We start from the raw sequence: 57,671 nt of genomic DNA on the forward strand, positions 1-57,671 counted from the left end.
CCCGCCGTCGGGCTCGAGGCCGTGGAGGCGCTGGCCGCCGAGCCTTCGCTCAAGGGCTACCACCTGCTCCCGAGCGTCCGCGGAGATCTGCTCGCCAAGCTCGGCCGCGCGGAGGAGGCGAAGGCGGCCTTCGAGCAAGCCGCCGCGCTCACCCGCAACGCCCGGGAACGCGGCTTCCTGCTCGAGCGGGCGGCGGCCTGCGGCGACGCGTGACCCCCCGGCCCGGATTCCGGACCCAACCAACCAGGAGCCTCCGATGCCCTACATGCTGCTGATCATGGAACCCCGAGGACAACGCGCCGCCCGCGGCGAAGAGGCGGGCCGCGCCGTCTACGACCGGATGCTGCGGTTTGCCGAGGATCTCCAGGGCCGGGGCCTGCTCAAGCTCACCAGTTCGCTCCACTCCGATCACGATGGGGTTCGCGTGGAGGTGCGGAACGGGAGGCCCTCCCTGCTCGACGGCCCCTTTGCCGAGTCCAAGGAGATGGTCGGCGGCTTCTTCTACCTCACCTGCCAGACCCGGGAGGAGGCGGTGGCCATCGCCCTGGCCTGCCCCGCCGCCGAGTGGGCCACCGTCGAGGTGCGCGAGACCGGGCCCTGCTACGAAGGCCCCTGACGGCCGCGGTCCCCGGTCCTTCGCCGGCCCGGACCCGCGGTTCGCCGGTTCGCTCCCCGGCAGGGGGGAACTCTCCCTAGATTGGAGACACCCCGGGAGATCCCATGCCCCTGCAGTCCCCTCCCCACCCTGGTTTCTTCGAGGTCCTGGCCACGCGCCGGGCCTACACGACCCTGCTCTACCTGCTGCTCACCCTCGTCACGGGCATCTTCGCCTTCACCTACGCGGTGACGGGGCTGTCCCTGAGCCTGGGGCTGGCCATTCTGATCATCGGCATCCCGGTGGCGTTGGCCTTCCTGGCGGGCGCCCGCCTGCTCTCCGTGGCGGAGCTGCGCCTGCTGGGGGCGCTCGTGGGCGAGGGAACCCCCGAGGCCCCGGACCTGCTGCCGGCGGGCGAAGGGTGGCTGGCCCGCACGAAAGCCCTGGTGGGCGACCCCCGCACCTGGACCAGCCTGCTCTACTTCGTGCTGCTCCTGCCCCTGGGCACCGCCTACTTCACGCTGCTGGTCAGCCTCCTGACCACGAGCCTGGCCCTCCTGGCCATACCGGTGCTGCATCTGCTGCATGTGGGCGGCAGCTTCACCGGCGATGTGGGCGGGGTGGTCTGGATCTCCGCCCACCCGGGCCTGGCGGTGGTCCTCTGCGGCTTGGCGGGGCTGGCCCTCCTACCCCTCACCCTCCACCTGGCCCTGCTCCTGGGCCGCTTCCAGATCTGGCTGGCCCGCCACCTGCTGGTCAAGCCCTGAAGGAGATCCCATGGCCACGCGCACCGAGGAATTCAAGCTCGAGGGCGGCAAGATCCTCGACAAGATCAAGGAGCTCATCCACCAGGGCAACATCCGGCGGATCACCCTGAAGAACGAGGAGGGGAAGACCCTCATCGAGATCCCGCTCACGGTGGGTGTGGTGGGCGCGGCCCTGCTGCCGGTGTTCGCCGCCGTGGGCGCCCTGGCCGCGGTGGTCACCCGCATGGTGATCGTGATCGAGAAGACCGGGGACGATTGACGCTTAGGCCGCCCGCCGGACCGCCACCAGGGTGAGGTCGTCGCCGTGGGGGGCACCGGCCAGGTAGCGGTCCAGGTCCGCCCGGCAGGCCGTCAGCAGGTCGGGGAGGGGGAGGCCGGCGCTTCGGCGCAGGGAGGCGGCCGCCCGCCCGATGCCGAACTCGCGCTCGCCGCGGGCGGCCTCGGTCCACCCGTCCGTGTAGAGCAGCAGGGTCTGGCCCGGGCCCAGCGCCAGCTCCCGCTCGGTGTAGACGGAATCGCCGAACAGCCCCAGCGGCAGGCCGCCCCCTTCGAGGGGCCGCACGCCGCGGCCGTCCGCCAGCAGCGGCCGGGGATGCCCCGCGTTGGCGATGAAGAAGCGCCCGTCCGATTCCAACCTCAGGGCGGCCAGGGTCGCGTAGCTGACCGAGGAGGTGGCCTCAGCGAAGAGCTCGTTGGCCCGCTTGAACAGGTCCGGAAGCGGCTGGCCCGTGGGCACCAGGGCCCGGAACAGGGCGTGCAGGTGGGACTGGAGCAGGGCCGCCGCCACGCCCTTCCCCGACACGTCCCCCAGCACCAGGTGGAGGGAGGATCCGGGCGCGGAGGGCGGAATGAGGTCCACGTGATCGCCGGAGACCACGCCGCGAGGCTCCCAGTGGTAGGCCACCTCCCACCCGGCCTGGACCAGGTGCGTGGGCGGCAGGAGGGTGCGCTGCACCTTCCCGGCAGCCTGGAGGTCCCGCTCCAGGCCCCGGCGCTCGGCTTCCGACAGGCATTCCAGGCAGACCGTGACCAGGGGATCCTCGGCCAGGCGCTCCGAGCCCATGGGGTCGTGGCAGACCGCGCAGAAGCCCCAGGTCCCCACCTCGAGGGAGCCGATGGCCGCGTCCACCCGCCGCATCAGGTCCACCCACCGGTGCTCGTTCCGGGAGGCGGTCAGGCGGGCCAGGTGGTCCCGCCGGGCGGTGAGCCGCTCGAGGGTCCGGGCTTCGAGGGGCGTCATGGCAGCTTCCCCAGGGCGGCCTCGGACAGCTTGCGGAGGAGGCCGATCTGGCCCGCATGATAGGCGTTGTGCTGCAGGGTGCCCAGGAGGAGCCCCCGGAGCGTGGTGTCGGAGCCCGGCCTGGCCTCGTCCAGGCGGGCCTCCTCCAGCGCGCGCACCGCGTCCCGCAGGCCGCAGTGCGCCGCCTCCAGGGCCTGGCAGAGGGCCTGCCAGGCGGCGTCGGACCCGGGGGCCGCGGCTTCCCAGTCCCCGCCGGCCTCCGGGGAGGTGCGGGCCTCGCCGAGGATCTGGCGCCGGGCGTCCTCCATCCAGTAGGCCAGGTGTCCCGCGAGCTCGGCGATGGAATGGCCCGAGGGCCCCGGCCGCCAGCGCGCGCGGGCTGCATCGACGCCCGCCAGCAGCTCCATCACCGCGGGGCCGTGCCAGGCACCGCCCCGGAAGGCGCGCTCCAGCTGGTCCGCCAGGCGTGTGGGGGCCGTGTCGCAGGGTTCGGACATGACTAACCTCCTTGATGCTTGATGTGGGTTAATATGGACCGATCTTTTAACCTGTCAAGCGTCCAAGACAGGTTAGTCTTCTCCCATGGAACCTTCCCCCAATCTGGCCCCCAACCTGGCCCCCGAGCCGGCCCCGTCCGCCCCCTTCGAACTCTCCGGAGGCGACCTCAGCCTGGATTTCGCGAACACCTGGGGGGACCGGGGCCGTCCCGAGACCGACGACCTGGGATCCTACCCGCGGCTCCTGGCCTTCGCCCGGCAGACGGACCTGGTGGCCGCCGATGTGGCGGAAGCTCTGGCCGCCCAGGCCCAGGCGGACCCGGCCGCCGCCGAGGCCGCCCTCCAGGCCGCCCGGGCCCTCCGGGAGGCCCTGTACGGCCTCTTCTCGGCCCGGGCCCATGGGCGGGCGGTGCCCCCCGGGGACCTGGCCACCCTGAACCGGGCCCTCCGGGAAGCCCTGCCCCACCTCTGCCTCGCCTGCGAGGCGGCCTCCCCCGCCTGGCGCTGGGGGGAGATGGAACGGCAGCTCACGGCCCCCCTCTGGCCCATCGCCCGGGCCGCGGCGGACCTGCTGACCGCGGAGAAGCCGGTCCCAGTCCGGGAGTGCGGTGGCTCCCAGTGCACCTGGCTGTTCCTGGACCTCAGCCGCGGCCGCTCCCGGCGTTGGTGCTCGATGACCAGCTGCGGCAACCGGGAGAAGGCCCGCCGCCACTACCATCGCGTCCGGAAGCAGAAAGCGGGGCCCGGGGGCGCCCCAGATTGATGACACCTCAATCTTCTTGATTTCCGGAAGGGGCGATGGAAGGATGGGCCGCCTTCCCCTTTTCCATCAGGAGACAACCATGAAAAAGACCCTCGCGCCCGCCTTGCTCCTCGGCGCCCTGCTCCTCGGCGCCCCCCTCGCGGCACAGTCCTTCGAGGTGGGTCTCTTCGTCGGGCAGCAGCAGTACCCCTCGCCCCACATGGACGTAGCGCCCGGCACCACGCTGAAGGTGGAGGCGGACAACAAGACCGTCGTCGGCGCCCGCTTCGGCTACTCGGTGGTGGACTTCGGCCCCGTCCTGCTCCAGCTCACCGCCGGCTACCAGCCGGAATCCAAGTCGACCCTCAAGGCCAGCCTCGGCGGCGCGCCCATGGCCGAGAGCGAGCTGAAGCAGAGCCACTGGTCCGCCGGGGCCATGTTCAACTTCAAGGCCGTCATCGCCGTGGGCGCGGGCCTGGAGTTCCGCTCCGAATCCCTGAAGGAGACCACCGGGGACAGCACCACCTACAACCGCGTGTGGGCCCGCGTGAACGCCGGGTACGCCTTCCCCAGCCCCCTGGTGAAGCCCTTCATCGGTGTCGAGGCGGCCTTCCCCCTCAGCTCCAAGAGCAACGACTTCGCCTCCGCGGCGGACCTGCTGAAGAGCCTCGCCCCCAAGAGCCAGATCGGCATCTACGCCGGCATCCGGTTCTGACCGCGTCCGAGTCGCCTGGGCCCGGCGGCGCTCCCGCCGGGCCTGTTTCGCGATGCTGGGGCCGGGAGACACCCCGGCTATGCTGGGGCCCGGAGACACCCCAGCCATGCGCATCCTCGCCCTCGACCACCTGGTCCTCCGCGTCACCGACCTGGAGGCCATGACCGACTTCTACACGCGGGTGCTCGGCCTGGCGCTCGACCGGCAGGTGCCCCACCTGGGCCTCGTCCACCTCCGGGCGGGACGCTCCATGCTCGACCTGATCTCCGTGGGTGGGAAACTGGGCGCGTCCGGAGGCGCGGCGCCGGGCGCGGAAGGGCGCAACCAGGACCACTTCTGCCTGCGCATCGAGCCCTTCGACGAGGCCGCCCTGCGGGCCCGCTTCGCCGCCCTTGGCATCGAGCTGAGCGAGGCGCATGACAACTACGGGGCCGAGGGCACCGGCCCGTCCGTCTACCTCCGGGACCCGGAGGGCAACGTGATCGAGCTGAAGGGGCCCTCGGCGGACTGAGCGCGGGCGGGGTTCAGGCGCCCTTGTAGAGCGACTCGATGAGGGTGGCGTACATCTCGTTCACCACCCGGCGCTTCACCTTGAGGCTGGGAGTGAGCTGGCCGCTCTCCAGGCTCAGCTCGTGGTCGAGGATGGCCACCTTCTTGACCTGCTCGAAGTTGGAGAGGTGCTGGTTGACGGTCTCCACCCGCTCCATCATCAGCTCGTGCACCTCGGGGCGGGCCACCAGATCGCGGTTGTTGGAGAAGTGGATCTTCTTCTGGTGGGCCCAGCGATGCAGGCTGTCGAAGTTGGGGATGAGCAGGGCGGAGATGTAGTTCCGCTTGTCGCCCAGCAGCACGGCCTGGGTGATGAACTTGTCCGTCTTGAGCAGCTCCTCGATGGGCTGGGGCGCCACCTTCTTGCCGCCGCTGGTGACGATGATCTCCTTCTTGCGGTCCGTGATCTTGAGGAGGCCACGGGCGCTCAGCTCGCCGATGTCGCCGGTGCGGAAGTAGCCGTCCGCATCGAAGGCCTCCGCCGTGCCCTCGGGGTTCTTCCAGTAGCCCTTCATCACGTTCGGGCCCTTGACGAGGATCTCGCCGTCCTCCGCGATCTTCACGTAGGGCTTGCCGTCCCACGCGTCGTAGATGGGGCGCCCCACCTTGCCGGGCACAACCTCACCGAAGCGGTTGAAGGAGACCACGGGGCTCGTCTCCGTGAGGCCGTAGCCCTCGGTGATGGGCAGGCCCACGGCCCAGAAGAAGGCCATGACCTTGGGCGCCAGGGGCGCGCCGCCGCTGATGGCGAAGCGGATGTTCCCGCCGGTGCGGGCCAGGATCTTGTGGAAGACCAGGTGGCGGCTCCACCAGAGCTGGAACTGGATCCAGATCGGGATGTTCTGCTTCTCGTACAGGTAGGGCACGGACATGTCGCCGGCCCACATGGCCCAGTGGAAGATGAAGCGCTTCACGAGGCTGCTGGAGGCCACGTTCTCCCGCACCCGGGCGTAGATCTTCTCGTAGATGCGGGGCACGCTGATGATGATGGTGGGCTTGGTGGCCTGGAGGTCGTCGGCCACGGTGGCGATGCTCTCCGCGTAGTAGATGCTGGCGCCGATGCGGAAGGTGGAGTAGTGCCCCGCCATCCGCTCCAGGATGTGGGAGAGGGGCAGGAAGGAGAGGCAGCGGTCCCCCTTCTTGAGCTGCAGCAGCTGGAGCGTGCGCTCCACGTTGGACACCAGGTTCCCGTGGGTGAGCATGGCGCCCTTGGGATCGCCCGTGGTGCCGGACGTGTAGATGAGGGTCAGCAGGTCCTCCGCCTTCCGCGCCTTGGCCCAGGCCCGCACCTCGGCACGGCGGGCCTCCAGACCCTCGCCCTCGGCCATGAGGGTGGAGAAGGGGATCACGCTTGAATCGGCGGGGATGCCGTCCATCTGCACCACCCACTGCAGGGCGGAGCCGGGCCCCTGCGCGGTCAGGGCCTTCCGAGCCTGATCCGCCGTGGAGCAGAAGACGATGCGCGCTTCGGAGTGCTTGAGGATGAAGGCGCTCTGGGGTGCGTTCAAGGTGGGGTAGACCGGCACGGTGGGCAGACCGGAGATGGCGCAGGCGTAGTCCACCACCGCCCACTCGGGCCGGTTCTCGCAGATCAGGGCCACGGGCTCGCCCGCCTTGAGGCCGCGGGCCTCCAGGGCCAGGGCCAGGCGCTCCACCCGGGCCTGCAGGTCCTGGTGGGAGATCGGCACGTAGCCGCCGCCCTTCCGGTAGGCCAGGGCATCCGGCGACTGGAAGGCACAGGCCTGGTAGAACAGATCGGCGATGGTTTGGACCATGGTCTTGCTCCGGAAGAAGATCGTCAGGGCGCGGGCCGCACCACCACCGATTCGGTGGGGCCGAGGCCCCAGCTCTTGAGCAGGGGCTCAGGCACCGAGATCACGCCGTCGGCCAGGCCGGGCACGAAGCGCGCCGCCTCGTGCGCCACGCCGCCCCGCCACTGGATCCGCACCTGGGTGATGAAGCCGTGGCTGTAGGGCTGGAGGCCCCGCCAGCGGGATTCGTGGATGACGCCCAGCGCCACGTGGTCGCCCTTCTTGAACAGCCCTGTCTTCATCGTCTCCACGGCCAGCGGAACGGCAGGCTCGAAGACCTGGAGGCGCTCGGCCCCCAGCAGGGCGAAGGCCGCCTCCAGCACCGCCGTCTCGTTCAACTGGGTTGAGGCCATCACCTGGTGGAAGTCCTGGTAGCCGTCGAAGTGCGCGATGGCCTTGAGGGCCTCGGGGGTGAGCTTCAGGCCCGCGGTGAGGGCCGGCTCCGGCAGGAAGGTCCAGGGCACCGCGTCCAGGGACGGGAAGTAGGCCCCCAGGCGGCGGCGGGTGTCCAGGGTGCGGGCCGATTCCATGAGCAGGTCCGGCACGCTCCGCCGGATGCTCCCCACGGGCTTGACCGGCACCGCCTGGAACTCGAACTCGCCCCGCTCCCAGGCCAGCAGCTCGAAGGCGGCGGATTCGCCGGTGGAGCGCGAGGTTTCCGCGTGGACCACCGCGCCGCCGCTCACGTACATCACGCCCTGGAAGCGGCCGTTCTGCATCAGCAGCTGGCCGGTCTTCTTGTTCAGATGGAGCAGCTGCACCACGTCCGTGATGCTGATGCTCTCGAGGAGGCCCCGGAGGTTGCTCATGCGCGCTCCGGGGGCGGGAAGGCGCGGATTCCCGCGGCCCCGGCGGAAGGGGTGCTGCGGGGGAAGGGGTGGAGCGATGAGTAGGGCATGGCCAGGGACTTACCAATCAAGGAGGATCGACGGGTTGAGTGGTCCATCATTGGAAGGCCCAGCGTGGACCAGGTCAAGATGCGGAAAATCGGCCCATGCAAGAGCCAGCGCCCGTGGCATGCGCCCAGGGAAAACCCGGCCTGGGCCAATGGCCTGTAGCGACACGAGGCATTCATGCCGGCATCGCGGATCTCCCGGGCACCGTACACTGGCATCACCCACCGGAGCCTCCATGCCGTACCCCCACCTGCTGGCCCCCCTCGACCTGGGCTTCACGACGCTGCGCAACCGCGTGCTGATGGGCTCCATGCACACCAACCTGGAGGAGGCCAAGGGCGGCTTCGCCAAGCTGGCGGCCTTCTACGCCGAGCGGGCCCGGGGCGGCGTGGGCCTCATCGTCACGGGCGGCATCGCGCCCAACCTGCGCGGCCGGCTCTCACCCTTCGGCTCCCAGCTCTCCTGGCCCTGGCAGGTGGGGAAGCACCGCAAAGTCACCCAAGCCGTCCATGAGGCCGGCGGCAAGATCGCCCTCCAGATCCTCCACGGCGGGCGCTACAGCTACCATCCCCTGAGCGTGGCGCCCTCGGCCCTCAAGAGCCCCATCACGCCCTTCAAGCCCCGGTCCCTCTCCCCGCGCGGCATCCGGGCCACCATCCGCAACTATGCCCGCTGCGCCGCCCTGGCGAAGAAGGCCGGCTACGACGGCGTGGAGATCATGGGCAGCGAGGGCTACCTCATCAACGAGTTCATCGCCGCCCGCACCAACCGACGCACGGACGCATGGGGCGGCAGCTACGAGAACCGCATGCGCTTCCCGGTGGAGGTGGTGAAGGCCGTGCGCGCCGCCGTGGGCCCCGACTTCATCGTGATCTTCCGCCTCTCCATGCTGGACCTGGTCCCCGACGGCAGCACCTGGGAGGAAGTGGTCCAACTCGCCAAGGCCATCGAGGCCGCCGGCGCCACGATCCTCAACACGGGCATCGGCTGGCACGAGGCCCGGGTGCCCACCATCGGCCCCATGGTGCCCCGCGGCGCCTACGCCTGGGTAACGAAGAAGCTCAAGGGCGAGGTGGGCATCCCCCTCGTCACCACGAACCGCATCAACACGCCGGAGGTGGCCGAGGAGGTGCTGGCGGAGGGCTGCGCGGACATGGTGAGCATGGCCCGTCCCCTGCTGGCGGACGCCGAATTCGTGAAGAAGGCCGCCGAGGACCGCGCCCTGGACATCGCCACCTGCATCGCCTGCAACCAGGCCTGCCTGGATCATGTCTTCGAGCAGAAGCGCGCCACCTGCCTGGTGAACCCCCGGGCCTGCTACGAGACCGAGCTGGTCTTCGAGCCCACCATCGCCCCCCGGCACATCGCTGTGGTGGGCGGCGGAGCGGCGGGCATGAGCTTCGCGTGCCACGCCGCCGAGCGCGGGCATGTGGTCACCCTCTTCGAGGCCCAGAAGGAACTGGGCGGCCAGGTCAACTACGCCAAGCGCGTGCCGGGAAAGGAGGAGTTCTACGAGATGCTCCGCTACTTCGGCCGCCGCCTGGCCACCGCGGGCGTCACCCTGCGCCTGGGCGAGCGGGCCACCGTGGATCAGCTGGCGGACTTCGAGGAGGTCGTCCTAGCCACCGGCGTCCTGCCCCGCACCCCGGATTTCCCCGGCGTGGACCATCCCAAGGTCATCAGCTACCCGGACCTGCTCTCGGGCCGGAAGGTGGCCGGACAGACCGTCGCCATCATCGGCGCCGGGGGCATCGGCTTCGACGTGGCGGAGTTCCTGGTGCACACCGACCACGGGCCGGACCGCGCCCGCTACCTCGTGGAATGGGGCGTGGACGGCGCGCACGCCCACCGGGGCGGCCTGCTGCCCGCACCCCAGCCGCCTGCGCCGGCCCGCACCGTGTACCTGCTCCAGCGCAAGACCGACCGCATGGGGTCCACCCTGGGCAAGACCACCGGCTGGGCCCACCGGGCCGGCCTCAAGGCCATGAAGGTGAAGATGATGGGCGGCATCCACTACGAGCGCATCGACGACGAGGGCCTCTGGATCCGCGATGGCAAGGACGCGGGCTCCAGGTGCCTGGCGGTGGACAGCGTGATCCTTTGCGCCGGTCAGGTCTCCGAGCGCAGCCTCGCCACGCCCCTCACGGAGCGGGGCGTGTCCGTGCACCTCATCGGCGGCGCCGACCTCGCCGCCGAGCTGGACGCCCAACGCGCCATCCGCCAGGGCGCCGAGCTGGCCGCGAAGATCTAATAATCATTCACCGCAGAGAACGCGGAGAGCGCAGAGGAAAAGATCTCCTGCTTATCGGCGAGCCTCAGCCTGGAAGTCTGAAACCGCAGATGGGCGCAGAAAAGGCATCCATAAGCGGATGTCCGCGGTGGGTCGAGTCTTTTCTGCGCCCTCCGTGTGCGCCCAACGGGCGCTTCTGTGCCTTCCGTGTCCCTGCTTTTCCGGCCGAGGCTCGCCGATAAGCAGGAAAGATCTTCTTCGCGGGTCTCATGGTCCGGCATCCTGGAATCGGTTTCCTTTCTCTGCGCTCTCCGCGTCCTCTGCGGTTGGCGGTTCTTCTCTGGGTGATCCGTGATTCCCACCGTTTCCGCCTCCGCCGCGCGGCACCTGTTCCTGGGCGCCCAGGGCCTGCTGGACGACCCGGCTCGCCGGGCGACGGTGCCATCGCTCCAGGCGCTCATCGAGAAGCTGGGCTTCGTGCAAATGGACACCATCAACGTGGTGGCCCGGGCCCACGACCTCACGCTCTTCAGCCGCCTGGACGGCTACCGGCCCGAGCAGCTGCGGAAGCTGCTGGAGGACCGGCGCAGCCTCTTCGAGGGGTTCACCCACGACGCCTCCGCCATTCCCACGGCCTGGTTCGGGCACTGGAAGCCGCGCTTCGCACGGGACCGGGAGCGCATCCACGCTCACGCCTGGTGGCAGAACCACTTCCGCGGGACGGATGGCGCCCGGGTGGTGGGGGATGTGAAGGCCCGCATCGAGCGCGAGGGCCCGCTGAAATCCTCGGACTTCGAGCACCCGGAGAAGCGTGGCCCATGGTGGGGCTGGAAGCCGCAGAAGGCCGCCCTGGATTTCCTCTGGCGCAGCGGTGAGCTGATGATCCCGCGGCGCGAGGGCTTCCAGAAGCTGTACGACCTGACCGAGCGGGTGCTGCCGGACCATCACGCCCTGCCCTGCCCGGACCCCGAGGCGCACGTGGAGTGGGCCTGTGCCAGCGCCGCCGAGCGGCTCGTGATCTTCACGCCGAAGGAACTGGCGGAGTTCTGGGCCTCCATCGAGGCTGCCGAGGCCAAGGCCTGGTGCGACCGCGCGGCGAAGGCCGGCCGCATTCTCCCCTTGGCCGTGGAGGGCGCCGACGGCGAAGCCCGCCCCGCCTTCGCACTGACGGACTGGGAGAAGCGCCTGGCGAAGCTGCCCGAGCCCCCGGAGCGCACGCGGCTGCTCTGCCCCTTCGACCCCATCCTCCGCGACCGGACGCGCGCCCTGCGCCGCTTCGGCTTCGACTACCGCTTCGAGGCCTTCGTGCCCGAGCCCAAGCGCCAGTACGGCTACTTCGTGCTGCCCATCCTCGAGGGCGAGCGCTTCGTGGGCCGCCTCGATCCCAAGCTGCACCGCGACCGCGGCCTGCTGGAGGTCCGGGGGCTCTGGTGGGAATCCGGAATCAAGGCCACGAAAGCCCGGAAGCGCGGCCTGGACGATGCCCTGGAACGCCTGGCCACCTTCGTGGGCGCCGAGGAGATCCTGCTCCCATGACCGCCCACCCCGACTACTGGAATGCCTTCTACGACGATGATGCCCGGCCCGGCTGGGACATGGCGCGACCCACGCCCGTGCTGGCGGAGGCCCTGACGCACGCCTCCGCCGCGGGACTGGCGCCGGGCGCCTCCGTCGTCGTGCCGGGCTGCGGCTTCGGCCACGATGCCGCCGGACTGGAGGCCGAGGGCTTCCTGGTCACGGGCCTGGACTTCGCGCCCCGGGCCCTCCAGGGTGCCCGGGCGCGCTACGGCGACCGGATCATCTGGTCGTCGGCGGACTGGTTCTCTCCCGCGCTCGGACCCTGGGACGCCATCTTCGATCACACCTGCTTCGTGGCCATGGACCCGGAGCGGCGCCGGGACTACGTGGAGGCCTGCGCGCGCCACCTGAGGCCCGGCGGCCTGTGGATGGCCGTGGTCTTCGATGAAGTCCAGGGACGTCCCGGCCCGCCCCATGCCATCCCGCTGGAGACTTGCCGCGAGCTCGCCCTCCCGCGCTTCGAAATCCTCCACCTCGCGCGAGCGTCCGCCAGCCATCCCCGCCGGGCGGGGCGCGAGCTGCTGATGGTGGCCAGGCGCCGGCAGGATTGACCGGTGCCCCTCCGGGAATCCTTGGCCTAGAATGGTCCAAACCCCCGGAGCGCCCCATGCGAATGAAGCCCTTGGCTTTCCTTCTCTCGCTATCCACGCTGGGCCTGCTGGCCCAGGACGTGGTGCGTCTGGGCAACCTGAAGTTCGCCCACTACGGCGCCGTGTCCTACATGAAGGAGATCGCGCCGAAGTACAACCTGAAGATCGATGAGCGGATGTTCGCCAAGGGCATCGACATCAACCCGGCCATCGTGGCCGGGGAGATCGACGCCAGCGCCGCGGCCCTGGACGCCGCCATCGCGGGCCGGGCCCAGGGCGTGCCCATCTGCGTGGTGGCCGGCTTCGCCAAGGGCGGCGCCCGCATCGTGGTGAACGCCGCCACGGGCATCAAATCGCTGAAGGATCTCAAGGGCAGGAAAGTGGGCGTGGCCCGGGGCGGAGCCCAAGAATTACTGCTGCTGGCGGAGCTGGCGGAGGCCGGCCTGACCTGGTCGGACAAGCCCGGCAAGGATGTGCTGGTGCTCTACATGCCCTTCGCGGACCTGAACCAGGCCCTCATGGCCAAGAACATCGACGCCATGTGCCAGAGCGAGCCCTACAGCTCCCAGGCCATCAACCGGAAGTTCGGCGTGGAGCTCCTGAAGCCCTACGACACGCCCCTCGGCGAGCCCATCCGCGCCCTGGTCATCACGGAAAAGCTCTACAAGGAGCGCCGCGACGTGGCCCGCCGCTTCCTGCTCTGCTTCGTGGAAGCCACCAAGAAGTTCATCGACGATCCCAAGCTGGCCGAGAAATACGTCCGCGAGAACATGTTCAAGAGCCAGATCAGCGCCGAGGACTACCAGGACGCCATCGGCAACTCCCCCTTCAGCTATGACATCACCACGGAGCATGTGCAGATCACCACGGACCTGATGGCCAAGTACGGCGTGGGCAAGATGGCCGCACCGCCCAAGGCGTCCGATTGGGTGAAGCTCGACCTCCTGGCCGAGGCCAAGAAACAGCTGAAGATCGACCAGCCGGCGGCGGCTCCCAAGAAGGCGGCCCCCGCCAAGAAGGTGAAGAAGGGATGAAGCGCTACAGGCACGCCGCCTCCGGCATCCTCGTCCCGCTGGCGGCCCTGGCCCTCTGGCAGCTGCTGTCCGCCAAGGGCTGGGTGAACGCCACCATCCTGCCGTCTCCCATGCAGGTGCTCACCAAGTGGTGGGCCTACCTGCGGCCCCTGGAGGCCTTCGATCCGGCCCAGGGCTCGTACCTCAAGTGGTGCTTCTCCGGCGAGCTGCCGCAGGACGCCATGGGGAGCCTCTACCGCGTGCTCGTGGGCTTCCTCATCGGCACGGGCCTGGCCCTGCCCCTGGGCCTGGGCATGGGGTACAGCAAGGTGGTCTACGCCCTCTTCAACCCGCTCATCCAGGTGCTGCGGCCCATCCCGCCCATCGCCTACATCCCGCTGTCCATCCTGTGGTTCGGCCTGGGTAACCCGCCGGCCATCTTCCTCATCAGCATCGGGGCCTTCTTCCCCGTCCTGATGAACACCGTCACTGGCGTGCAGAACGTGGACAGCATCTACCTTCGCGTGGGCCGCAACCTGGGGGCCTCGGGGTTCACCCAGTTCACGCGCATCATCCTGCCGGCCGCCACGCCCTACATCTTCACCGGCGCGCGCATCGGCATGGGCACGGCCTTCATCGTGGTGATCGTCTCCGAGATGATCGCCGTGAACAACGGCCTGGGCTACCGCATCCTGGAGGCCCGCGAATACCTCTGGTCCGACAAGATCATCGCCGGCATGTTCACCATCGGCCTGCTGGGCCTGGGCATCGACACGGTCATGAGCCGCCTCAGCTCGCGCATGCTGCGCTGGCACCGCGGCCTGGAGCAGGGATGAGCGCCATGGACAGCCACATCTCCGTCCAGGGCGTCCACAAGGTCTTCCAGAGCGGAGGCCAGGACGTGTACGCCCTCAAGGCCATCGACCTGGAGATCGCCCGCGGCGAGTTCGTCTGCCTGCTGGGGCCCTCGGGCTGCGGAAAATCCACGCTGCTCAACGCCGTCGCGGGCTTCAGCCTGCCCAGTTCCGGGCACATCCAGGTCGACGGGGCGCCCATCACCGCCCCCGGCCCCGACCGCGGCATGGTGTTCCAGGAGTACGCCCTGTTCCCCTGGATGACCGTGGAGCAGAACATCGCCTTCGGCCTCCAGATCAAGGGGCAGCCGAAGGCCGCCATCCAGTCCAAGGTGGACAACCTGCTGGAGCTCCTGCACCTCCAGGATTTCCGGAAGCGCTACCCCAAGGACCTGAGCGGCGGCATGCGGCAGCGCGTGGCCATCGCCCGGGTGCTGGCGCTGGACTCGCCCATCATGCTCATGGACGAACCCTTCGGCGCCCTGGACGCCCTCACGCGGCGCAACCTGCAGGACGAGCTGCTGCGTCTGTGGACCGAGCTGAAGAAGACCATCCTCTTCGTCACCCACAGCATCGAGGAGGCCCTCTACCTGGCGGACCGCACCGTGGTGATGACCTACCGCCCCGGCACCATCAAGCGCGACCTGCGCGTGGACCTGCCGCGCCCCCGCGACGTGGCCAGCCCCGCCTTCAACGCCCTGAAGAAGGAGCTGAGCCTGCTCCTCATGGAAGAGCAGAACCGGCACGAGCAGGACGAGTTCCGCGGCGCGGCGGTGGACTGAGGGCCGGTCACTCCCCGGGGTTGATCACCTTGATGGGGGGCTTGGCTTCCTCCGAAGCCGGAGGCTGGGGAAGGGCCTCCCCGCCCCGGCCCCGGGTGGCCAGGGCCACGGCCAGGGTCCAAAGGGGGGCCAGGTTCAGCCAGGGCACGGCCTCGGTGACGAAGGAGGGTAGGAAGGCCCAGTGGAAGCCCACCAGGATCCACATCACGACCATGGTGACGAGATCCAGGCCCGCCCCCAGGAACCAGCCCATGGGCCCGCTGAAGTCCGCTGGGACCTGGATGGCGTCCACCGCGAGGGCGATGGCCCAGGCCACGCGGATGCGGGTCTTGCTGAGGGGAGGGATCATGGAGGAAGTCTACGCCCGGTCGCCCGGAATGCGAGGATGGAGGCTCTGCCTCCGGACGCCCCATGCCCCTTGCGCCTCCCGCCCCATCCGCCATCCGGGCCGTGATCTTCGACTTCGGCCAGGTGGTCTGCACCTTCGACAACCGCCGCATGTACCGCGCCCTCTCGGCCCTCTGCGGCCTGTCGGGGGAAGACCTGGGCCGGCGCGTGGCCCGCTCGGACCTACCCCGGGCCTATGAATCCGGCGAGATCCCCTCGTCAGCCTTCCTGGAGGGGCTGTCCACCCTGTGCGGCTTCGCCTTTTCCGAGGCCACCTTCATCCGCGCCTTCACGGACATCTTCACGCCCATTCCCTCCACCTTCGACCTGATCCGGCGCCTGAAGCCCCGCTACCGCCTGGGTCTGCTCTCCAACACCAGCCCCTGGCACGCGGAGCACGGCATCCGGACCACCAAGGTGTTCCCCCTCTTCGACGCCGCGACCTTCTCCTACGAGGTGGGCGCCATGAAGCCCGATCCCCGCATCTACCGGGACCTGCTGGTCAAGCTCCGCCTCCCGCCCGAGGCCTGCGTCTTCATCGATGACCTCCCGGAGAACGTCGAAGGCGCCCGGGCCATTGGAATGCACGGGATCACCTACCCGGGGCCGACGGCTCTCCTGGCGGCCCTCCAAGCACTTGGCGTCGAGCCCTGATCAGCGGCGGGCCTTGCCCGTGGCCCGCTCGATGCGGATGCGGATGACCGCCGTGCGGAAGAGATCCTTGCCGAGCTCCCGATCCACCACGTCCGCATGGTCCGGCGCGAAGCGCAGGCCCAGCGCCCGCAGGGCCGCCCGCTTCTCCGCTTCGTCCTCGACCAGCTCCGCGTGACCGAAGACGATGACACTGGCATAGCGGGTGGCCAGCTCCTCCGGAATGGGCTCCGCGAGAGTCACGGCGCAGTACGAGACCTTCGAGTTGACGGCCAGGTTGTCCAGCTTGTGGCCCTTCGTGGCGCAGTGGAGGATCAGGTGGCCGTCCACCACCGCGTGGTTCACGGGCACCGCATAGGGCCATCCGTCGGCATCCACCGTGGCCAGCACGCCCCACTCCGCGTCCTCGAGCAGGCGCAGGGTCTCGGCCTCGTCCAGGGCGCGGTCGCGGCGGCGGATGGGGTGGCTCGGGGCGCTCATGAACGGTCCTTCTGCTTCATCGCCAGCCAGTTCAGCGCCTCCAGAGGTGTCATGCGGCTGAGGTCCAGGGCCTCCAGCTCGGCGCGGAGGGGATCGGCCTCGGCTTCGAACAACGGCAGAGCGGGCTGAAGGACCGTGGGCGCCTTCAGGGGTGTCTCAGGGGCCTGGGCCATCAGGCGCTGGGCCTTCTGGATGACGGCCTTCGGCAGGCCCGCCAGGCGCGCCACCTGGATGCCGTAGCTGCGGTCCGCCGGGCCCTGGGCCACGCGGTGGAGGAAATGCAGCTGCTCCTCCCACTCCTGCACCTCCACGTGGAGGTTCTGGATGCGGGCGTCGTCCGCCAGCTTGGTCATCTCGAAGTAGTGCGTGGCAAACAGGGTTCGGGGCGCACCGCCCTTGAGGTCGCGGAGGAACACGGCGATGGCCTCGGCCAGGGCCAGGCCGTCACGCGTGGAGGTGCCGCGGCCGATCTCGTCGAGGATCACCAGGCTGGCGGCCGTGGCCTGGTTGAGGATCCGCGCGGTCTCCGTCATCTCCACCATGAAGGTGGACTGGCCCTTGGCCAGCTGGTCCGAGGCACCGATGCGCGTGAAGATGCGGTCCACCAGGCCGAAGCGCATGAGCTCCGCAGGCACGAAGGAGCCCGCCTGGGCCAGCACCGCCAGCAGGGCCGCCGTGCGCAGGAAGGTGGACTTGCCGCCCATGTTGGGGCCCGTCACCACGGCCATGGGCTGCGTGGCGGTGAACTGCAGGTCGTTGGGGATGCACTCGCGACCGAGGCGCGCTTCCAGCATGGGATGCCGTGCGGAGGCCAGCACCAGCTCCCGGTCCTCGCCCAGCTCCGGCCGCGTCCAGCCGGAGAGCCGCGCCCGCTCCGCCAGGGCCGCCAGCACATCCAGGGCGGCCACGGCCCGGGCCAGGCGCGTGAGGTCCGCGCGGTGCTCCAGCACCAGCGCCAGCAGCCGCTGGAACTGCAGGGCCTCCAGGCGGACCTGGTCGCTCTCGGCGCTCAGCAGCCGCTGCTCGAAGGCCACCAGCTTCTCCGTGGTGAAGCGCTCGGCGTTGGCCAGCGTCTGCTTGCGCAGGAAGTGCGCCGGCACCGCGCCCAGGTTGGCCTTCGTGATCTCGAAGTAGTAGCCGAACACCCGGTTGTACTTGATCTTCAGGCTCTGGATGCCCGAGGCCGCGCGCTCCTCCTCCTCCAGCTCCAGCATCACCTGCTTGGCGTCCCGGGCCAGACGGCGCACGGCGTCCAGCTCCGCGTCCACCCCCTCGCGGATGGCGCCGCCCTTGTCCAGGTCCAGGGGCGGAACTTCCGCGAGGACTCGCTGAAGCTCCGATAGCAACGGTGTGCAAAGCGGAGTCTCCGCCGGCCAGAGCCCCAGTTCCGCAACCTCGGAGGCCCAGCCTTCGTCGTGGATGCGGGCGGGTAGTTTCTGGAGAACGGCCAGGCCCTCGCGCAGCTGGGCCAACTCCAGAGCCGTGGCGAGGCCCAGGGCCACGCGGCCCAGCAGGCGGTCCAGGTCCGGCACCTGATCCAGCAGGCCCTGGATGGGTGTGCGGCGGCGGTCCTCCGTGAGCCAGGCCACCTGCGACCAGCGGCGCTCCAGGGCGGTGCGATCGCGCAGGGGCTGCTCCAGCCAGGCCTTCAGCAGGCGCGAGCCCAGCCGCGTACGGCACTGGTCCAGCAGGGCCAGCAGCGAGCCCGCGCGGCCGCCGTCGAGGCCATTGGCCAGCACTTCCAGATGCCGGGCGCTGGTGGCGTCCAGCAGGGGGCCCGCCGCGCCCAGCTCCAGGGACACGCCCTGCAGGTGCGCGGGACGGCCCTTCTGCGTGGCCTCCACATGGTCCAGCAGGGCCGCCAGGGCGCCCACCGACGCCGGATAGGGGTCGAGGCCCACGCCTTCCAGGTGCTGCCAGCCAAAAAAAGCCAGCACCTGCTGCTTCGCGCGGGAAGCCTCGAAGCGCCAGGCGGGCAGGCGCGTGCGGGCGGCCTCCAGGTCGGGAAGGTCCTCGGCACCTTCGGCCAGGATCAGCTCCTGGGGGCCCAGGCGCTCCAGCGTGGCCCGCAGGGCCTCTTCGCCCTCGCCAGGCAGCACCCGCAGGGCGCCGGAAGCCAGCTGCAGCAGGGCCAGGCCCCAGGCGCTCCCCGAACGATGAAGCGCGCAGAGCCACCGGGCGTCGTCGTCCAGCCAGGTGCCGGGGGTGATGATGCGCTTGATGGCGCGGGGCAGCAGGCCCTTCACCTCCTCGGCCTTGGCCGTGGGCTCGGCAATGGCCGCGGAAAAGCCCGCCGCCAGCAGCTTGGGCAGGTACGAATCCAGCGCGAAATGGGGCACGCCGCACATGGGGGTTTCCGATTCCGTGCCCTTGCCGCGCATGGTGAGCGCGATCTCCAGCACCGGCGCCGCCCGCACGGCGTCCTCGCCCAGGATCTCGTAGAAGTCCCCCATCCGCGTGAGCAGCACCGCGTCCCCCGCCTCGCGCTTGAGGGCGGCGATCTGCTGCATCATCGGCGTGGACATGGGGACTCGGCGAAAAGAAAAAGGCGGAATCCACAGATTACACAGATGACACAGATTCAGCGCTGGACGGGCCTGCGTCTGGGATCCCCTTTCTGCTTTCCATCTGTGCCATCTGTGGAATCGGTGGACCAAATCCTTCCCCACCTCCTCCACGAGCGGGGATGATGGGGCCATGGAACGGGTGGAGTGCATCGTCATCGGCGCGGGGGTCGTGGGGTTGGCCCTGGCGCGCGAGCTGGCTCTCCGGGGCCGCGAGGTGGTGCTGTTGGAGGCGGAGGACCGCATCGGCACCGGCATCAGCTCGCGCAACAGCGAGGTCATCCACGCGGGGATCTACTACCCGACGGATTCCCTCAAGGCCCGCCTCTGCGTGGCCGGGAACCGGGCCCTCTACGCCTACTGCGCCGCCCGCGGCGTGGCGCACCGTCGCTGCGGGAAGCTCATCGTCGCCACGGAGCCCGGCCAGGTGGAGGCCCTGCGGGGACTCCGGGCCAAGGCCGAAGCCAACGGTGTGCGGGACCTCCAGTGGCTGGAGGCGGACGAAGCCCGCGCCCTGGAACCCCGGCTCCGCTGCGCCGCCGCCCTGCTGTCCCCCAGCACGGGCATCGTGGACAGCCACGGCCTCATGCGGGCCCTGCGCGTGGACGCGGAGGCCGCGGGCGCGGCCGTGGTGCTGAAGAGCCCCGTCCTCGGCGGCCTGGACACGCCGGAAGGCCTGCGGGTGGACGTGGGCGGGGCCGAGCCCATGAGCCTCGTGGCGGCGCGCGTGTTCAACTGCGCGGGCCTGGGCGCCCAAGCTGTGGCGCGGGGCTTCGCGGGCGCCCGCCCCGGCAGCGTGCCGCCCCTGCACCTCTCGAAGGGCAGCTACTTCTCCCTCTCGGGCGTGGCGCCCTTTTCGCGGCTGGTCTATCCCGTGCCCGACGGCAGCCACCTGGGCGTACACCTCACGCTGGATCTCGCCGGGCAGGCCCGGTTCGGACCGGACATGGAGTGGGTGGACCGCGAGAGTTACGACGTCGACATCCGCCGGGCGGATGGCTTCTACGCCGAGGTCCGCAAGTACTGGCCCGACCTCCCCGACGACGCCCTCCAGCCCGCGTACGCGGGCATGCGGCCCAAGCTCCATGGCCCCGGCGAACCCGCCCCCGACTTCGTCATCCAGCGGGAGGACAGCCACGGGATCCCCGGCCTGGTGAACCTGTTCGGCATCGAATCCCCGGGCCTCACCGCCAGCCTGGCCCTGGCCGTGGAAGTGGCGGGCTAGGCCGCCGCTTCACGCCGGACCACTGGACCTTCAAGGCCGAGGTTCTCTACGTGGACTTCGGCAAGGTCTCCCACGCGGATGCCGGGTTTTCTGAGACACGGTGGGCCCGAGGGTCGATAATCCTGAGACTCGTCCATGACCGACCTCCTCCCGGATCCTCCCTCGCCCTCTTCCGGCCCCCGCGGAAGCGGGGACGACTGGACCGCCGCCACCCCGGAACCGCCCCAGGATGCGACCCGGCTCGAGCGGGCCGACGGGTCCTCCCAGAGCTCCGGCGACCGCGCCCCCGGCCTGAGCCACGAGGAACTCCTGGCCCGCTTCCCGCTGCCCAGGGAGGGGCGCTACGAGGCCCTGGAGGTGGTCGCCGAGGGTGGCATGGGGGTGGTCTACCGGGCCTTCGACCGCCAGCTGCAGCGCACCGTGGCCATCAAGCTCCTCAAGCGGCTGGAGCGGGAGGACACCGAGCGCTTCCTCCAGGAGGCGCGAGTCCAGGCCCAGCTGGAACACCCGAACATCTGCCACATCTTCGAGGTCGGCGAGGCGAAGGGGCACCCCTACCTCGTCATGCAGTTCGTGGATGGCCCGACCCTCCGGGAAGCCAATGCGGACCTCGGCCTGCGGGCCAAGGTGGAGGTCATCCTCCAGACCGCCGAGGCCCTGCACGCCTGCCATCGCGCCGGCATCGTCCACCGCGACGTCAAGCCCGGCAACGTGATGCTGCAGAAGACCGACAAGGGCCTGCACGCCTATCTCATGGACTTCGGTGTGGCGCGGGATCTGGACGCCATCTCGCACACCCACACCCACGCCATCATGGGCACCCCGGCGTACCTGAGCCCCGAGCAGGCGCTGGGCCGGGCTGACAAGGTGGACCGCCGCTCGGATGTCTACGCCCTCGGCACCCTCCTCTACGAGTGCGTCGCGGGAGTGCCCCCCTTCCGGGGCGCGACCCCGCTGACCCTGCTGAGGAGCATCGCCGAGGACGAGCCCGTGCCCCCCGCGCGCCTCGCCCCCGGGCTCCCGCGAGATCTCCAGACCATCATCCTCAAGGCCCTGGAGAAGGAACCCGAGCGCCGCTACGACTCGGCCCGGGCCTTCGGCGAGGACCTCCGCCGCTTCCTCGACGGCGATCCGATCCAGGCCCGGCGCCCTTCCATTCTCTACCGCGCGGATCGGCTCTTCCGGCGGAACCGGCCGGCGGCGATCCTCCTGACCTGTTTCCTCCTGGCGGCGGTCTATGGCCTCTTCGCCGCCCTGAGGGCCCGCTCCCAGGCGCGCTTCGCCCAGCAGCTGGCCCAGGAGGTGGAGCGCCTCAACAGCCGCATCTTCCAGGTGCGCAGCCTGCCCCGCCATCCCACAGGTCCGGAGCTCCTGGAGGTCCGCGCCGCCCTGGCGCGGCTCCAGGCGGAAACCGAGGCCCAGGGGCGCTGGGCCCAGGGGCCCGCCCGCCTCGCCCTCGGTCGCGGCCACCTCGCCCTGGGAGACCTGGAACAGGCCCGCATCCAGCTTGAGGCGGCACGGAAGGCCGTGCCCCGGGATCCGGATGCGGCCCAGGCCCTCGGCACCACCCTGGCGCGCCTTTATGTGTCGGAGCTCGAGGGCCTCCATGGCCAGGCCCTGGAGGAGCGCCGCCGGGACCTGGAGTCCACCCTCCGCGGCCCGGCCCTGGCCCTCCTGCGTGAGGCCCAGGGCCGAAGCCTGGAGGGTTCCGCCTACGCCGAGGGGCTGCTCGCCCTCGTGGAGGGCCGCCACGACGAGGCCCTGCAGAAGGCGAAGGAGGCCCAGGCCCTTCAGCCCTGGTTCCCGGAGCCCTGGCTGCTGGAGGCCGAAGTCCGCCAGGAGGTGGCCTTCGACCTTCTCGCCAAGGGCCGGCGGGAGGACGCCCTGGCCCAGATCGGAGAGGAGGGCGTCGCGCTCGCGGCGGCCCAGGACCGCGCCCGCAGCGCCCCCGAGCCCCTGGTGGAGGAGGCCCAGCGCCGCTTCGTCCTGCTGGGCCTGAAGGTGGACCAGGGTCAGGCCACCCCCGTGGATCGGGACTGGGCACTCACCCCCGTCCGCGAAGCCCTGACGGTGGACCATGACAACTGGCGGGCGTACAGCTACGGGACCGCCATCCACCGCCGCTGGGCCGCCTACCTCCTGAACCGCGGAGAGGATCCCAGCTCCGAACTCGACGCCGCCGCGGCGGACGCCGAAATGGCCCTGGCGCTCCGGCCGGCCGAAGCCGCCCTGTGGGTGAACTGGGCCACGGTCCTGCGCAACCGCGCCGAGCGCGAGATGGCCCAGGGACGCGATCCGGAGCCCTTCCTGTCCAAGGCCGAGGCCGGCCTTCAGAAGGCGCTCCAGCAGCCGCGCCTGCACGACTACCTCCTGGATGCGCTCGGCAACATCCACGCCCTGCGGGGCGAGCGCCAGCTCCAGACCGGGAAGGATCCGACGCCGGAGGTGCGGACCGCCGCCGACCACCTGGAAGCCGCCTCCGCCATGCGCCCCTGGGTCGGCCACGACTACAGCGAGGGCGCGGCCTACCAGACTCTGGCCCAGTATCAGGCCTGGGCCGGCGCCGATCCCCACGCCGCGCTGGAGGAGGCCCTGCGCTGCCACCGGAAGGGCCTGACCCTCCAGCCCTCCTCGCGCCTTTCGCGCCTGGGCCTGGCCACCGCCCTCCTGGACCGGGCGGCCGCAGACCTGGCCCGGGGCCGGGACGCCACCGCGGACCTGGCCGAAGCCCGCCGGGAGATCGGGACCGTTCTGGCCCGGGGTCCTGGCCAGGCGGACGCCCTGGCGGCCAGCGCCCGCGAGCGGCTGCTTTCGGCCCTCGCCGGCCGCGCCTCCGCGATGGCCCGGGAGGCCCTGGCCCTCCAGAGACGCGCCGTGATGGCCGCCCCCGGCAACCCCGGCCTCCAGCTCGCCTGGGGAGCCCTGGCCCTCGAGGCCGCCCGGGAGCTGCGGCTGCCCCTGGACCCCGGCGCGGCCGCCGCCCTCCGCGCCGTCGCCAGGACACGCCCCTGGGACGGCTGGGCCCAGCTGCTGGACGCAGAGCGGCTGAAGCGGGAGGGCCGCCCGGACGAGGCCCGGAGCCTGACGGCCAAGGCCCTCCAGCTCAACCCGACCTTGAAGCGCGAGGCGGCGAGGCGGGGCCTGGCCTGATCAGGCGGGAGGTCCAAGTCATCCTCCAGGCGGTCGGCGTGCCTCCCGGAACTGCCGATACTGGGCGAGCCAGCCGGAGGCCTCGCTCTGGGGCTTCGCCTCCAGTCGGCAGGCTCATGGGGAAGGGTTCGGCCAGAGCCTTGACAGGCGGGTGGAATCTTCGGGGGTGACGAAGGTGGTGCCAAGGAGGTTCAGGGTTCATATAATTTTTGGAAGAAAATTTTAGTGCAATCAAATCATATTTGCATCACCATGGAACCCGAGGTGGTCCATGTCCCTCCTTCCCTTCACCCAGAAAGCCAACGACGCCCTGGTGGCCGCCCGCGAGCGGGCCGTGGCGGACCAGCACCCGGAGCTGGTGCCCCAGCACCTCCTGCTGGCCCTGCTGGCTCCCGAGGCCGGGCTGCGCCCCCTGCTGGAGCGGGCCGGGCTGGCGCCCGACTCCATCCAGGGGCTGGTGGACGCCGCCGATGAGCTCGTCTCGAAGCTCCCCCGGGCCGTGGGCGGCGCCGAACCCCAGGTGGGCCCGGCCTTCCGGCACTTCCTGGAGGTGGCCAGTGACACGGGCCGAGGCCTGGGCGACCGGTTCCTGGCCACGGACGCCCTGCTGCTGGCCCTCAGCAACGCCCACACGGACGCCAAGAAGGTGCTGGAGCGCTTCGGCCTGGACCGGAAGACGCTGGAGGCCGCCATCCGCGAGACCCGCAAGGGCTCGAAGGTGGAGGACGAGAAGGCCGAAGAGAAGTTCGCCAGCCTGGAGAAGTACGCCAAGGACTACACGGCCCTGGCCGAGGCCGGGAAGCTCGATCCGGTGATCGGGCGCGACGAGGAGATCCGCCGCGTGCTGCAGGTGCTCTCCCGGCGCACCAAGAACAATCCCGTGCTCATCGGCGAGCCCGGCGTGGGCAAGACCGCCATCGTGGAGGGCCTGGCCCAGCGCATCCACAAGCGCGATGTGCCCGAGAGCCTGAAGGGCCTGCGCGTCATGGGCCTGGACATGGGCTCGCTGGTGGCGGGCACCCAGTACCGGGGCCAGTTCGAGGAGCGCCTCAAGGGCGTCATCGAGGAGGTCGAGAAGGCCGAGGGCCAGATCGTCCTCTTCATCGACGAGCTGCACCTGCTGGTGGGCGCGGGGGCGGTATCGGGCGGCATGGACGCCGCCAACCTGCTGAAGCCGGCCCTGGCCCGGGGCGAGCTGCGCTGCATCGGAGCCACCACCCTGGATGAGTACCGCAAGCACATCGAGAAGGACGCGGCCCTGGAGCGCCGCTTCCAGCCCGTGCTCGTGGACGAGCCCTCCGTGGAGGACGCCATCTCCATCCTGCGCGGCCTGAAGGAGCGCTACGAACTGCACCACGGCGTGCGCATCCAGGACGCCGCCCTGGTGGCCGCCGCCCAGCTGAGCCAGCGCTACATCTCCGACCGCTTCCTGCCGGACAAGGCCGTGGACCTCATGGACGAGGCCGCCAGCGCCGTGCGCATGCAGATCGACAGCCGCCCCACGGAGATCGACGTCCGCGAGCGCCGCGAGATGCAGCTGCAGCTCGAACGGCATTCGCTGACGAAAGAGAAGGATGCCGCCAGCCGCGCGCGACTGGCCGAACTGGACAAGGAACTCGCTGAGCTGAACGAGGAGCTGAGCAAGCTGCGGGCGCAGTGGGAGAACGAGAAGAAGGTCATCGAAGGCACCCGCGGGCTCCAGAAGAAGCTGGACGACCTGCGCATCGAGCTGGACCAGGCGAAGACGAAGGGCGAGTACGAGCGGGCCTCACGCCTCGAGTACGGCGAGATCCCGGCCCTGGAGAAGCAGATCACCGCCACCTCGCCCAAGGAGAGCGCCATGCTGCGCCTCGAAGTGGGCGAGCCGGACGTGGCGGCCATCGTGAGCCGCTGGACCGGCATCCCCGTGAGCCGCATCCTCGAGGGCGAGGTGGAGAAGCTCCTGAAGATGGAGGCCCGCCTGGGTGAGCGCGTGGTGGGTCAGGACCCTGCCCTCACGGCCATCTCCGACGCCCTACGCCGCAACCGGGCGGGCCTGGGCGATCCCAAGCGGCCCATCGGCAGCTTCCTCTTCCTGGGCCCCACGGGCGTGGGCAAGACCGAAGTGGCCCGGGCCCTGGCGGAGTTCCTCTTCGACGATGAGAACGCCCTGGTCCGTATCGACATGAGCGAGTTCACGCACGAGGCCGACGCCACTCGCCTCATCGGCGCCGCGCCGGGCTACGTGGGCTACGAGGAAGGCGGCCGTCTCACCGAGGCCATCCGCCGCCGGCCCTACGCCGTCATCCTCCTCGACGAGATGGAGAAGGCCCACCCCCGCACCTTCGACCTCTTCCTCCAGGTGCTGGAGGACGGCCGCCTCACGGACGGCCAGGGCCGCACGGTCAACTTCCGCAACACCGTGGTGCTCATGACCACCAACCTGGGCAGCCAGGCCATCTTCGATGCCGGCGGCGATGCCACCAAGGCCGAAGCCGCAGTGAAGGCGGCCCTGCACGGCCACTTCCGGCCCGAGTTCCTGAACCGGCTGGACGAGGTGGTGATCTTCCGCTCGCTGGACCAGGCCGACATGAAGGCCGTGGCCCGCATCCAGCTGAAGCGCGTGGAGGCCCTGCTGAAGGAGCAACGGCTGGACCTGGAAGTTCCGGAGGACGCGCTGGACTGGCTGGCGTCGGAGGGCTTCGATCCCCACTACGGCGCCCGCCCGCTCAAACGGCTCATCCAGCAGTCCGTCGTCAATCCGCTGTCCCGCCTCATCCTCCAGGGCCAGCTCCAGCCCGGCGGCCGGGCGCTGCTCTCGGTCCGCGACGGCCAGCTCCTGGTCGAGGGTGAGGCCGTCCAGTAGACGCCCTCGCCCGGCAACCGTTCACCCCGCGCTCCGCTTGGGTTCACGGGCCGGGCCTGCTCCCCCGCGAACGGACGCGCCACTGGCGCGTCCTCCCACTCGGCCTGCGCTGCGCTTGACCTCGCGGAGCGGGTCCCGCGGCTTCGACCCCCACTACGGCGCCCGACCGCTCAAGCGGCTCATCCAGCAGTCCGTGGTGAACCCGCTGTCCCGCCTCATCCTCCAGGGCCAGCTCCAGCCCGGCGGCCGGGCCCTGCTCTCGGTCCGCGACGGCCAGCTCCTCGTCGAGGGTGAGGCCGTCCAGTAGGCGCCCTCGCCCGGCAGCCGTTCACCCGGCGCTCCGCTTGGGCTCACGGGAGATGCGGGCAGAAAACGCCGCATCCGTGCGAAACTTGCCCCAGGCTTGGCCCCACCCGATGAGGCCCAGGTACACGGAGCCCGCGTGCCTCTCTCTCCTCCCATCCCCATCTTGATCGTGGACGACGAGGCCGATCTCCGGAACCTCCTGGTGGAGGCCCTGGTGGACCATGGCTATGACGCGACCGGTGCCGAGGATGGCGCCCGGGCCCTGGAGCAGGTCCGCCAGAAGCATTTCCCGGTCATCTTCACGGACCTCAACATGCCGGGCGGGCTTTCAGGCCTGGAGCTGCTGCGGGCCATCCACGACGAGGACCCACGCAGCCTCGGCATCCTGATGACGGGCTACGCGACCACGGAATCGGCCATCCAGGCCCTCAAGCGCGGGGCCTACGACTTCATCCAGAAGCCCTTCAAGTTGGTGGAGATCGAGGCCAGCCTGGGGCGCGCCCTGGAGCACTACCGGCTGCTGCGGGAGAACGAGGAGTACCAGCAGAACCTCGAACGCATGGTGGAGGCCCGCACCCAGGAGATCCTGGGCCTGAAGAACGACATCGAGCGGCTCTTCGAAGGCTTCGTGAACGCCTCCGTGACCGCCATCGAGGCCCGCGATCCCAGCACCTCCGGCCACTCCAGCCGCGTGGCCGAGCTCACCGTGGGCCTGGCGGAGGCTGTGAATGGCACGCCCAACGGCCCCTACGGCCAGCTCCACTTCACGCCGATCCAGATCCGCGAGATCCGCTACGCCAGCCTGCTCCACGACTTCGGGAAGGTCGGGGTCCGCGAGCAGGTGCTGGTGAAGGCCAAGAAGCTGCCCCACGAGCGGCTGGAGAGCCTCTATCAGCGCCTCCACCAGCGTTCCGTCGAATCGTTGCGGGACCGGGTCCTCGAGGCCTGGGGACAGGGGCGGACCTTCGACGAGATCCAGCTCGAGGAGCTGCTGCGCCGCCAGGAGGAGGAGACCCGGCGCATCATGGACCTGGTGCGGCGGAGCAACGAGCCCACGGTCCTGCCCCAGGAGGTGGCCCAGGAGTTGGACCGGCTGGAGGACCTCACCTATCAGCATTGGAGCGGGGACCGCCGGGTCCTCTTCGAGCCCGACGATCTGGACCTGCTGCGGATCCCCAAGGGGAGCCTCTCCACCGAGGAGCGGGAGGAGATCCAGAGCCATGTCACCCACACCTACCGCTTCCTCACACAGATCCCCTGGACCCACGAGCTGGCCGGCGTGCCCGACATCGCCTACGCCCACCACGAGCGCCTGAACGGGAACGGGTACCCCAGGCGCCTGACAGAGCCGGATATCCCGGTGCAGAGCCGGCTCATGGCCGTGACCGACGTGTACGACGCCCTCACCGCGGCCGACCGCCCCTACAAGGCCGCCGTGAGCCTGGAGCGCAGCCTGGAGATCCTGGACCAGGAGGCCAAGGTGAACCTGCTGGATGCCGAGGCCCTGCGCATCTTCATCGAGGCCCGGATCTACGAGCGCACCATGGTGCACGGGAGAACGAACGTCTCATGACCGGCGCCGGCCCTCAAGGTAAGGTGAGGGGATGACCAGCCCGCAGCAGCTTCTCTGGACCGGCTTCCGGGGCCTCGACACCGCGGAGGTGGATCTCCCGTTCACCCCTGGGGGGATCATCCTCTTCGGGCGGAACCTGGACCCGGACCCCGCGGCCGGCCCCGCCCGCTGCCGGGCCCTCGTCGACGGCCTCCAGGCCCGCTACGGACGGGACCTGCCGCTGGCCGTGGCCCTGGACCAGGAGGGCGGGCCCGTGAGCCGCCTGCGCCCCTGGGTGGGAGCCACCCCGCCCCTGCGGCGCATCTGGACCGGCGGCGGTGCTCCGGCCTGCGAGGCCTGGGGCCGCCTCTGGGGCGAGGGTCTCCGTCTGCTGGGCTTCAACGTGGACTTCGCCCCCGTGGTGGACCTCTGGGACGGCCACCCGGACGCGGGCATCGGCGACCGGGCCGCCAGCGGGGAGCCTTCCGAGGTCGCCGCCGCCGCCGGGGCCTTCCTCCACGGCCTGGAATCCACCGGCGTCCGGGGCTGCCTGAAGCACTTCCCCGGCCTGGGCGGCACGACCCTGGACAGCCACAAGGGCCTGCCCGGCCTGGAGGAGGCCGCCCAGGTGGATCGCAACGCGGCCGCCTTCCTCCCCCTCGCCCACGCGGACCGGCTGGTGATGGTGGCCCACCTCCGTACGCCCGCCTCGACCCCCCTGCCCGCCAGCCTGCACCGCGGCTCCGTGGCCGGGAACCCCTGGGGCATCCAGGGGCGCTTCCTGCCGGACGACCTGGAGATGGGCGGCTGCGCGGATTGGAGCTGGGACGACCGGGTGCGCCTGTCGCTGGAGGCCGGCCACCAGTGGCTGCTGGTCTGCCAGAGCCCCGAGGGCTGGACCGCCTGCGCGGAGGCCGCGACCCGCCTTCCCGAGTCCCTGTGGGCCTCCCCCCTTCAAGCCGCTCGGGCCATGCGGCGCCACCTGCCCCCCGCCCCGCCCTTCGGGGCCGCGGCCTGGGACGGCTGGCTCAAGCGGCTCCGGAGCGCAGCCGATAGGGTCTGATGAGCGCCCGCGTCCTCATCGTCGACGACAACGCCATGATCCGGAACGAGATCAAGGCGGTCCTCATGCGCGACGGGGGATTCACGCACTTCCTGGAAGCCGCGGACGGCCTCACGGCCTTCAAGACCATCATGGAGACGCCGCCGGACCTGGTGCTCTGCGACCTGGTGATGCCGGGCTTCGACGGCCTGAAGTTCCTCGGCCTCAAGGCCAGCCGCAAAGAGCTGGAGCAGATCCCCGTGATCATGCTCACCGCCGAGGACGACCTGGACCGCAAGGCCGAGATCCTGGCCCGGGGAGCCTCCGACTACGTCACCAAGCCCTTCCACGAGAAGGAGCTCCTGGCCAGGGTCCGCATCCACACCAAGCTCAAGCGCCTCCAGGACGAGCTCCGCGAGATGAACGCCCGCCTCGAAGGGCTGTCCGTCACCGACGCCCTCACGGGCCTGGCCAACCGGCGCCTCCTGTACTCCCGGCTGGAGGAGGAGGTACGGCGCGCCCGGCGCACCAAGGTGCCGCTCTCCGTCGTGATGATCGACATCGACCACTTCAAGAACGTGAACGACACCTACGGCCACGCCATGGGCGACCTGGTGCTGCGCAACATCGGGGCCCTGCTGAACGCGTCCATCCGGGCCACGGACCTGGCCGCGCGCTACGGGGGGGAGGAGCTCACCCTGGTGCTTCCCTACACCGACGGCGCCGCGGCCCTCCAGGTCGCCGAGGGCCTGCGGCTGAAGATCGCCGACCAGGCTCACACCCTGGGCGGCACCACCCTCCAGAAGACCGTCAGCCTCGGTGTCTCCTCCCGCAGCGGCCAGGCCGAGATGCCCGGCGCGGAGGAGCTGCTGAAGCTGGCCGACGAAGCCCTCTACCGCGCCAAGCAGGGTGGGAGGAACCGGGTGGAACGGGCGGAGTAGCCATCCGCTGTCGGCTCTCAGCTATCAGCTGTCAGCCAATGCAAAAAAGGACGCGGCCCGCAGGGCCGCATCCTTTTCCACGGAGAGCTGATGGCTGAGAGCTGACAGCCTATTTCGCCGCCTTCCGCAGCGCCTCGATCTTGTCCGTGTTCTCCCAGCTGAACTCCGGGCGGCCGAAGTGGCCGTAGGCGGACGTCGCCCGGTAGATGGGCTTGCGGAGATCCAGGGCCTCGATCATGGCCTTGGGGGTGCAGCTGAACACCTCGCGCACGGCGCGGACGATGGCTTCGTCCGACACCTGGCCCGTGCCGAAGGTGTCCACGGCGATGGAGACGGGCTCGGCCACGCCGATGGCGTAGGCCAGCTGGATCTCGCAGCGGTCCGCCAGGCCGGCGGCCACGATGTTCTTGGCGATGTAGCGGCCCATGTAGGCGGCGCTGCGGTCCACCTTGCTGGGGTCCTTGCCCGAGAATGCGCCGCCGCCGTGGTGGCCGCTGCCGCCGTAGGTGTCGACGATGATCTTGCGGCCCGTGAGGCCCGTATCGCCCATGGGCCCGCCCACCACGAAACGGCCGGTGGGGTTCACGTGGAAGATGGTCTGCGCGTCCAGCAGGTCCTGGGGCAGGGCCGCCTTGATGACATCCTGGACCACCGCGTCGCGGATGCTGTTCTGGGTGATGTGCTCGTCGTGCTGGGTGGAGATGACAACGGTGTGGATGCGCTTGACCTGGTCCCCGTCGTATTCCACGGTCACCTGGGACTTGCCGTCGGGACGCAGCCAGGGCAGCTCGCCGTTCTTGCGGACCTCGGCCAGCTTCCGCGTGAGCATGTGGGCGAAGTGCACGGGCGCGGGCATCAGCTCCGGCGTTTCCCGGCAGGCGTAGCCGAACATCAGGCCCTGGTCGCCGGCGCCGCCGGTGTCCACGCCCATGGCGATGTCGGGGCTCTGCTGGTCGATGGTGACCATCACCGCGCAGGTGGCGTAGTCGAAGCCCTTGATGTGGTGGTCGTAGCCGATGTCCTTCACGACGTCACGCACCAGCGCGGCGACGGGGATGTAGGTCTCGGTGGTGATCTCGCCCGCCACCAGCACGAGGCCCGTGGTGAGCAGGGTCTCACAGGCCACGCGGCTGCGAGGATCGTCCTTGAGGGCCGCGTCCAGCACGGCGTCGGAGATCTGGTCCGCCATCTTGTCGGGATGGCCTTCGGTGACGCTTTCGGATGTGAAGAGATGACGCCCCTGGGCGGCCATGCCTGACTCCTGGGAACTCCTCCGGACGATCTCGGAGGAAACGGAAAGTATATCGTGGGACCTCAGGTTCATACATCTTTCGGATGACGCGGGAAACCTTGCCATGCCCTAACCTGTGGGATTAAGGTGGGATGTTTCCATCCCCGCAGCGATTGCCCCAAGCCCCCTCAGTGGAGGAACCCATGATTCTCTTCCGTCGTCCGGCGCTGGCCCTCACGCTGATGGCCGCGTCCATCCTGATGGTGTCCACCGCGTGCAAGCGTGAGGATCCGCAGATCCGGGAACTGACCCAGAAGGCCGCCGAGGCCGACAAGGCCAGCCAGCAGGCCGGCCAGGCCAGCGCGGAGCAGCAGAAGAAGCTGGCCCAGGCCGGCGTGAACGACATCAAGCCCAATGCCGAGACCCTCCAGCTCACGGATGAGCAGAAGAAGGCCCTGGAAGAGCGCATCAAGAACGAGAAGAACAGCTCCTACCAGGCCCTCCTCCAGGAAGTGCTCGACAAGGACAAGGAGATCAAGGACCTGAACTCGAAGATCGCCAAGTTGAAGGCCGACCTGCCCAAGCCTGACGTCGCCCGTCCCAACGACAGCCACTATGGCATGGCCATGCGCTTCCTCAAGAAGAAGGGCGTGTCCGAGGCCGAGGCCAAGAAGCTGGTGAGCCGCGTGGCCATCATGGAGAAGCTGGCGCCCGGCTTCGAGGTCTACCACTTCTACGCCAACGGCACCTACGGCACCTGGGTCTCCCAGGGCAAGGCGAAGATCACCCCCAACGACCTGATGCGCCAGGAGCGCGAGAAGATCGAGGGCGAGCGCGACGAGGCCGTGGCCCAGAACGAGAAGCTGCAGGAAGAAGTCACGGACCTCGAGACCCAGAAGCAGAAGATCACCGAGGAGATCGCCGGGCTCCAGACCGAGCGCGCCAACCTGATCGACGAGCGCACCAAGCTGCAGGCCGACAACGCCGGCCAGTTGGCCAAACTCAACTCGCTGCACTACGTCATCGGCAACCGCGACACCCTGAAGTCCGAGGGCGTCATCGAGATCCCCGTCTTCGCCAAGGACCGGGCCGGCAAGAACTGGCGCGACGAGGTCTTCACCCAGAGCCTCGACCTCCGCTCCGGCAAGACCATCACCATCAAGGCTTCCGATGTGGGCCTGAAGAAGATCGGCAAGGTGAACGTGGTACCCGGCTCCTACCTGAAGGACGAACACTACAAGCTCACCATCAGCCCCGACAAGCAGACCGCCACCGTGGAGCTCATCACGGTGAGCCGCTTCAAGAACGACAAGGTCGTCTTCGCCGTCACCGACTGACCTACCCGGAGTCAACAAGGGGCCCCAACCGGGGCCCCTTGTTTTTGTGTGGCAATTCCACGCCGGGCCGCCTATTGTCATCAAACCAATCCAGGACCGACTCCACTTCAACCCCACCCAATGAGGTGACGCGATGCTTTCACGCTTGAATCAGGCGCTCCTCGGCGCTTCCCTGCTGACGCTCCTGGCCTGCAGCGGCGCCGGGGACTCCAAGGCCCCCACGATCGTCACCGGCCCCGGCTACATGCCGAGCACCACCACCCCGGTCTTCGACCCGGCCAACGCGAACGTGCCTCTGCCGAACGTCCTGGCCACGGCCACGGCCGCGGACCCCCTGACGGGCCGGGCCCCGAACAAGCCCATGTCGCCCCCTGAGGCCCTGGCCTACGTGAACCTCCATGAGATGGGCGGCACCAACGCCGTCTCCGGCCTGAACGCCCCGATCTACATCCAGTTCAACGCCGCCGTGGACGCCACCACCGTCACCGCCGCCAACGTCAAGGTCTTCCAGATCACCCCGGACGCGGCTGGCACCGAGAACAACCCCCTCGGCTTCGCGGATGTCTCCGGGATGTTCTCCTATCGCTACACCGCCGGCGGCACGGACCTGTTCCTGTTCCCGAACTTCCCCCTAGTGCCCGGCACCCGCTACCTCTACGTGGTCACCAACCGCGTGAAGGACACCGCCGGCAAGCCGATTTCCGCCTCCCCCTACTTCGAGGCCCTCAAGTCCACCACCCCGCTCACCGGCTCCTTCGCGGCGCTGGAGCCCATCCGGGCCAACGTCCTCAGCGGCTCCACCATCCTCTTCTCCGGCTACGCCAAGGTGATGAACGACCTCATCACCGCCGCCGCCACCACCACCGTCGCCCAGCGGTCCGACATCGCCGTGATGGGCCGGTTCATCACCACCGGGGCGGGCGCCATCTCGGCCACCACCACCAGCCCCTCCGCCTCCGGCGCCGTGCTGCTGCCCGTGGAATCCGCCCTCCGGAAGTTCGCCGCCGGCGCGACCCTGGGCGGCCTCTCCGGCAAGACCTGGTCGAACGCGGCCACCATTCCGGCCAACACCCTTCCCGGCGGTCCCTTCACCACGTTCGTGAAGGGCGGTGCGCCCAGCCCCGACAACTACTGGCAAGCCGTCCTGGGCAGCGGCACCGCCACGGCCCCCGCCACGGTCGGCCTGGTCGCGCTCGGCACCTTCGCCAGCGGCGACCTGAACGTGGATCCCGTGCTGGCCTCGGCCAATGCCGCCACCATGAACCTGACGGGCACCACCGGCGCCTACAATCCCGCCGCCGGCGTCACCCAGGCCTTCCGTGACACCAACCATGTGCTCACCGGCTTCTACCACACCGACCGCACCGTCAACTTCGTCTACATCGCCCCGGATCCCACGCTGGTCACCCGGCCGGCGAACGGCTACCCGCTGGTGATCTACCAGCACGGCATCACCTCCCAGAAGGAGACGGTGATCGCCCTGGCCCAGACCCTCACGGCCAGCGGCTATGCCCTCATCGCCATCGACCTGCCCCTCCACGGCCAGAACGCATTTCCGGGCCACACCACCGGCACCCAGTGGGGCAATGACTTCATGGCCGTGGGCGCCCCCCTCGCCACCCGCACCAACATGCAGCAGGCCGTCGTGAACCTCACCCGGCTCGAGCTCGTCACCAAGACCGGCGGCCTCAGCACCGCGCTGGCCACGGCCGGGTTCGCCGCCGAGACCCCGGACATCACCACGAGCCCCAGCAACATCAAGTTCGTGGGCGTGAGCCTCGGCGCCATCACGGGCGCCTACTACCTGGCCTCCAACACCACCCTGAGCGCCAGCGGCGCCCCCTACGCGCAGGCCACCCTCGACAATGACATGAAGGGCTTCCTGAACTGCCCCGGCGGCCGTCTGGCCTACCTCATCAGCAACAGCCCGGCCTTCGGCCCGGCCGTCAACGCCGGCCTCAGCGCCGCGGGCATCCCCAAGGGATCCCCCACCTACAACGCCTTCTTCCTCCTCACCCAGGCGATCGTGGATCCCGTCGACCCGGCCACCCTCACCACCCCCCTGGCCTCGGGCCTGCCCAGCCGCCTCTCGGGCCGCCTCACCATCCAGGAGGCGACCTCCTCCACCTTCGACGCCTACGGCAACACCACCAGCACCGACGGCGACCAGGTGATCAGCAACGTCTACACCCGCTACTTCGCGAACGCCCTGGGAGGCCGGGCCGTGCTCGGCACCTCGGCGGCCGCGGCCGTCGGCCCGAACTTCGATCAGGTCGCCTACCTGGCCAACGGAACCTACACCGTCGGCGGCGCTTCCACGGCGCATGCGGCCGGCGTCGTGGGCACGCCGTTCATGTTCACCCTGAACCCCGGCCCCTCCCCCAAGGTGGTGAGCGCCGACGCCTCCGTGCTCGGCACCACGCCCAAGGAAGGCTACTTCCAGTTCGACCAGACGGGGGTCGCCCACGCCTTCCTCCTGAACCCGGCGAATCCGGTGGCCGTCACGCTCGGCCAGCGCCAGTTCGCCTACTGGCTGGGCACGGGCCTGGTCGTGGATCCCACCCAGCAGGGCGCCACCCTGCCCATCGCGCCGGGCACGCCCCTGCCCGCGTCCATGATCTTCCAGGCCCCCAGCTCGGTGACCATCCTCGGCCACTGATCCTCGGCTACGTCCAATAGAGGCGGGGCTTCGGCCCCGCCTCTTTGTCTCTACCCTTCCAGCTCCGGGAAGGCCGCGAGCAGCTGCTTCCGCGCCTCCAGCAGCTCCGGCACAGCCGGGTCCCGGCGGCGGCGGAAGCCGCGGATGGCCTGGAGGTCCTCTCCGGCTCGCTCGAGGGCCGGGAGGCCGAGGAGGACCGCCAGCAGGGCCAGGGGCGGGACCAGGGCGAGGGGCCAGCCCCAGCGGCTGCCGGCCAGGGCCCCCAAGACCAGCGCCCAGAGGGGGTGCAGCAGGAGCCCCGCCAGCAGCTTCAGGGTGGCCGCCTGGTCCCCCTCGTCGGTGAACCGGCCCGCCACCCAGCCCACCAGGCGATAGGAGGGCCAGAACAGCAGCGCCGGTGGAAGCAGCAGGGCCGCCAGGCCCAGCCGCAGGGCGGCGCCCGGCAGCCAGCGGCGGACCTCCGCGCCCGGATAGGGATGCCCCACCTGATCGGGCCGGACACCCTTGGCCCGGAGCCAGGCCTGGACCCCATGGATCCGGGCCTCTAAGGCAGCCAGGTCCTCCTCCGGCAGCGCGGCGAGGTGCGGCACCAGGGCCCGCACCCGGCGGCGCAGGACCTCCAGGTCCACGCGGCTGCCGGGCGCCTCTGTCAGGAGCCAGGCCACCTCCTGGGCCAGGGCCAGCACCCGAACCTCCTCATCGTGGAGGGTGAGGGGCTTGAGGGCGGCCCGGATGCGGGCGGTCAGCTCCGCCACGGCCTCCGGATCGGCCCCCCGCGGCGCGAGATCCCCCCAAGCCACGGGCTCGCCCACCCGCAGGAGGACGCTGTGGCGGAAGGTGGCGCGATCCCCGTAGACCAGGCCCGCGGGCACCAGGGCCACCGGCACGGGGCTGGACAGGGCCATCCGGGCGGCGCCGGTCTTGAGGGGGGCCAGGTCCGCTTCCGAGTGGCTCACGCCCTCCGGGAACATGGCCACGGAGCCACCTCCGGCCAGCACGTCGTGGACCTTCCGGAAGCACTGCTGGATGGTCTCCGGCGTGGCGCCGCCATCCTTGGGCCGGGTCACGGGGATGGCCCGGAAGGCCGCCAGGAAGGGCCGAAGGGGCGCGAACTTCCACAGCGTGGCCTTGGCCAGCCAGCCAGCCCGGCGCTCCAGGAGGGCCCCCGCCGCCAGGGGATCCAGCAGCCCGTTCGGATGGTTCAGGAGGATCAGGCAGGGACCCGGCGGCAGGTCCGGGCCTTCCCGGCGGAGGGCGCGGAACCAGATCCGCCCCAGCAGCCGCGCGACCCGGCTGGCCGCCACGTCAGGCCTTCGCCGGCCGGTGCCGCGCCCACCAGAGCGCTGCGCCGCTGAGGACGATGGCCGGCAGGACGAGGGTGAGGGCCTGGGCCAGGGCGTCGCCGCCGGATCGTCCGGCGGCGTGCAGCGCATCCGCCCGGCGGCCCACCAGCTCGGGGCTGATGGCGTCCCCCAGCAGGTGGATGAGGAGCACGTTCACCGCCACCCCTGTGGCCCGGATGCTGGCGGGCAGGCTGCTGACCGTGAGGGCGTTGACGGGACTGGTGTTCACGAAGAGCAGGAACATGCCCACGAAGAACAGGGCATAGGCCGTCCCCAGGTGGCCGGTGGCCAGGGCCCAAGCCACCACCGGCGCCGAGGCCACCAGGGTGAGGCCCGAGATCCCGGCCCCCGCATCGGGCCAGCGCTTCTGCCAGCGGTCCGTGAGCCAGCCGCCCAGGAAAGTCCCCAGGATGCCCGTCACCACCGCCAGCGCCCCGAAGACGAGGCCCGCCCGGGCGGTGGACACGCCAAACCGGCGCTGGACCAGGGTCGGCCCCCAGGTGCTGAGGCCTCCCATGGCGAAGGTGTAGGCCACGTAGCTGGCGGTGCAGGCCAGCCAGATCCGGTTCAGGAAGACGCGCTTCAGGCGCCGCAGGTAGGGTTCCGCCGCCCCCAGGTCCACGGCTTCATCCATGGCCCCGCGTTTGGGGTCCATCTGGAAGGCCATCCAGAGGGCGAGAAGCAGGCCCGGCAGGCCCGCCACCAGGAAGGAGGCCCGCCAGCCCCAGGCCCCGGCCACCAGCCCGCCCAGGCCATAGCCGAAGGCGCTGCCCACGGGAATGGCCAGGTAGAACCAAGTGAAAGTCCGGGCCCGGTCTGATTCGTGGAAGCCGTCCGCCAGCATGGCCGGGCCCAGGCTGGCGTAGGCGGCCTCGCCCACGCCCACCAGGGAGCGCGTCACCAGCAGGGCCGGGTAGCTGTGGACGAAGGCCGCGCCCACGGTCGCCAGGCTCCAGAGCGCGACGCCCCCGGCCACGAGGCGGGGGCGGTGGAACCGGTCGGCCAGATAGCCGAAGAGGGGCGCGGCGCACATGTACACCGCGATGAAGACGAAGGTAAGCCGTCCGAGCTGGGCGTCGGACAGGTGCAGCTCCCGGCCGAGGGGCTCGAGGATCGCCGCCACGACGTACCGGTCCAGGTAGTTCACCAGGTTGATGCCGGTGAGCAGCAGGAGCAGCCGTCGGGCGGCGGTCATCTCGTGGGGCGGCGGGTCAGGCTACTTCTTGGGGGCCGCGGGCTTGGCGGCGGGCTTGGGCGCGGGCGCCGCAGGCTTGGCCGCGGGGGCGCCGGCAGTCTCGCTGGCGTCCAGGCGCTTGGCCACCTCGGACGTGAAGCTCTCCATCCAGGCCTTGTCGCCCCAGGAGAGGACCTGCACGGCCTGGTCCGAGAAGACCATCTGGAGCTTCTGCTCCTTGGCCAGCTGCTCGACGATGGGGCCGGCCAGCTTGGTGATGGCCTCGCCCACCTTCTTCTCCACGCGCTGGTACTCCTGCTGGCTGTCCTCCTGCATCTTCTTGGCCTCGAACTCCAGGTCCCGGTACTTCTTCGCCAGGGCCTCCTTCTTGTCGGGGTCGATGCTGGGCGAGTTCAGCTGCTGCTGCAGGGTCTGCAGCTCCTGGCCCTTGGCCTGGAGCTTCTCCTGGAGGTTCTTCCCGGTGATCTCCAGTTCAGAGAAGATGGCACCGGCCTTCTTGGAGATGCGGACCAGCTGGTTGATGCTGAAGAAGGCGAAGCGGGGAGCCTCCTGGGCCGCGGCGGGCGCGGCGAGGGCGGCGGACAGGCACAGAGCGGCCACGGACGGGGCGAGCAGGCGCATGGGGGATCTCCAGGGCGAAAGAGCCATTGTAGCGTGGGATGGGGCCCCTCGCGGGAATCAGAAGGTGGTGCCGATGGAGAACTGGAAGTCGTTCCGGCCCTCCGTATCGAAGGGGTACGGATTCAGCTTCCGGGACCAGATCAGGCGCAGCGGGGCCGGGCTGATGGGCAGGAAGAACCGGAACTCCAGGCCCGCCGAGCGCAGCAGGGTCGGGTTCGTGTAGGAATACTCGTTGTTGCTGAGGTCCTTGTAGGTCACCAGGTCCTTGCTGAAGATCTTCGTGCCGCTGCCCCAGGCGTTGCCCGCGTCATAGAAGAAGACGAGCCGGAACTGGTCGGCGATCTTGAACTGGTACTCGAAGTTCGCGATGAACTGCTTGTTGCCGCCCACCACCACGGGCTGGCCGTAGTTGTCCAGGAGGACGCTGCCCACCTGGCCGTAGCGGTAGCCGCGGATGCTGTTCTCGCCGCCGGGCCGGTAGAGGTCGTAGAGCGGGAGCTCGTCGCTGCCCATGTTCTGGAGGTAGCCGTAGCTGAGGTTGGCGGCGAAGATGTGGCGGTCGCCGATGTTGGCGAACTTGGCGAAATCCCAGGTGGCGCGCAGGAAGGGCTTGTCGCCCCCGAACTGCCAGCCGCCGTATTCCAGGCCGAAGGACACCCGGGTGCCCTGGGTGGGCTTGAACTGGTGGTTCACCGTGCTGAAGGTCAGGCTCTGGCTGAAGGTGGACGTCAGCTGGTTGCCCATGTCCCGGAAGTAGTAGTTCCGCCCGCCCTCGATGCGGATCAGCCGGAAGCTGTAGCCCATGGAGTAGGTGGTGAAGAAGGCCCAGGGCTGGTTGGGGAACCAGTTGCTCAGGCGCGCGCCCACGGACACGCCGAGGCTGCGGGTGAACTGCTTGTAGGCGTTGGCGATGCCCACGCGGGAAGCGTCGTAATCGGCGGACCCGTTCGACACCGACGTGGAGAACGAGTACGGCAGGTCGAAGACGAAGGGCTCCGTGAAGCCAACCGAGATGTTCTTCGAGAACTTGCCGCCGTTGTAGCTCACGGACAGGGTCTCGCCGCCGCCGCCGAGGTTGCGGGTGGAGAAGCTCACGCCCAGGGAGAAGCCGAACAGCGACCCGTAGCCGCCCTGGAAGAGCAGCTCGTTGACGCCGGCCTCCTCGCCGCGGATCACCACGTCCACCTGGGGCTTGTCCGGCACCAGGTCCACCTTGGGCTCGGAGTTCTTCACGTCGAAGAAGCTCAGCTGGCTGATGCCCAGCAGCGAATCCTTGAAGAAGTCCGTGCGGAAGAGGTCGCCCTCCTTCAGCATCATGCTGCGGCGGAGCACCTTGTCCTTGGTCGTCAGGTTGCCTTCGAACTCGATGCGCCGGACCGAATACTGCTCGCCCTCGTCCAGCTTCAGGAGGGTGTCCACCTTCTTGACGCCGTTCTCCTCGCGGATGTCGAACTTCTTCTCCGCGCGGAAGAGGATGTAGGCCTGGTTGCTGTAGGCCTCCTTGAGCTTGTCCACGGTCTGGTTCACCGCGTCCAGGTCGAAGGGCACCGGCTTGGCGCCGGGCTTCGGAGCCTCCAGCGACGGCCGGATGTTGAAGAACTTCTTGAGGAAGGAGTGGTTGTCCCGCTTCACCTCCGCGTACTTCATCGGATAGTAGGTGTCGCGGAAGAGCTTGCCGCCCTCGGCCTTGAAGGTCCCTTCGAAGAACTGCTCGCCCTCGAGGATGGGAATGGTGAGGGTGGCGCGGAGGTCGTACTTGGGGGACTTCGCCTCCTTGATGCGCTTCTCGTTCTTCTTCTTCTGCTTCTCGGTGGTCTTGTCCTCCACCTCGAGGACCGGCTTGCCGACGAAGACGTCCTTGTAGCCCAGCCTCCAGTAGGCCTTTTTGAGATTCTCCAGGTCCTCTTCCATGTTCTTGTCCACCAGCAGGTCGTGCGTGGTGAGCCAGCTGAACATCCAGTGCCGGCGCGTCTTCTTCATGACGCTCCGCAGCTGGGCGCTGGAGAACACTTTGTTCCCACGGAATTCCACGCGGTAGATCTTGGCCTTGCCGCCTTCCTTGATGTCGAAGACCAGGCGGGCCACGCCCGGGCCCATGGGCTCGAGGGTGATGTCCACCACCGGGTTCCGGAACCCCTTCTCGCCAGCCTGCTCCACGATCTGGTTCTTGATCTTGCGGGCGGCCTCCGGGTCGTAGACCGTGTCCGGATTGATGGTGAGCTTCTTCTCCTTGATCTTGTCCTTGATGTTGGTGATGCCCACCTCGGTGCCGCCGCGGTAGTCGATCTCCTTGATCAGGGGGCGCTCCTTGATCCGGATGACCAGCTTCTTGCCGCCCGGGGCGTCCTCCACCTCGAGCTTGACGTCATCGAAGGAACCGCTGGCCCAGAGCTTCCCCATCACACCGCTGAAATCGATGTTCCGGAGGTCGTCGCCCACCTTCACGCCCGACTTGAAGATCACCGTCTCGGCGGTCTGCTTCTGGGCGCCGATCACCTCGATCTTGACGATCGGCTCGATGTCCTGGGCCGCCAGGGAGAAGGAGAACCCCGCAGCCAGCAGCAGGGGAAGCACGCCGCTCCACCACCGGGGCTGAGTCCGGTTCCATTCCATGTTCCGCTGCGTCATTCAGGCGCTCCGACCAGATGGGTTTCCTGGCCAGCGGCCACGTCTCCGGAATCAGACAGGGTTGGGACGAGCTTCTCGCCCACCAGATCGAACTTCACGAGTCCCGAGGGCACCGTGTCCTGGCCCACCATCAGCTCGGCGAGGGGATCCTCCACCTGCTTCTGGATGGCCCGCCGCAGCGGCCTCGCCCCGTAGGCGCGATCCCGCAGGGTGGTCTTCACCAGCCAGTCGCAGGCGGCATCCGTGAGAGACACGGAGAGCTTGTGCTTCTGGAGGGTGACGTTGAGGTCCTCCACCAGCAGGCGGACGATCTTGCGCAGCTCGTCGTCGCCCAGGCGGTTGAACACCACGATCTCGTCGATGCGGTTGAGGAACTCGGGCGGGAAGGTCCGCTTGAGCACCTTCATGGCGTCGCCGGACTTCGCGTCGGGACGGGCGTCCTGCTCGACAAAGCCGAGGTTCTTCTCCGCCAGCAGCTCCCGGCTGCCCACATTGGACGTCATGATGATGATGGTGTTCTTGAAGTCCACCAGGTTCCCGAAGGCGTCCGAAGCCTGACCGTCGTCAAAGATCTGCAACAGGATGTTGATCAGGTCGGGATGGGCCTTCTCGATCTCGTCGAAGAGCAGGACGCAGTACGGGTTCCGCCGGATGCGGTCCGTGAGCATGCCGCCCTCCTCGTAGCCCACGTACCCCGGAGGGGCCCCGAGCAGCTTGGAGACCTCGTGCTTCTCCATGTACTCGGACATGTCGAAGCGGATCATCTTCTTGGGATCGCCGAACAGGAAGGCAGCCAGGGTCTTGGCCAATTCCGTCTTGCCCACGCCCGTGGGGCCCAGGAACAGGAAGGAGCCCATGGGCCGGTTGGGGTTCTTGAGGCCCGTGCGGGCCCGGCGCACGGCGCGGACCACGGCGCTCACCGCCTCGGGCTGGCCGATGACGCGCTCATTGAGCCTGGGCTCCATGTTCACCAGGTTGGCCTTCTCGTCGCCCTTGAGGGCCTTCACGGGAATGCCGGTCCAGCTGGCCACCACGTCCTCGATGTCCTGCTCGGTCACCTCGGGGAAGCGCGCGTAGTCCTCGTCCGTCAGCTCGCCCCGGTCCTTCTGCAGCTCCTCGCGCAACTGCAGCTCCTTCTGGCGGAGCAGCACGGCCTTCTCGAAATCGCGGCTGAGGACCGCCTCGTTCATCTCGTTGATGACCCGGTGCAGCTCCTCCTCGTGGGACTGGCCCTCGGCGTCCTGGCCACCGGGCCCCACGCGCAGCTTCACCCGGGCCCCGGCCTCGTCCAGCAGGTCGATGGCCTTGTCGGGCAGGAAGCGGTCCGTGATGTAGCGGTTGGACAGGTAGACCGAGGCCTCCATGGTCTTCTGGGCGTAGCGCACCCGGTGGAACAGCTCGTAGCGGCTGCGGATGCCCTCGATGATGCGCAGGCTCTCGGCCTCGTCCGGGGGGTTCACCGTCACGGGCTGGAAGCGCCGGACCAGGCTGCGGTCCTTGTCGATGTACTTGGCGTATTCCTTGTGCGTGGTGGCGCCGATGCACTGGATCTCGCCCCGGCTGAGCGCCGGCTTCAGGATGTTGGCGGCGTCCAGGCTGCCCTCGGCGGCGCCGGTGCCGATGAGGCTGTGGATCTCATCGATGAAGAGCACCACGCTGGGATCCTTGCTGGCCTCGGCGATGATGGACTTCAGCCGCTCCTCGAACTGGCCGCGGTACTTGGTGCCCGCCACCACGAGGCTGAGGTCCAGCGCGTAGATGCGCTTGTCCACCAGGCTGGGCGGCACCAGGCCCTCGTAGATCTTCTGGGCCAGGCCCTCCACGATGGCCGTCTTGCCCACGCCCGCCTCGCCCAGCAGGATGGGGTTGTTCTTCCGGCGCCGGCTGAGGATCTGGATGATGCGCTCGACCTCCTGCTCGCGGCCGATGAGGTTGTCGAAGATGCCGCGCTCGGCCATCTCCGAGAGGTTGCGCGCGAACTCGGAGAGGAGCGGGTGCTCCTTCTTCTTCTTCGCGATCTTCTCCTCCTTGGTGCTCTCCAGCAGGATCTCCTTGGCGGCGATGAGGTCCGCCCCCGCCTCAATCAGGAGTCGGCCGGCCAGGCAGCCCTCCTCCTTGAGCATGCCCAGCAGCAGGTGCTCGGCCCCCACGTGCTTGTGGTTGAGCTTGGCGCTCTCCGCCGTGGCGTGCTGGAGGATGCGCTTGACCTCCTCCTCCATGGGGATGTCGATGCTGGTGCTGCTGGGGGTGATCTTCTTGTCCCGCGGGGTCAGGGCCGCCACCAGGCGCTCGCGCAGGGCACTCACGTGCACGCCCATGCGCTCGAGCAGCTGGGTGCTGGTCTTTTCCGACTCGCGGAGAAGCCCCAGCAGGAGGTGGCCGCTCTGGATGCTTTCCGCACCGAACTGGCTCGCCTCGTAGCGGGCGAAGAACATCACGCGTCGTGCTTTTTCAGTGAATTTTTCGAACACGGGACACCCTTTCGGGTTAGGTGCGGATCGCCCTTACGGGGGATTGGATGGCTCCGAAGCCAGGATGGTTCCGGGGCGGCCTACCAGGGTAGCGCCTTCCACCCCGGTTGTCCCGGCCACGCTGGGACAGAACCGAGCCCCTGACCCGGGCAGAGCCCCGCCTCCACCCGGGACAGAACCCCCTCGCGACGGTAGACTGGAGGGCTGGGAGGGCGACATGAGCCTGGTTAGGACCAATCTGGCGATCCTGGGGCTCCAATGGGGGGATGAGGGCAAGGGCAAGGTCGTGGACCTCCTAAGCCCCAAGTTCCAGCAGGTCGTGCGTTTCCAGGGCGGCAACAACGCCGGCCACACGGTTGTGGTGGACGGCCAGAGCATCGCACTGCATCAGGTGCCCAGCGGCGCCCTCCACCCCGGCTGCTTCCTGGTGGTGGGCAACGGCGTCGTCCTCAACCTCGACGTCTTCCAGCAGGAGCTGGACCGCCTGAAGACCCGGGGCTTCGACCTGGGCGGCCGGCTGATGCTGTCCGACCGGGCCCACCTCATCCTGCCCCACCACATCGCCCTGGACCTCTGGCGCGAGGGCGGCGCCAACAAGATCGGCACCACGGGCCGCGGCATCGGCCCCGCCTACGAGATGAAGGCCGGCCGCATGGGCGTGCGCCTGGGCGATCTGCTGCACCCGGAGACCCTGGCCGACCGCATCCGCCCCGGCTACGAGGAGGTCCGCCTGCGCCTGGGCGCCGAAGCGGCCAGCCTGCCCGCCCTGGAAGCCATCGTCGAGGGCCTCCTCCGCACCGCCGAGCCCCTCCTGCCCTACATCGGCGACACCCAGAGCCACCTGGTGGCCGCCTGGGAGCGCGGCGACCGCATCCTCTTCGAGGGCGCCCAGGCCACCCTGCTCGACATCGACCACGGCACCTACCCCTTCGTCACCTCCAGCAACTGCAGCCTGGGCGGCCTCTTCACCGGCACCGGCCTGCCTCCCAAGGCCCTGGACAAGATCCTGGGCATCGCCAAGGCCTACACCACCCGGGTGGGCTCCGGTCCCTTCCCCGCCGAGATGCACGACGCCACCGGCGAGCGCCTGCGCCAGGTGGGCAAGGAGTTCGGCACCACCACCGGCCGGCCCCGCCGCTGCGGCTGGTTCGACGCCCCCATCACCGCCCACGCCTGTCGCACCAACGGCGTGGATGGCCTGGCCATCATGAAGCTGGACGTGCTGGACGGCCTGGATGAGGTGGGCCTCATCGTGGGCTACCGCACCGGCGAAGGCACCGTCACCACCAAGCTCCCCAGCTGCGCCGCCGACTGGAAGGACCTGAAGCCAGAAGTGAAGCTGTTCAAGGGCTGGGCCAGCACGCGGGGCATCACCCAGCACGGCCAGCTCCCGGACGCCGCCCACGCCTACCTCGAAGCCTTGGTCGAGAGCGTCGAAGTGCCCATCGCCTACCTCAGCACCGGCCCCGATCGCCAGGAGGGCTGCATCTATCCCGGGACCTTCCTGGAACCGCTCCTGGCTTGACCATCAGCGCTATCGCAGGCACACTGGTCGTCCTGCCCATTCAGGCATCGCACGCTCGCGTGCACCGCGCGCTCGAGGGCTCGCGGGCCTGAAGCCACCGGCAAGGGCCCTTAGCTCAGCGGTAGAGCAGCGGCCTTTTAAGCCGTTGGCCGCGGGTTCAAATCCCGCAGGGCCCACCAAGTTCCACCCCATGGGGCTATCGTCTAGGGGTCAGGACACCGCCCTTTCACGGCGGTAACACGGGTTCGAATCCCGTTAGCCCTACCAGAAAAGAGCCTAGAGAAATCTAGGCTCTAATTGTTTTTAATCGACAAACAAACTGGTCAAAAATTGACCGCGCTCCACAAAACGCTCCAATTCGCCCCCCAAATGACCCCTGGGGGCCGTGAATTCTGTTCTTCAGGCTTCCACCTCTGGTTACGCCTGCCTCAGCGTCTTCCCATGGCCAGCTTCGCCACCTGGTAGCGGTCTACAGGAGGAGTCTGAGGTGCCCCACGGACATTTTCTGTCCAAACGGCTGTGGCAGGATGATCTAGAACCAAGTCCGTTCTTGAGATGCCTGCGTGAGCTACGACCCCTTTGATGGCGTGCTGCTGAACGACCCCCGACCGCCTGTGTCGGGCGCCGTCAGCCTCATGCTGCACCTGCGGGCGGCTCGGAGATTGGCCAAGGCCCAGGGTCGCACTACGGGTCCCAGCCTAGATGCTCTGGAGGCACGCGCTCAGGCCTGCCGGGAACTGCTGGCGCAGGGCCTGCTGCCTTCAACCCTCAGGGAACTGCAAAAGCATGGGCTGGACCTGGGGCTTCCCAAAGCCGCCCACAGCCTGGCCAGCGTGCTTGCTCACATGGAGGCCTACCTCAAGGAGGTGGAAGCGGGCGGCTACCTGGAGCCGGACCTGGCCCTCTGGCAGGCCGTGGACCTGGAACTGGCCGGGAAGCGGGGACTCTGGATCGAGCGGACCGAAGCAGATGGGCCGCTGGAGGCCGGGCTCCGCGACCTTGTGCCCACGCGTCTTCGGGCTTTGGCCTGCGTACCTGGCCTGGGTGGTGCCACATTCAGGCTCGCGGCCCAAAAAGGCGGCGAGGCCTCCGGCCTCTTCGGCAGCGCCCAGCCCCTCGTGGCGTGGTTCCTTGATGGGCTCGAAGCCCATGGCGACAGACTCCCCAATGCCCTCGACCTTTCTGAACCGGAGGGCTGGGGATCAGCCCCCTGGTCGCTCGCTCTGGAATCCCTGTTCGAGGGGCCACTGGACCTGAAGGACCATGCGGACACGTTCCAACGGGGCCTCGTCGAGGGCCCCCTCGACCTGCTGCGTCATGCCATCGAGCAGGTCTGCGTCTGGCTGGACACTGGGATCCCCCCTTCGGAGATCACCCTCATCCACCCTGAACCTCAGACGGTGGCCGCCTTCCTCGCGCCCCTGCTGGCAGAAGAGGGTGTGGCCCTCCACGTGCGCGGCGGCCTGCTGCCCCTCATCGCAAGTGAAGCCTGGAGTCCGCTCTGGACCCTGCTCATGGGCGTGCAGCGGCTGGACCCCTGTGCCGTTTCCGCAGGGCTCCGCGCATCCAAGCGCGACGACCTGCGCCACTGGGCGGACGCCCTGGCTCTCGCGGACCAGAGCGGGGCGCTCGCGTTTGAAGGCAGCTTCATGCACCTGCGAGACCGCGTGAAGGAGTACGCCCAAGGCATCTGGCAGGAACTGGCCGCACTGAGGACCACCACCCAGACCGCCCACCGATGGGCCGAGCGCCTGGAATCTCTGGCCACCACGCTGCGTCTGCCCATGGATCCCGACGATTTCTATTCCCCGCTGGGCCTGCTCAAGGAGGCCTGGGGCAATGAGACCTGGAGCTTCGCCGACATGCTCCTGGCGCTGGAGGCTTTCCTGGACACGGCACGCAGCAGCGAGATCCCCCGAGCCGTGGAGGGCCTGCGCCTCGTGACCCCAGGCACGATCCTCGACGACTGGAACGGCGCGCGGGCTACCCTGATCCTCGACCTCTCCGAAGGTGCCTGGCCCAGCCGCCCCGCCGAGAACGCTGACCTGGACGGCGACCGCAAGGCCGCCATAAACCGTGCGCTGCTCGCCTGGAGTCAGGCGGAGCCGACGGCCACATTCCCCCCTGCTCTGCAGCGGTTCTGGCTACCCCGCAGCGAACACGGCGACCAGATTCCACGCGCCTTCCAGCGGGAGGCCTACGCCTTCAACAAGGTGCTGGCCATGACCCGTGAGCGCCTGGTGGTGCTCAGTCCTGCCCAGGATGAGGATGGCCGCATGAAGTCCCAGGGGCCCTTCTGGACGGCACTGGAGGGCGCGGCTCCGTGGCGTCCTGAACCCGCGCTGCACAGCCGCTTGCGCTGGCGATGGGAAGGCCACGATCAGTCACCTCAGCACCAGACACGGGCCATCGCCGCCCAGGCCCGCCCAGCCAACGAGGCGCTACTGGCGGAAGCGCCGGACTCCGACCGTGCACCGGGACTCCGTGCCGCCTGGCTCAAGGGCCAGGACAGCGCCAGCCCCACGGCGCTCGAAGGCCTCGCCAAGTGCCCCTTCCGCTCTCTCGCTGAGCGGGTGTGGGGCCTGCAGACCTTCGATGCGCGCACCCGGATGTCCATGGCCGTGGGCATCCTCGTCCACCACATCATGGAAGAGGCCTTGGCACCCTTCGTGGGCATGGAAGACTGGCCCGCCGCCTTCCAGACGGCACTGGGCCTGGGTTCTGAGGCCGGAGCCGATGACCTCATCCCCCACCTGCAATCCCTCTGGCAGGACCACCAGGACCAGTGGCTGATGGAACTGGACCGCCACATCCCGCAGGAGCAGTGGCCCCAGGCCGTGCTGCGCCTGGAGTCCCTGCTCCCCAACCTGGCCGCAGGCATGCTGCGGGATGTCCGAGCCGAGGCCCCCGAGAAGGGGGAATTCGCGTTGCTCGACCCAACGCGCCTGTCCGCTCCGAAGTCGAAGAAGCCGTCAGCGCCCCCACCGGAGACCTGGCGCCGGACACTCCTGGCCCTCGAGGGCAGCCTGGGACCGGTGCCTCTGGATATGGGTGATGGGCGTTCCTTGGCCGTCAGTGGCAAGGTCGATCGTATCGAGCGCTGGACCAGTGACAGCCTCTCCTTCCTACGCGTGGTGGACTACAAGACCTCGAAGGAAACCTACCTCAAGGCCTACTCCGAGGACGACGCCCCCTTTGCATCGCACCTCCAGACCCCGCTCTACATGCTTCTTGCGGAGCAGGTCTACGAGGGCGAACGGGCCACGGCGGTGCTCTTCCCCCTGAGTGACGAGGAGCCGAAGCCCTTCACCAAGCACTTGGCCACCCTGGCCGAAGCCGGACCCGATGGAGCCTGGCGCGAGAAATTGCTGACGAACCTCGCCCGCTTCGATGCGCGGCTGGAGTCGGGGGATTTCCCGCCGACTCCCGGCGAGCACTGCAGCCAGTGCCAGTTGGCGGCCCTTTGCGGGCGCCCCGTGGACGTGACCGTCGAGACCGATGGGGAGGGGGACTGACATGCGCACCCTCGACCTGAGCGATCCCCGTATCCTCGACCAGTCGCTGGTGGTGAGCGCCAGCGCGGGATCCGGGAAGACCTTCACCCTCACGGTGCTGGTCACCGCCCGGCTGGGTCGTGGGGATATCCACCCCTGGGAAATCCTCGCCACCACCTTCAGCGAGGCATCCGCAGCAGACCTCCGCGAGCGACTGCTTCACCCCCTGAATCTGCTGTCCGCCCTGGATGAGGCCGAGTGGAGGCACCTGCTGCCCCACCTCGACGCGCCTGTGGCCAAGGACCTTGAGGCCATCCTCAAGGACCTGCCCAGCATCCAGCACCTGAAGAAGTCTGCCGGGGAGGTGGCCCAAGCCGCCACCCACTGGCCGGGCGCACCCTGGCTCGGCTCGCCCGCCAAGGCCCGCGCCTACTGGCGCCGCCTGCGGCGGGAAGCCGAGCTGCTGCAGGTGTCCACCATCCACAGCCTGGCCATGCGTGTGCTGAGCAAGGGCGAGGGCAGCAGCGACACCATTCTCGATGTGCGTCATCCCTCCCTGCTGCGGCTGCTGCGACTGACGGTGCGCGAGTCACTGACCCTGCCCTCTGGTCATGCCGACGAAGTGCCCGCCCGATTGCTGCTCGCCTGGGCTGAGCAGAACTGGGAGGAATTATCCCAGGGTTTCGACAACCACCTGGATGCCCTTGGGCACCTGACGGGTGAAGACCCCAGCCACCACCTAGATGCGTTGAGGCGTGCCCTGGCTGCAGCCCGGACCGCGCTGACACCCTTCGCCGCAGATCCTGAGCTGGCCAAGCATCCCAGCGGCAAGGGCCTCCATAACTTCAAGAAGGAGAACCTCCTCCCAGTCCCCGGCGACGGCACTGATCTACAGATGAACCTCCGCTGGGCCCAGGCCCAGAGCGGGCGCGTGTCGAACCCGCCCCCTGCCTACTACTCCGACGCCTTCTGCGACGCGATGGCGACCCTCAAGCCGGTGGCCACCGCGCTGGAAGCCTGGCTTCGCTGCCTGCTGGTGAATGCACTCCAGCGCTTCGATGCAGAGAAGCAGGCCCAGGGGCTGGCCACCTTCGGCGATCTGGTTCGCAAGGCCTTGGACAGCCTCAAGATCCACGGACTGGAGACTCCCGCGCCAAAGCTGCTTCTGGTGGATGAGTACCAGGACACTTCCAAGGTGCAAGATGCCTTCCTCGAGGCCCTTGGCGCCGAGCGCATGGTGCGGGTGGGCGATGTGAAGCAGGCCATCTATGGCTTCCGCGGCGGCGATCCCGACCTGCTGCGGGACCGGCTGGCCGCGGCTGGCGAGGGTGCCCTCCGCCTCGCTTCCAACTTCCGCTCCACGCCAGAGATCGTGGCCCTGGCCAACACCTATGTGGACCAGGTCTGGCCCCAGTTGGATCCCTCGGTTGGTGATCTAGACGGTGCCCAGCTACCCATCGCCGCACCCGGGCCTCCGGTGGGGTTGGTCCGCACGCCTGCGCCACCCTCTTCGGGCGACCTTCCGGCACTGTCGGATTGGATCTCGGGCCTCTCCCGAGAGTCCGGCTGGACCGATTCCATCGGCGCTCCTGTGAAGCCCGGAAGCCGCACTCGGGCGCTCCTGCTCAAGCAGCGCACCCGCCTGCCGGGCCTCCTCCAGCGCCTCAAGGCCAAAGGAATCCAGCCCTACGTGGTGGCCAAGGAGGGTTTCTGGGACAGTCCCGGCGTGCGCCTCGTCCTCGCGGCCCTGGAGGCTGTGGCGCACCCAGAGCGACCCATCCCCTGTGCGGCGTTGCTGCGCCAAGTGGCGGGCCTGACCGATGCCGAGCTGGCGGCCCTGGCCCAAGGCGGCGAAGGCCGTCCTGGGCTGCCCGGCCTGGGCCAATTGGATTCCGAATGCCTGCCGGAAGCACATCGAGACGCCACCCGATTCCTCCTCGACCTGAGGCAGGCCTCCACCCAAACCATCGCAGGCCGCCTGCTACGACAGGGAGCCATCCTCCAAGCCATCACAGCCCTGGAAGTTCATGGTGCGCTGGAGCCCCTGCGGGCACGGCGCAACCTGGCGGGGCTGTTCGCCCGGCTCCAAGACCTGCCCGCCAGCCCCTCCGTGGCATTCGCCCTGCTGGATGATGAGCGGAATGGCCTGGAGCAGGGCGATCTGCCCGCCTCCGTGGAAGACGCCGACCTGCTCATCCAGACCGCTCATGGCAGCAAGGGACTCGAATACGACGACGTCATCCTGCCCCTGCTCAACGTGAACCCGCGCAGTTTCCGAAAGGGTGACCTGCGCACGTGCCCCGGGACTGGCGAGTTGCTGCTCGCTTGGAAGCTGGGGAAATTCACGGGACGCGCCTATGACGACCTCAAGCCCTTGGTGGAATCTAAACAGAAGCGCGACGAACTCAACCTGCTCTATGTGGCGCTCACGCGGGCCAAGGGGCGGCTCTGCCTGCTGCTCCAGGAGCCGAAGGATCCCAAAGATCCCAAGCCCCCCAGCGAGTTCAAGACCTGGGCGAAGTGGGGGCAGGTCCTGGCCAGCACGCACCCGAATTGGAAAGCACTGACAGATCCACCGACGCCACTGCCAGTGCCGACACCGGTCGCCCTCAGGCCGGACTTACCGCCTTTGAGAACGGCCCTAGCCGATTTCACCTTGCCTACGGATGCCCATGACGACCTTCCTGGGGATACCCGCAGCAAGGCCCGCCAGGACGGTGAAGCCATGCATGCCTTCCTCCGGGATCTCCTGGTGCGCTGGGAGGATCCGGAAGCCTTCCAGGACTGCCTGGCCGCCACCCCACCAGTCGCCCACGCCCGCGAGAATGCCCTGCGCTTCCTGGAGCAGTTCGAGGCCATGGGCTGGCGGCACCTTCGCCGACGCACCGAATTGCCCCTCGCAGGTGCCGCCAGGAGTGGTGGGCTTGGACGCGCGGATCTTGTCGTTTGGGGCGAAGACTGCATTCACCTTCTTGACTTCAAGCACTCCAAGTCCTTCGGGGACGAGGAACTTGCGAGTTACCGAGACCAACTCCATCGGTATGCCACAGCTCTGGCGGAACGGGAGAGGGTGCCCGTGACCTCTTGGCTTGTGCCAATTCGTGGCAGCGGTTGGGTCAATCTGGATTAGCAGACTTCTTCGGTTCGAATAAGGACGGAAATCGCTACCCACACAGCCCGCACCTCAAGGGGAGGAGTCAATCCTGCGGGGCCAACCTCCGAGCCGTTACACACGCATGTCTGCATGAGCCAGGGAGGCGGGGCCAAAGCCTGATCGGATGGCCACAGCAGCGCAAGCTCACCGCTTGAAGACATGCCCTTGGTGCCAAGACGGATACGCCATTCCGCCACCTCCTGTGGACAGGACGAGCCTCTGGGTGCAGGCTTCCCTTGCACCGGGATCACGGTGCGCGGGGAGCCATGTCATGTCTGGTAAGGAAGACGAAGGTACCGTTCTGCGGACCCTGGCCGAGTTGTACCCCACCCTCAAGGACCTCAGAACGGCCGCACCTCCGGAGGCCGCGGGCTTCCTGGCCCACACCCGCACGAACTCGGAGAAATGGCCCACCGAATCCTTGATCGAGGGATACCTGGACGCCATTCCCTGAGGCACGCGCCACCCGCTCATTCGATTCAATCGGCCCGACCATGAACATCACAGATCCGGACGCCTGCGCCTCGCTCCTGGCTGAAGTCCGCGCCTGCACCCTGTGCCGGGACGAGCTGCCCCTGGGGCCGAATCCGGTCCTCCAGCTGCATCCGGTGGCCCGGATCCTCATCGTCGGCCAGGCGCCCGGGAGGAAGGTCCACCGGTCCGGCCTGCCCTTCGATGACGCGAGCGGCCAGCGCTTGCGCGCGTGGCTGGGAATCAGCCGCGAGGTGTTCTACGACGCCGAACGGATCGCCATCCTGCCCATGGGATTCTGCTATCCGGGCACGGGGACGTCGGGCGACCTTCCGCCGCGGCCCGAGTGTGCGCCGGCCTGGCGCACACAGCTGCTCGGACACCTGCCCAACCTGCAGACCACCCTGGTCATTGGGCAGTACGCCCAACGTCACGAGTACGGAGCGGGAGCCGCCTCTCTCACCGATCTGGTGCGCAACTGGAGGAAGGACTGGCCCCGCCTGGTCCCGCTCCCCCATCCCAGTCCCCGGAACAACCTGTGGCTGCGCCGCAACCCATGGTTCGAAGCCGACGTGCTGCCCTCCCTGAGGACCCTGGTGGCGAGGCTGGTGTGAAGCCGCCTGAGCCTCAGGGCCAGCGGTAGACCATGGCGTTGATGCTCATGCCCGCACCCACGGAGGCGAACACGACGATGTTGCCGCTCGCCAGGGTGTGCCCTTCCAGCTGGCCCCTCACGATCAGATCGAGGAGGGTGGGCACGGTGGCCACGGAGCTGTTGCCCAGCCAGGAGACGGTCATGGGCATGATGCCCGCGGGCATGTCCGCCCTGCCGTAGAGCCGGAAGAGGCGCTTGAGGATGGCCTCGTCCATCTTCCCGTTGGCCTGGTGGATCAGCACCTTGTCCACGTGCTCCAGGGAGAGCCCCGCCCGCTCGAGGCTCAGGCGCACCAGTCCCGGCACGGTGGCGATGGCGTATTCGTAGAGCTTCCGCCCCTGCATCTTGATGTAGAGCTGGCGATCGCCGCCTTCGAGGTCGAAGGAGGGACCCATCTTCAACAGTCCGGCGTGGTCGAGGGCGTCGGACCGGGTGGCGTGCGCGAGGATGCCCACGGGCGCGTCATGGGCCTGGGCCTCCAGCACCACGGCCCCGGCGCCGTCCGCATAGATCAGGCTGTCCCGGTCGACGGGATCGGACACGCGGGAGAGGGTCTCGGCGCCGATCACCAGGGCCCGCTTCGCGTCCCCCGAGCGCAGGAAGTAGTCCGCCTGGATCACGGCCTGGACCCAGCCGGGGCAGCCGAAGGGCAGGTCGTAGGCCACGCAGAAGGGATTGGCGATGCCGAGCCTCGCCTTGACCCGCGCGGCCAGGGTCGGCACCAGGTCGGGCTGCCGGCTGCCCGCGGTCACGTCGCCGAAGTTGTGGGCCACGATGACGTAGTCGAGGGTCTCCGGGTCGATGGCGGCCGAGGCCAGGGCCTTCTGCGCGGCCTCCAGGGCCAGGTCCGAGGCGACCTGATCCTCCGAGACGTAGCGCCGTTCGGCGATCTCGGTGATCTCCCGGAACTTTCCCACCATCCGCGCCGTCTCGTCCGCGGGATAGGGCCGCCCTTCACCTTCGAAGAAGGCCTGGCCGAGGAACGCCTCGTTCGGAACCTTCCGGGAGGGGATGCAGCTGCCCGTGCCGGTGATGACGCTTCGTACCTGTGCCACCCGTTCTCCTTGCGGCAGACGAGCCGGAAATGCCGAATACAACCAGTCTACTTCCCATGACTTCCACATCTCCCCGAAATTCCCGAACCTGCCCTCGGATCGGAGATCGGTCAGCGGGGCGACTCGGTTTCCGCCGGGGCGGGCTTCCCCGCCTCCACATGCCGGCAGGCCATGCAGCGGTGGACGAACTCGCCGCGGCGGGTGCTGGGGAGGATGCGCAGGGGCTGGCCGCACTTGGGGCAGGGACCGCCGTGGACCTGCGGCGCGGGAGCATCCTGGAGCTCGGTCACGATGCCGGAGACGAAGCCCCGGATGTCGGCCATGAAGGCCCCGCGGGATTCCTCGCCGCGGCGCATGCGCTCCAGGCGGGCCTCCCAGCTCCCGGTCAGCTCGGCGCTGCGCAGGGCTTCGCTCGGCAGCCCCTCGATGAGCCGGATGCCTTTCTCGGTGGGAAGCAGGACGTTGCGCTTGCGCTCGATGTAGGCGCGCTTGATGAGGGTCTCGATCATGTTGGCGCGGGTGGCCGGCGTGCCAAGGCCGCAGTCGCGCATGGCGCCGCGCAGGGCCTCGTCGTCCAGCTCCCGGCCCGCGCCCTGCATGGCCGCCAGCAGGTCGCCCTCGCTCATGCGCTTGGGGGGCGTGGTCTTTCCTTCCTTGGGGTGGAGGGAGGCCACATCCACGGCTTCGCCCTTCTTCACCGCGGGCAGGCCGCCTTCGGCCTCCTCGTCGGCATCCTCCTCGGCTTCGGCCGGATCGGCCGCCTTCTCCGCCTTCTTCCTTCGGTGGGGCGGATCCACGGCGGACCAGCCCTCCTCCTTCACCACGGTGCCACTGGTCTTGAAGGTCTCGCCCTCCACCTCGGTGATGATCGTGGTCTTGGCCTCCACCCGGTCCGGGAAGTAGGCCGCCAGGAAGCGCCGGGCGATGAGGTCGTAGATCCTCAGCTCGTCGCCCTCCAGGCCCCGCGCGGGTTTCTCCGTGGGCACGAGGGCCGCGTGGTCCTCCACTTCCTTGTCGTTGACGAAGCGCTTGTCCAGCTTCACGGGCCAGCGCTTCCGGAGCTCGTCCAGGAAGGGCTGCAACTCCGCGAGCTGGCCCTGGGCCAGGGCCTTGATCCAGTGCGGCGCCTTCTGGGCATCCGCCTCCGTGAGGTGGCGGCTGCTGGTGCGGGGGTACGAGATGAGCTGCTTCTCGTAGAGGGCCTGCGCCAGGGCCAGGGTGCCCTCGGCCGTGAACCCGAAGCGCTTGTTGGCCTCCTTCTGCAGGGTGGTGAGGTCGTAGAGCAGCTCGGGCTTCTTCTTCTCGGTGCGGCCCGTGGCGCTCTTGATCTTCCCCGGCTTGCCCGCCAGCCGCGCGGCGAGGGCCTTCGCCTCTTCCTCGGTGGCGAAACGCTCCTGGGTCTGGCCGTCTTGATCCTTGAACCAGCGGCCTTCGTAGGTGCCCTCCGGATGCGCGAACCGTGCCCGGAGCGTCCAGAAGGGCTGGGGCTTGAAGTTCCGAATCTCCAGCTCCCGGCGCACCAGCAGGGCCAGCGTGGGCGTCTGCACACGGCCCACGCTCCACACGCCCTCCTCCGGCCCGGCCCGGCGCATGCGCAGGGTCTGGGCCCGGGTGGCGTTGATGCCCACCAGCCAGTCCGCCTCCTGGCGGCTGCGGGCGGCGTCGCGCAGGCCCGCGTAGGCCTCGCCGGGCTTCATGGCGCCGTAGGCCTCGCGGACGGCCTCGGGCGTGAGGCTGGAGGTCCAGAAGCGCAGCACCGGCTTGGCGCAGCCCGCCAGCCGGTACACCAGGTCGAAGATCAGCTCGCCCTCGCGCCCGGCGTCCGTGGCGTTCACGACCTCGGTGATGTCCTCGCGGTTCAGCAGCCGGGCCACCACGTCGAACTGGTCCCGGGTCTGGGCGATGGGGGCGTAGCGGAAGGCCTCCGGAAAGATGGGCAGCCGGTCCCAGCGCCAGGGCTTCCAGGCCGGGTCGTAGCCCTCGGGATTCAGGGCCTCCACGAGATGACCCACGCACCAGGTCACCACCAGGCCGTTCCCCTCGAGGAGGCTCCGGTCCCGCCCGGTCACGCCCAGGGCCTCCGCCAGGGCGCGGCCCATGCTCGGTTTCTCGGCGATGATCAGGCGCAGGGGAGGCTCCCGGGAGCGAGTCCCATTGTAGGGGGCGGGATCGGATGATCTACAGCCCCAGCGCCTTCGGCAGCCGCGGGCTGGAGATGAGGTCCACGAAGGCGGCCCAGCGGCGGGCGGGGTCGGCCACGGTGCCGCCCTGCCGCTCCACCCAGCCCCGCACCAGGTGCTCGCCCAGGTTGTAGTTGATGACGTAGCTGCGGTAGGTGTCGATGAAGCGCAGGCGCTGGGCGGCCTGGGCCGGGGTCCGCAGCGAGTAGCGGACCAGGAAGGCCTCGGCCTCCTCGCGGCGGAGGTGGCCGTCCAGGTAGCCGCGGGCGGCCTCGTTGTCGGCGAAGGCCAGGAGCTTCAGCTCCGCCTGCACCCGGGCCCAGGGCTCCGCCTCGGCGGGATCCAGGCCGGCCAGGGGGAAGAGCACATCGCGCTCGAAGGCCAGGCGCGCCTCGCCGGGGAAGGCCACCTCCACGCCGAAGTTGGCCGTGCCCTCGGCAATGAGGGACTGGGGCGAGAAGAGCGGGTAGGCGGTGAACTCCACCCAGCCCTGGCCCGCCGGGGGCGCCTGGGCGAAGCGCTGCTCCAGGAGCGCGTTGTAGACGTGGTGGCCCGGGTAGCCCTCGTGGGCGGCCAGGTCCAGGGCGCGGTCGATGGCGATGGGCAGGTCCAGGTTCACCTGGATCACCGAGCTGCCGCCGCCCTGGTACCAGTTGTAGGCGGACCAGGCCTTGCCCCGCACGTACTCCACACGGAAGTGGTCCGAGGCCGGCAGCGTCGCGTGACGCCGGGTGCGCTCGCGGGCTTCGGCGATGGCGGCCTGGAAGACCGCATCCACCCGGTCCCCTGGAATGAGCACCCGCGTCCGGGCCGCCTGGTAGCGGTCCTGCACGGAGCCGGCGCCCCCGAGCGCCTGGTCCAGTCGCGCCAGGGCCGCCTCGAAGGTGGCTTCCGGCGTGCGGGGCGGGCGGACCTGGTAGAGGGCTTCAGCCTCGTCGTCGAAGCTGAAGTCCTGGCCATCCAGGCGGGCCAGGTGGGCCGCCACGGCCCCCAGCTGCCCCAGGAGGTAGTCGCGCCGCGGGGCCTCGCCGGGCGGGACCTCGGCCGCGGCCACACCGTCCAGGATGCGCCCGGCCTCCGCCCTCAGCGCCGGAAGGGGCCGCGGATCCCCGGCCTCCGCCTCGGCCTTCCAGGCCGGGGGTCCGTAGTAGGCGTCCACGAAATCGGCGTCATGGCGGCCCACCGCCAACACCAGCCTCACATAGTCCGTCGCCCACCCTGAAAGCGCCATGCCAGCCGAGGCCTCCCGGCCTTCGACTCTACCTGGACAGGGGTCATTTCCCGAGGAAGTGCTTCACATCCTCCACGGCGGGCCCCACGGCCAGGACCGCCTCCTTGAGCCGTTCGCGGGAGATGCTGAAGTAGATGGCCCAGTCCCGCAGGTCGTAGGGGTCCTCGACATGGATCAGTTCCTGGCTTTCGGACGATGGGATCTGCAGGTTGTCGGGCACAGAACCTCCTGTGGATCGATTCCGCACCCGGGCAAGGGCCCAGATGCGTGTCCATACGTGGGATCCTAGGCCCCGCCGGCCGGCGGGGCGAGATTTTCCCCCGAACGGTCGATTTTCAGGTCCGAACGGATTCGACCCCTGGCGATTCCGGCCCCGGCGCCAGCCTCCCCTCTCCGGGCCTGGCCAGCCGGGACTCGTA

General features: G+C 69.2%; 46 protein-coding genes and 2 tRNA genes (2 of these 48 only partly in view). 30 read left to right on the forward strand and 18 right to left on the reverse strand.

Going from position 1 to position 57,671, the window contains the following annotated elements:
- The 4 genes from MLE64_RS13675 to MLE64_RS13690 form a co-directional block, all read left to right on the forward strand.
- A protein-coding gene (locus tag MLE64_RS13675; protein WP_243318462.1) for an RNA polymerase sigma factor crosses the window boundary here: on the forward strand, window positions 1-213 show its 3' portion. It extends 1,062 nt beyond the left edge of the window; only the last 213 of its 1,275 coding nucleotides appear in the window; its start codon lies off the left edge, out of view; the stop codon is at window positions 211-213.
- Window positions 214-256: 43 nt separating this feature from the next.
- The gene (locus tag MLE64_RS13680) at window positions 257-616 is read left to right on the forward strand and encodes a YciI family protein (protein ID WP_243318464.1); all 360 of its coding nucleotides are present in this window, start codon (window positions 257-259) and stop codon (window positions 614-616) included.
- Between the two features lie 104 nt (window positions 617-720).
- Window positions 721-1,362, forward strand: a complete 642-nt coding sequence (locus MLE64_RS13685; protein ID WP_243318466.1) for a sensor domain-containing protein — start codon at window positions 721-723, stop codon at window positions 1,360-1,362.
- A gap of 10 nt (window positions 1,363-1,372) precedes the next feature.
- Window positions 1,373-1,621 (forward strand): DUF4342 domain-containing protein, encoded by a 249-nt coding sequence (locus tag MLE64_RS13690; protein WP_243294522.1) that lies wholly within the window; start codon window positions 1,373-1,375, stop codon window positions 1,619-1,621.
- A 3-nt stretch (window positions 1,622-1,624) separates the two neighbouring features.
- Here the strand turns inward: MLE64_RS13690 and MLE64_RS13695 are convergent, their stop codons facing one another.
- Both MLE64_RS13695 and MLE64_RS13700 read right to left on the reverse strand, forming a co-directional pair.
- Window positions 1,625-2,602: a SpoIIE family protein phosphatase gene (locus MLE64_RS13695; protein WP_243318467.1), complete on the reverse strand. Its 978-nt coding sequence runs from the start codon at window positions 2,600-2,602 to the stop codon at window positions 1,625-1,627.
- Window positions 2,599-3,099, reverse strand: coding sequence for a DinB family protein (locus MLE64_RS13700; RefSeq protein ID WP_243318469.1), 501 nt, complete (start codon window positions 3,097-3,099; stop codon window positions 2,599-2,601). The genes MLE64_RS13695 and MLE64_RS13700 overlap by 4 nt, the downstream gene beginning before the upstream one ends.
- A gap of 85 nt (window positions 3,100-3,184) precedes the next feature.
- On the opposite strand from MLE64_RS13700, the gene MLE64_RS13705 reads away from it, so the two are divergent.
- From MLE64_RS13705 to MLE64_RS13715, 3 genes are all read left to right on the forward strand, one after another.
- Entirely contained in the window at window positions 3,185-3,862 is a 678-nt protein-coding gene (locus MLE64_RS13705) for a CGNR zinc finger domain-containing protein (RefSeq protein ID WP_243318471.1), read from the forward strand.
- Between the two features lie 79 nt (window positions 3,863-3,941).
- Window positions 3,942-4,556: a hypothetical protein gene (locus tag MLE64_RS13710; RefSeq protein WP_243318472.1), complete on the forward strand. Its 615-nt coding sequence runs from the start codon at window positions 3,942-3,944 to the stop codon at window positions 4,554-4,556.
- 106 nt (window positions 4,557-4,662) lie between these two features.
- The gene (locus MLE64_RS13715; protein ID WP_243318474.1) at window positions 4,663-5,067 is read left to right on the forward strand and encodes a VOC family protein; all 405 of its coding nucleotides are present in this window, start codon (window positions 4,663-4,665) and stop codon (window positions 5,065-5,067) included.
- A gap of 13 nt (window positions 5,068-5,080) precedes the next feature.
- On the opposite strand, the gene MLE64_RS13720 is transcribed toward MLE64_RS13715, so the two are convergent.
- Together MLE64_RS13720 and MLE64_RS13725 are read right to left on the reverse strand one after the other, a co-directional pair.
- Entirely contained in the window at window positions 5,081-6,880 is a 1,800-nt protein-coding gene (locus tag MLE64_RS13720; RefSeq protein WP_243318476.1) for an AMP-dependent synthetase/ligase, read from the reverse strand.
- Window positions 6,881-6,903: 23 nt separating this feature from the next.
- Complete coding sequence (locus MLE64_RS13725; RefSeq protein WP_243294515.1) at window positions 6,904-7,725, reverse strand: DUF4388 domain-containing protein; 822 nt, start codon at window positions 7,723-7,725, stop codon at window positions 6,904-6,906.
- A gap of 322 nt (window positions 7,726-8,047) precedes the next feature.
- On the opposite strand from MLE64_RS13725, the gene MLE64_RS13730 reads away from it, so the two are divergent.
- The 6 genes from MLE64_RS13730 (at window position 8,048) to MLE64_RS13755 (ending at window position 14,859) form a co-directional block, all read left to right on the forward strand.
- A complete protein-coding gene (locus tag MLE64_RS13730; RefSeq protein ID WP_243318478.1) occupies window positions 8,048-10,063 on the forward strand; it encodes an NADPH-dependent 2,4-dienoyl-CoA reductase in 2,016 nt (671 codons plus the stop codon).
- Between the two features lie 330 nt (window positions 10,064-10,393).
- Window positions 10,394-11,578: a winged helix-turn-helix domain-containing protein gene (locus tag MLE64_RS13735; protein WP_243318480.1), complete on the forward strand. Its 1,185-nt coding sequence runs from the start codon at window positions 10,394-10,396 to the stop codon at window positions 11,576-11,578.
- Entirely contained in the window at window positions 11,575-12,171 is a 597-nt protein-coding gene (locus MLE64_RS13740) for a methyltransferase domain-containing protein (protein WP_243318482.1), read from the forward strand. The genes MLE64_RS13735 and MLE64_RS13740 overlap by 4 nt, the downstream gene beginning before the upstream one ends.
- Window positions 12,172-12,233: 62 nt before the next feature.
- Window positions 12,234-13,244, forward strand: a complete 1,011-nt coding sequence (locus tag MLE64_RS13745) for an ABC transporter substrate-binding protein (protein WP_423748260.1) — start codon at window positions 12,234-12,236, stop codon at window positions 13,242-13,244.
- Entirely contained in the window at window positions 13,241-14,059 is an 819-nt protein-coding gene (locus MLE64_RS13750; RefSeq protein ID WP_243294510.1) for an ABC transporter permease, read from the forward strand. The genes MLE64_RS13745 and MLE64_RS13750 overlap by 4 nt, the downstream gene beginning before the upstream one ends.
- Entirely contained in the window at window positions 14,056-14,859 is an 804-nt protein-coding gene (locus MLE64_RS13755) for an ABC transporter ATP-binding protein (protein WP_243318487.1), read from the forward strand. The genes MLE64_RS13750 and MLE64_RS13755 overlap by 4 nt, the downstream gene beginning before the upstream one ends.
- Window positions 14,860-14,866: 7 nt before the next feature.
- On the opposite strand, the gene MLE64_RS13760 is transcribed toward MLE64_RS13755, so the two are convergent.
- The gene (locus tag MLE64_RS13760) at window positions 14,867-15,208 is read right to left on the reverse strand and encodes a hypothetical protein (RefSeq protein WP_243318489.1); all 342 of its coding nucleotides are present in this window, start codon (window positions 15,206-15,208) and stop codon (window positions 14,867-14,869) included.
- Between the two features lie 62 nt (window positions 15,209-15,270).
- Between MLE64_RS13760 and MLE64_RS13765 the strand changes: the two genes are divergently transcribed.
- Window positions 15,271-15,900: an HAD family hydrolase gene (locus tag MLE64_RS13765; RefSeq protein ID WP_243318491.1), complete on the forward strand. Its 630-nt coding sequence runs from the start codon at window positions 15,271-15,273 to the stop codon at window positions 15,898-15,900.
- Here the strand turns inward: MLE64_RS13765 and MLE64_RS13770 are convergent, their stop codons facing one another.
- The gene (locus MLE64_RS13770) at window positions 15,901-16,377 is read right to left on the reverse strand and encodes a pyridoxamine 5'-phosphate oxidase family protein (RefSeq protein ID WP_243318493.1); all 477 of its coding nucleotides are present in this window, start codon (window positions 16,375-16,377) and stop codon (window positions 15,901-15,903) included.
- Window positions 16,374-18,902 (reverse strand): DNA mismatch repair protein MutS, encoded by a 2,529-nt coding sequence (gene mutS / locus MLE64_RS13775; RefSeq protein ID WP_243318495.1) that lies wholly within the window; start codon window positions 18,900-18,902, stop codon window positions 16,374-16,376. The genes MLE64_RS13770 and mutS overlap by 4 nt, the downstream gene beginning before the upstream one ends.
- Window positions 18,903-19,074: 172 nt before the next feature.
- On the opposite strand from mutS, the gene MLE64_RS13780 reads away from it, so the two are divergent.
- The 7 genes from MLE64_RS13780 (at window position 19,075) to MLE64_RS13810 (ending at window position 30,002) form a co-directional block, all read left to right on the forward strand.
- A complete protein-coding gene (locus MLE64_RS13780) occupies window positions 19,075-20,166 on the forward strand; it encodes an NAD(P)/FAD-dependent oxidoreductase (protein ID WP_243318497.1) in 1,092 nt (363 codons plus the stop codon).
- A 135-nt stretch (window positions 20,167-20,301) separates the two neighbouring features.
- Complete coding sequence (locus MLE64_RS15865) at window positions 20,302-23,316, forward strand: serine/threonine-protein kinase (RefSeq protein ID WP_279343110.1); 3,015 nt, start codon at window positions 20,302-20,304, stop codon at window positions 23,314-23,316.
- Between the two features lie 271 nt (window positions 23,317-23,587).
- Entirely contained in the window at window positions 23,588-26,161 is a 2,574-nt protein-coding gene (clpB, locus tag MLE64_RS13790) for an ATP-dependent chaperone ClpB (RefSeq protein WP_243318499.1), read from the forward strand.
- Window positions 26,162-26,276: 115 nt separating this feature from the next.
- Window positions 26,277-26,468, forward strand: a complete 192-nt coding sequence (locus tag MLE64_RS13795) for a hypothetical protein (RefSeq protein ID WP_243318501.1) — start codon at window positions 26,277-26,279, stop codon at window positions 26,466-26,468.
- Between the two features lie 135 nt (window positions 26,469-26,603).
- Entirely contained in the window at window positions 26,604-28,040 is a 1,437-nt protein-coding gene (locus MLE64_RS13800; protein ID WP_243318502.1) for an HD domain-containing phosphohydrolase, read from the forward strand.
- 31 nt (window positions 28,041-28,071) lie between these two features.
- Window positions 28,072-29,082 carry a glycoside hydrolase family 3 N-terminal domain-containing protein gene (locus tag MLE64_RS13805; RefSeq protein ID WP_243318504.1) on the forward strand — a complete coding sequence of 337 codons (1,011 nt, stop codon included), beginning with the start codon at window positions 28,072-28,074 and terminating at the stop codon, window positions 29,080-29,082.
- Window positions 29,082-30,002, forward strand: coding sequence for a diguanylate cyclase (locus tag MLE64_RS13810; protein ID WP_243318506.1), 921 nt, complete (start codon window positions 29,082-29,084; stop codon window positions 30,000-30,002). Before MLE64_RS13805 ends, MLE64_RS13810 begins: the two co-directional genes overlap by 1 nt.
- 109 nt (window positions 30,003-30,111) lie before the next feature.
- Here the strand turns inward: MLE64_RS13810 and metK are convergent, their stop codons facing one another.
- The gene (metK, locus tag MLE64_RS13815; RefSeq protein ID WP_243318508.1) at window positions 30,112-31,254 is read right to left on the reverse strand and encodes a methionine adenosyltransferase; all 1,143 of its coding nucleotides are present in this window, start codon (window positions 31,252-31,254) and stop codon (window positions 30,112-30,114) included.
- Between the two features lie 182 nt (window positions 31,255-31,436).
- Between metK and MLE64_RS13820 the strand changes: the two genes are divergently transcribed.
- On the forward strand, window positions 31,437-32,570 hold the full coding sequence (locus tag MLE64_RS13820) for a hypothetical protein (RefSeq protein ID WP_243318510.1): 1,134 nt from the start codon (window positions 31,437-31,439) through the stop codon (window positions 32,568-32,570).
- A 133-nt stretch (window positions 32,571-32,703) separates the two neighbouring features.
- Window positions 32,704-35,229, forward strand: a complete 2,526-nt coding sequence (locus MLE64_RS15870; RefSeq protein WP_279343111.1) for an Ig-like domain-containing protein — start codon at window positions 32,704-32,706, stop codon at window positions 35,227-35,229.
- A 50-nt stretch (window positions 35,230-35,279) separates the two neighbouring features.
- On the opposite strand, the gene MLE64_RS15875 is transcribed toward MLE64_RS15870, so the two are convergent.
- Genes MLE64_RS15875 through MLE64_RS13850 form a run of 5 tightly spaced genes read right to left on the reverse strand, consistent with a single transcriptional unit; the run spans window position 35,280 to window position 43,487 of the window.
- Complete coding sequence (locus MLE64_RS15875; protein ID WP_341482289.1) at window positions 35,280-36,533, reverse strand: 1-acyl-sn-glycerol-3-phosphate acyltransferase; 1,254 nt, start codon at window positions 36,531-36,533, stop codon at window positions 35,280-35,282.
- 1 nt (window position 36,534) lies between these two features.
- Entirely contained in the window at window positions 36,535-37,767 is a 1,233-nt protein-coding gene (locus tag MLE64_RS13835; RefSeq protein ID WP_243318512.1) for a spinster family MFS transporter, read from the reverse strand.
- Between the two features lie 21 nt (window positions 37,768-37,788).
- The gene (locus tag MLE64_RS13840; RefSeq protein WP_243318514.1) at window positions 37,789-38,388 is read right to left on the reverse strand and encodes an OmpH family outer membrane protein; all 600 of its coding nucleotides are present in this window, start codon (window positions 38,386-38,388) and stop codon (window positions 37,789-37,791) included.
- A 57-nt stretch (window positions 38,389-38,445) separates the two neighbouring features.
- Entirely contained in the window at window positions 38,446-41,016 is a 2,571-nt protein-coding gene (gene bamA / locus MLE64_RS13845; RefSeq protein ID WP_243318515.1) for an outer membrane protein assembly factor BamA, read from the reverse strand.
- Complete coding sequence (locus MLE64_RS13850) at window positions 41,013-43,487, reverse strand: ATP-dependent Clp protease ATP-binding subunit (protein WP_480031561.1); 2,475 nt, start codon at window positions 43,485-43,487, stop codon at window positions 41,013-41,015. Before MLE64_RS13850 ends, bamA begins: the two co-directional genes overlap by 4 nt.
- A gap of 217 nt (window positions 43,488-43,704) precedes the next feature.
- On the opposite strand from MLE64_RS13850, the gene MLE64_RS13855 reads away from it, so the two are divergent.
- From MLE64_RS13855 to MLE64_RS13885, 7 genes are all read left to right on the forward strand, one after another.
- On the forward strand, window positions 43,705-45,012 hold the full coding sequence (locus MLE64_RS13855; RefSeq protein ID WP_243318519.1) for an adenylosuccinate synthase: 1,308 nt from the start codon (window positions 43,705-43,707) through the stop codon (window positions 45,010-45,012).
- A 104-nt stretch (window positions 45,013-45,116) separates the two neighbouring features.
- Window positions 45,117-45,191 (forward strand) — tRNA-Lys (locus MLE64_RS13860).
- 13 nt (window positions 45,192-45,204) lie between these two features.
- A tRNA-Glu gene (locus MLE64_RS13865) sits at window positions 45,205-45,279 on the forward strand.
- Between the two features lie 296 nt (window positions 45,280-45,575).
- On the forward strand, window positions 45,576-48,527 hold the full coding sequence (locus MLE64_RS15985) for a PD-(D/E)XK nuclease family protein (protein ID WP_243318521.1): 2,952 nt from the start codon (window positions 45,576-45,578) through the stop codon (window positions 48,525-48,527).
- A gap of 1 nt (window position 48,528) precedes the next feature.
- Window positions 48,529-51,636: a UvrD-helicase domain-containing protein gene (locus MLE64_RS13875; protein WP_243318523.1), complete on the forward strand. Its 3,108-nt coding sequence runs from the start codon at window positions 48,529-48,531 to the stop codon at window positions 51,634-51,636.
- Window positions 51,637-51,931: 295 nt separating this feature from the next.
- Entirely contained in the window at window positions 51,932-52,114 is a 183-nt protein-coding gene (locus MLE64_RS13880) for a hypothetical protein (RefSeq protein ID WP_243294466.1), read from the forward strand.
- Between the two features lie 40 nt (window positions 52,115-52,154).
- A complete protein-coding gene (locus MLE64_RS13885) occupies window positions 52,155-52,745 on the forward strand; it encodes a uracil-DNA glycosylase family protein (protein ID WP_243318525.1) in 591 nt (196 codons plus the stop codon).
- 13 nt (window positions 52,746-52,758) lie between these two features.
- On the opposite strand, the gene MLE64_RS13890 is transcribed toward MLE64_RS13885, so the two are convergent.
- The 5 genes from MLE64_RS13890 to MLE64_RS13910 form a co-directional block, all read right to left on the reverse strand.
- Window positions 52,759-53,841: a 3-oxoacyl-ACP synthase III family protein gene (locus MLE64_RS13890; protein ID WP_243318527.1), complete on the reverse strand. Its 1,083-nt coding sequence runs from the start codon at window positions 53,839-53,841 to the stop codon at window positions 52,759-52,761.
- A 110-nt stretch (window positions 53,842-53,951) separates the two neighbouring features.
- Window positions 53,952-55,970, reverse strand: a complete 2,019-nt coding sequence (locus MLE64_RS13895) for a DNA topoisomerase 3 (protein WP_341482291.1) — start codon at window positions 55,968-55,970, stop codon at window positions 53,952-53,954.
- 49 nt (window positions 55,971-56,019) lie between these two features.
- On the reverse strand, window positions 56,020-57,252 hold the full coding sequence (locus MLE64_RS13900) for a hypothetical protein (RefSeq protein WP_243318532.1): 1,233 nt from the start codon (window positions 57,250-57,252) through the stop codon (window positions 56,020-56,022).
- 43 nt (window positions 57,253-57,295) lie between these two features.
- Window positions 57,296-57,472, reverse strand: a complete 177-nt coding sequence (locus tag MLE64_RS13905; protein ID WP_243318534.1) for a DUF3606 domain-containing protein — start codon at window positions 57,470-57,472, stop codon at window positions 57,296-57,298.
- Between the two features lie 115 nt (window positions 57,473-57,587).
- Window positions 57,588-57,671, reverse strand: partial view of a lantibiotic dehydratase gene (locus MLE64_RS13910; RefSeq protein ID WP_243318537.1) — the 3' portion only. Its footprint extends 3,099 nt past the window's final position; 84 of the gene's 3,183 nt are visible here — the last part of the coding sequence; its start codon lies beyond the right edge, outside the window; it ends in the stop codon at window positions 57,588-57,590.

It is taken from the genome of Geothrix paludis, assembly GCF_022808815.1.
GTDB lineage: Bacteria > Acidobacteriota > Holophagae > Holophagales > Holophagaceae > Geothrix > Geothrix paludis.

What these genes read in the sequence shown, in the direction of transcription:
- MLE64_RS13745 (WP_423748260.1), top strand. Translation starts at nt 12,234, where the DNA reads ATGAAGCCCTTGGCTTTCCTTCTCTCGCTATCCACGCTGGGCCTGCTG.
- MLE64_RS13880 (WP_243294466.1), top strand. Translation starts at nt 51,932, where the DNA reads ATGTCTGGTAAGGAAGACGAAGGTACCGTTCTGCGGACCCTGGCCGAG.
- MLE64_RS13690 (WP_243294522.1), top strand. Translation starts at nt 1,373, where the DNA reads ATGGCCACGCGCACCGAGGAATTCAAGCTCGAGGGCGGCAAGATCCTC.
- MLE64_RS13730 (WP_243318478.1), top strand. Translation starts at nt 8,048, where the DNA reads ATGCCGTACCCCCACCTGCTGGCCCCCCTCGACCTGGGCTTCACGACG.
- MLE64_RS13835 (WP_243318512.1), bottom strand. Translation starts at nt 37,767, where the DNA reads ATGACCGCCGCCCGACGGCTGCTCCTGCTGCTCACCGGCATCAACCTG.
- clpB (WP_243318499.1), top strand. Translation starts at nt 23,588, where the DNA reads ATGTCCCTCCTTCCCTTCACCCAGAAAGCCAACGACGCCCTGGTGGCC.
- MLE64_RS13805 (WP_243318504.1), top strand. Translation starts at nt 28,072, where the DNA reads ATGACCAGCCCGCAGCAGCTTCTCTGGACCGGCTTCCGGGGCCTCGAC.
- bamA (WP_243318515.1), bottom strand. Translation starts at nt 41,016, where the DNA reads ATGACGCAGCGGAACATGGAATGGAACCGGACTCAGCCCCGGTGGTGG.
- MLE64_RS13855 (WP_243318519.1), top strand. Translation starts at nt 43,705, where the DNA reads ATGAGCCTGGTTAGGACCAATCTGGCGATCCTGGGGCTCCAATGGGGG.
- metK (WP_243318508.1), bottom strand. Translation starts at nt 31,254, where the DNA reads ATGGCCGCCCAGGGGCGTCATCTCTTCACATCCGAAAGCGTCACCGAA.
- MLE64_RS13705 (WP_243318471.1), top strand. Translation starts at nt 3,185, where the DNA reads ATGGAACCTTCCCCCAATCTGGCCCCCAACCTGGCCCCCGAGCCGGCC.
- MLE64_RS13695 (WP_243318467.1), bottom strand. Translation starts at nt 2,602, where the DNA reads ATGACGCCCCTCGAAGCCCGGACCCTCGAGCGGCTCACCGCCCGGCGG.
- MLE64_RS13885 (WP_243318525.1), top strand. Translation starts at nt 52,155, where the DNA reads ATGAACATCACAGATCCGGACGCCTGCGCCTCGCTCCTGGCTGAAGTC.
- MLE64_RS13720 (WP_243318476.1), bottom strand. Translation starts at nt 6,880, where the DNA reads ATGGTCCAAACCATCGCCGATCTGTTCTACCAGGCCTGTGCCTTCCAG.
- MLE64_RS13900 (WP_243318532.1), bottom strand. Translation starts at nt 57,252, where the DNA reads ATGGCGCTTTCAGGGTGGGCGACGGACTATGTGAGGCTGGTGTTGGCG.
- MLE64_RS13680 (WP_243318464.1), top strand. Translation starts at nt 257, where the DNA reads ATGCCCTACATGCTGCTGATCATGGAACCCCGAGGACAACGCGCCGCC.
- MLE64_RS13725 (WP_243294515.1), bottom strand. Translation starts at nt 7,725, where the DNA reads ATGAGCAACCTCCGGGGCCTCCTCGAGAGCATCAGCATCACGGACGTG.
- MLE64_RS13750 (WP_243294510.1), top strand. Translation starts at nt 13,241, where the DNA reads ATGAAGCGCTACAGGCACGCCGCCTCCGGCATCCTCGTCCCGCTGGCG.
- MLE64_RS13765 (WP_243318491.1), top strand. Translation starts at nt 15,271, where the DNA reads ATGCCCCTTGCGCCTCCCGCCCCATCCGCCATCCGGGCCGTGATCTTC.
- MLE64_RS13740 (WP_243318482.1), top strand. Translation starts at nt 11,575, where the DNA reads ATGACCGCCCACCCCGACTACTGGAATGCCTTCTACGACGATGATGCC.
- MLE64_RS13715 (WP_243318474.1), top strand. Translation starts at nt 4,663, where the DNA reads ATGCGCATCCTCGCCCTCGACCACCTGGTCCTCCGCGTCACCGACCTG.
- MLE64_RS13685 (WP_243318466.1), top strand. Translation starts at nt 721, where the DNA reads ATGCCCCTGCAGTCCCCTCCCCACCCTGGTTTCTTCGAGGTCCTGGCC.
- MLE64_RS13875 (WP_243318523.1), top strand. Translation starts at nt 48,529, where the DNA reads ATGCGCACCCTCGACCTGAGCGATCCCCGTATCCTCGACCAGTCGCTG.
- MLE64_RS15870 (WP_279343111.1), top strand. Translation starts at nt 32,704, where the DNA reads ATGCTTTCACGCTTGAATCAGGCGCTCCTCGGCGCTTCCCTGCTGACG.
- MLE64_RS13780 (WP_243318497.1), top strand. Translation starts at nt 19,075, where the DNA reads ATGGAACGGGTGGAGTGCATCGTCATCGGCGCGGGGGTCGTGGGGTTG.
- MLE64_RS13710 (WP_243318472.1), top strand. Translation starts at nt 3,942, where the DNA reads ATGAAAAAGACCCTCGCGCCCGCCTTGCTCCTCGGCGCCCTGCTCCTC.
- MLE64_RS15865 (WP_279343110.1), top strand. Translation starts at nt 20,302, where the DNA reads ATGACCGACCTCCTCCCGGATCCTCCCTCGCCCTCTTCCGGCCCCCGC.
- MLE64_RS13755 (WP_243318487.1), top strand. Translation starts at nt 14,056, where the DNA reads ATGAGCGCCATGGACAGCCACATCTCCGTCCAGGGCGTCCACAAGGTC.
- MLE64_RS13770 (WP_243318493.1), bottom strand. Translation starts at nt 16,377, where the DNA reads ATGAGCGCCCCGAGCCACCCCATCCGCCGCCGCGACCGCGCCCTGGAC.
- MLE64_RS13820 (WP_243318510.1), top strand. Translation starts at nt 31,437, where the DNA reads ATGATTCTCTTCCGTCGTCCGGCGCTGGCCCTCACGCTGATGGCCGCG.
- MLE64_RS13840 (WP_243318514.1), bottom strand. Translation starts at nt 38,388, where the DNA reads ATGCGCCTGCTCGCCCCGTCCGTGGCCGCTCTGTGCCTGTCCGCCGCC.
- MLE64_RS13700 (WP_243318469.1), bottom strand. Translation starts at nt 3,099, where the DNA reads ATGTCCGAACCCTGCGACACGGCCCCCACACGCCTGGCGGACCAGCTG.
- MLE64_RS13760 (WP_243318489.1), bottom strand. Translation starts at nt 15,208, where the DNA reads ATGATCCCTCCCCTCAGCAAGACCCGCATCCGCGTGGCCTGGGCCATC.
- MLE64_RS13810 (WP_243318506.1), top strand. Translation starts at nt 29,082, where the DNA reads ATGAGCGCCCGCGTCCTCATCGTCGACGACAACGCCATGATCCGGAAC.
- mutS (WP_243318495.1), bottom strand. Translation starts at nt 18,902, where the DNA reads ATGTCCACGCCGATGATGCAGCAGATCGCCGCCCTCAAGCGCGAGGCG.